At 74.7% G+C, this 56,855-nt stretch carries 46 protein-coding genes (1 of these 46 running past the window's edge); 27 read left to right on the top strand and 19 right to left on the bottom strand.

The window, feature by feature from the left end; all coding sequences use genetic code 11:
- Together ACIRS1_RS33580 and ACIRS1_RS33575 are read right to left on the bottom strand one after the other, a co-directional pair.
- A protein-coding gene (locus tag ACIRS1_RS33580) for a FecCD family ABC transporter permease (RefSeq protein ID WP_402845951.1) crosses the window boundary here: on the bottom strand, window positions 1-782 show its 5' portion. The gene continues 265 nt to the left of window position 1, outside the view; 782 of the gene's 1,047 nt are visible here — the first part of the coding sequence; it begins with the start codon at window positions 780-782; the stop codon falls past the left edge of the window.
- Window positions 779-1,819, bottom strand: a complete 1,041-nt coding sequence (locus ACIRS1_RS33575) for a FecCD family ABC transporter permease (RefSeq protein ID WP_402845950.1) — start codon at window positions 1,817-1,819, stop codon at window positions 779-781. Before ACIRS1_RS33575 ends, ACIRS1_RS33580 begins: the two co-directional genes overlap by 4 nt.
- Window positions 1,820-1,918: 99 nt before the next feature.
- Between ACIRS1_RS33575 and ACIRS1_RS33570 the strand changes: the two genes are divergently transcribed.
- Entirely contained in the window at window positions 1,919-2,551 is a 633-nt protein-coding gene (locus ACIRS1_RS33570) for an HAD family hydrolase (protein WP_402845948.1), read from the top strand.
- On the opposite strand, the gene ACIRS1_RS33565 is transcribed toward ACIRS1_RS33570, so the two are convergent.
- Window positions 2,548-2,784 carry a hypothetical protein gene (locus ACIRS1_RS33565; RefSeq protein WP_402845946.1) on the bottom strand — a complete coding sequence of 79 codons (237 nt, stop codon included), beginning with the start codon at window positions 2,782-2,784 and terminating at the stop codon, window positions 2,548-2,550. The two genes, ACIRS1_RS33570 and ACIRS1_RS33565, sit on opposite strands and share 4 nt — an antisense overlap.
- A 483-nt stretch (window positions 2,785-3,267) precedes the next feature.
- On the opposite strand from ACIRS1_RS33565, the gene ACIRS1_RS33560 reads away from it, so the two are divergent.
- Complete coding sequence (locus ACIRS1_RS33560; RefSeq protein WP_360212598.1) at window positions 3,268-3,651, top strand: cold-shock protein; 384 nt, start codon at window positions 3,268-3,270, stop codon at window positions 3,649-3,651.
- 31 nt (window positions 3,652-3,682) lie between these two features.
- Here ACIRS1_RS33560 and ACIRS1_RS33555 read toward each other — a convergent pair whose 3' ends face one another.
- From ACIRS1_RS33555 to ACIRS1_RS33540, 4 genes are all read right to left on the bottom strand, one after another.
- Entirely contained in the window at window positions 3,683-4,534 is an 852-nt protein-coding gene (locus ACIRS1_RS33555; RefSeq protein WP_360212596.1) for a 1,4-dihydroxy-6-naphthoate synthase, read from the bottom strand.
- Window positions 4,527-5,276 (bottom strand): futalosine hydrolase, encoded by a 750-nt coding sequence (locus tag ACIRS1_RS33550; protein ID WP_402845944.1) that lies wholly within the window; start codon window positions 5,274-5,276, stop codon window positions 4,527-4,529. Before ACIRS1_RS33550 ends, ACIRS1_RS33555 begins: the two co-directional genes overlap by 8 nt.
- Window positions 5,277-5,286: 10 nt before the next feature.
- Window positions 5,287-5,817 (bottom strand): hypothetical protein, encoded by a 531-nt coding sequence (locus tag ACIRS1_RS33545; RefSeq protein ID WP_360212592.1) that lies wholly within the window; start codon window positions 5,815-5,817, stop codon window positions 5,287-5,289.
- 72 nt (window positions 5,818-5,889) lie between these two features.
- A complete protein-coding gene (locus ACIRS1_RS33540) occupies window positions 5,890-7,236 on the bottom strand; it encodes an MFS transporter (RefSeq protein WP_402845992.1) in 1,347 nt (448 codons plus the stop codon).
- A 618-nt stretch (window positions 7,237-7,854) separates the two neighbouring features.
- Between ACIRS1_RS33540 and ACIRS1_RS33535 the strand changes: the two genes are divergently transcribed.
- Together ACIRS1_RS33535 and ACIRS1_RS33530 are read left to right on the top strand one after the other, a co-directional pair.
- Window positions 7,855-8,736 carry a DUF3027 domain-containing protein gene (locus ACIRS1_RS33535; RefSeq protein WP_360212590.1) on the top strand — a complete coding sequence of 294 codons (882 nt, stop codon included), beginning with the start codon at window positions 7,855-7,857 and terminating at the stop codon, window positions 8,734-8,736.
- A 178-nt stretch (window positions 8,737-8,914) separates the two neighbouring features.
- Window positions 8,915-12,211: a sacsin N-terminal ATP-binding-like domain-containing protein gene (locus tag ACIRS1_RS33530; protein ID WP_402845941.1), complete on the top strand. Its 3,297-nt coding sequence runs from the start codon at window positions 8,915-8,917 to the stop codon at window positions 12,209-12,211.
- A gap of 136 nt (window positions 12,212-12,347) precedes the next feature.
- Here the strand turns inward: ACIRS1_RS33530 and ACIRS1_RS33525 are convergent, their stop codons facing one another.
- Both ACIRS1_RS33525 and ACIRS1_RS33520 read right to left on the bottom strand, forming a co-directional pair.
- Window positions 12,348-14,798 (bottom strand): HAD-IC family P-type ATPase, encoded by a 2,451-nt coding sequence (locus ACIRS1_RS33525; RefSeq protein ID WP_402845940.1) that lies wholly within the window; start codon window positions 14,796-14,798, stop codon window positions 12,348-12,350.
- 52 nt (window positions 14,799-14,850) lie between these two features.
- The gene (locus ACIRS1_RS33520; RefSeq protein ID WP_402845938.1) at window positions 14,851-15,153 is read right to left on the bottom strand and encodes a DUF2530 domain-containing protein; all 303 of its coding nucleotides are present in this window, start codon (window positions 15,151-15,153) and stop codon (window positions 14,851-14,853) included.
- A gap of 261 nt (window positions 15,154-15,414) precedes the next feature.
- On the opposite strand from ACIRS1_RS33520, the gene ACIRS1_RS33515 reads away from it, so the two are divergent.
- From ACIRS1_RS33515 to ACIRS1_RS33505, 3 genes are all read left to right on the top strand, one after another.
- The gene (locus ACIRS1_RS33515; RefSeq protein WP_387900815.1) at window positions 15,415-16,875 is read left to right on the top strand and encodes an NCS2 family permease; all 1,461 of its coding nucleotides are present in this window, start codon (window positions 15,415-15,417) and stop codon (window positions 16,873-16,875) included.
- A gap of 114 nt (window positions 16,876-16,989) precedes the next feature.
- On the top strand, window positions 16,990-17,190 hold the full coding sequence (locus ACIRS1_RS33510; protein WP_402845936.1) for a type II toxin-antitoxin system VapB family antitoxin: 201 nt from the start codon (window positions 16,990-16,992) through the stop codon (window positions 17,188-17,190).
- A complete protein-coding gene (locus tag ACIRS1_RS33505; protein ID WP_402845934.1) occupies window positions 17,187-17,606 on the top strand; it encodes a PIN domain nuclease in 420 nt (139 codons plus the stop codon). The genes ACIRS1_RS33510 and ACIRS1_RS33505 overlap by 4 nt, the downstream gene beginning before the upstream one ends.
- 123 nt (window positions 17,607-17,729) lie before the next feature.
- On the opposite strand, the gene ACIRS1_RS33500 is transcribed toward ACIRS1_RS33505, so the two are convergent.
- Window positions 17,730-18,179, bottom strand: a complete 450-nt coding sequence (locus ACIRS1_RS33500) for a VOC family protein (protein WP_360212576.1) — start codon at window positions 18,177-18,179, stop codon at window positions 17,730-17,732.
- Between the two features lie 128 nt (window positions 18,180-18,307).
- Between ACIRS1_RS33500 and ACIRS1_RS33495 the strand changes: the two genes are divergently transcribed.
- Together ACIRS1_RS33495 and ACIRS1_RS33490 are read left to right on the top strand one after the other, a co-directional pair.
- Entirely contained in the window at window positions 18,308-19,231 is a 924-nt protein-coding gene (locus ACIRS1_RS33495) for a DUF4231 domain-containing protein (protein WP_402845932.1), read from the top strand.
- 181 nt (window positions 19,232-19,412) lie between these two features.
- On the top strand, window positions 19,413-21,125 hold the full coding sequence (locus tag ACIRS1_RS33490) for a hydrogenase maturation protein (RefSeq protein WP_387900820.1): 1,713 nt from the start codon (window positions 19,413-19,415) through the stop codon (window positions 21,123-21,125).
- A gap of 68 nt (window positions 21,126-21,193) precedes the next feature.
- Here the strand turns inward: ACIRS1_RS33490 and ACIRS1_RS33485 are convergent, their stop codons facing one another.
- Both ACIRS1_RS33485 and ACIRS1_RS33480 read right to left on the bottom strand, forming a co-directional pair.
- On the bottom strand, window positions 21,194-22,000 hold the full coding sequence (locus ACIRS1_RS33485; RefSeq protein ID WP_360212570.1) for an MHYT domain-containing protein: 807 nt from the start codon (window positions 21,998-22,000) through the stop codon (window positions 21,194-21,196).
- 297 nt (window positions 22,001-22,297) lie between these two features.
- Window positions 22,298-22,693 carry a VOC family protein gene (locus ACIRS1_RS33480; protein WP_387900822.1) on the bottom strand — a complete coding sequence of 132 codons (396 nt, stop codon included), beginning with the start codon at window positions 22,691-22,693 and terminating at the stop codon, window positions 22,298-22,300.
- Window positions 22,694-22,958: 265 nt separating this feature from the next.
- Here ACIRS1_RS33480 and ACIRS1_RS33475 point away from each other — a divergent pair, with 265 nt between their 5' ends.
- Together ACIRS1_RS33475 and ACIRS1_RS33470 are read left to right on the top strand one after the other, a co-directional pair.
- Window positions 22,959-23,393, top strand: a complete 435-nt coding sequence (locus ACIRS1_RS33475) for a MarR family transcriptional regulator (RefSeq protein ID WP_360212566.1) — start codon at window positions 22,959-22,961, stop codon at window positions 23,391-23,393.
- A gap of 357 nt (window positions 23,394-23,750) precedes the next feature.
- Window positions 23,751-25,040, top strand: coding sequence for an MFS transporter (locus ACIRS1_RS33470; RefSeq protein WP_360212662.1), 1,290 nt, complete (start codon window positions 23,751-23,753; stop codon window positions 25,038-25,040).
- A gap of 42 nt (window positions 25,041-25,082) precedes the next feature.
- On the opposite strand, the gene ACIRS1_RS33465 is transcribed toward ACIRS1_RS33470, so the two are convergent.
- On the bottom strand, window positions 25,083-25,619 hold the full coding sequence (locus tag ACIRS1_RS33465; protein WP_402845929.1) for a GNAT family N-acetyltransferase: 537 nt from the start codon (window positions 25,617-25,619) through the stop codon (window positions 25,083-25,085).
- Window positions 25,620-25,688: 69 nt separating this feature from the next.
- Between ACIRS1_RS33465 and thpR the strand changes: the two genes are divergently transcribed.
- Window positions 25,689-26,276: an RNA 2',3'-cyclic phosphodiesterase gene (gene thpR / locus ACIRS1_RS33460; protein ID WP_402845927.1), complete on the top strand. Its 588-nt coding sequence runs from the start codon at window positions 25,689-25,691 to the stop codon at window positions 26,274-26,276.
- A 504-nt stretch (window positions 26,277-26,780) separates the two neighbouring features.
- Here the strand turns inward: thpR and serC are convergent.
- Together serC and ACIRS1_RS33450 are read right to left on the bottom strand one after the other, a co-directional pair.
- Complete coding sequence (gene serC / locus ACIRS1_RS33455; RefSeq protein ID WP_360212560.1) at window positions 26,781-27,899, bottom strand: phosphoserine transaminase; 1,119 nt, start codon at window positions 27,897-27,899, stop codon at window positions 26,781-26,783.
- Window positions 27,900-28,062: 163 nt separating this feature from the next.
- On the bottom strand, window positions 28,063-29,163 hold the full coding sequence (locus tag ACIRS1_RS33450) for a citrate synthase 2 (RefSeq protein WP_360212558.1): 1,101 nt from the start codon (window positions 29,161-29,163) through the stop codon (window positions 28,063-28,065).
- Window positions 29,164-29,581: 418 nt separating this feature from the next.
- Here ACIRS1_RS33450 and pdxH point away from each other — a divergent pair, with 418 nt between their 5' ends.
- The 13 genes from pdxH (at window position 29,582) to ACIRS1_RS33385 (ending at window position 50,033) form a co-directional block, all read left to right on the top strand.
- A complete protein-coding gene (gene pdxH / locus ACIRS1_RS33445) occupies window positions 29,582-30,214 on the top strand; it encodes a pyridoxamine 5'-phosphate oxidase (RefSeq protein ID WP_402845990.1) in 633 nt (210 codons plus the stop codon).
- A 227-nt stretch (window positions 30,215-30,441) separates the two neighbouring features.
- Entirely contained in the window at window positions 30,442-30,633 is a 192-nt protein-coding gene (gene fxsA, locus ACIRS1_RS33440) for an FxSxx-COOH cyclophane-containing RiPP peptide (RefSeq protein WP_402845925.1), read from the top strand.
- A gap of 138 nt (window positions 30,634-30,771) precedes the next feature.
- On the top strand, window positions 30,772-32,184 hold the full coding sequence (locus ACIRS1_RS33435) for a TIR-like protein FxsC (protein ID WP_402845923.1): 1,413 nt from the start codon (window positions 30,772-30,774) through the stop codon (window positions 32,182-32,184).
- Complete coding sequence (gene fxsT / locus ACIRS1_RS33430; RefSeq protein WP_402845921.1) at window positions 32,174-36,187, top strand: FxSxx-COOH system tetratricopeptide repeat protein; 4,014 nt, start codon at window positions 32,174-32,176, stop codon at window positions 36,185-36,187. The genes ACIRS1_RS33435 and fxsT (ACIRS1_RS33430) overlap by 11 nt, the downstream gene beginning before the upstream one ends.
- A 96-nt stretch (window positions 36,188-36,283) precedes the next feature.
- Window positions 36,284-37,549 (top strand): FxsB family cyclophane-forming radical SAM/SPASM peptide maturase, encoded by a 1,266-nt coding sequence (locus ACIRS1_RS33425; protein WP_402845919.1) that lies wholly within the window; start codon window positions 36,284-36,286, stop codon window positions 37,547-37,549.
- Window positions 37,550-37,590: 41 nt separating this feature from the next.
- Window positions 37,591-38,655 carry an aKG-HExxH-type peptide beta-hydroxylase gene (locus ACIRS1_RS33420; protein WP_402845917.1) on the top strand — a complete coding sequence of 355 codons (1,065 nt, stop codon included), beginning with the start codon at window positions 37,591-37,593 and terminating at the stop codon, window positions 38,653-38,655.
- 391 nt (window positions 38,656-39,046) lie between these two features.
- Window positions 39,047-39,232 carry an FxSxx-COOH cyclophane-containing RiPP peptide gene (gene fxsA, locus ACIRS1_RS33415; RefSeq protein ID WP_360212546.1) on the top strand — a complete coding sequence of 62 codons (186 nt, stop codon included), beginning with the start codon at window positions 39,047-39,049 and terminating at the stop codon, window positions 39,230-39,232.
- A 55-nt stretch (window positions 39,233-39,287) separates the two neighbouring features.
- Window positions 39,288-41,672, top strand: a complete 2,385-nt coding sequence (locus tag ACIRS1_RS33410; protein WP_402845914.1) for an FxsB family cyclophane-forming radical SAM/SPASM peptide maturase — start codon at window positions 39,288-39,290, stop codon at window positions 41,670-41,672.
- The gene (locus ACIRS1_RS33405) at window positions 41,597-42,535 is read left to right on the top strand and encodes an aminoglycoside N(3)-acetyltransferase (RefSeq protein ID WP_402845912.1); all 939 of its coding nucleotides are present in this window, start codon (window positions 41,597-41,599) and stop codon (window positions 42,533-42,535) included. Before ACIRS1_RS33410 ends, ACIRS1_RS33405 begins: the two co-directional genes overlap by 76 nt.
- Before the next feature lie 187 nt (window positions 42,536-42,722).
- Window positions 42,723-43,487: a hypothetical protein gene (locus ACIRS1_RS33400; protein WP_402845911.1), complete on the top strand. Its 765-nt coding sequence runs from the start codon at window positions 42,723-42,725 to the stop codon at window positions 43,485-43,487.
- Window positions 43,488-43,649: 162 nt separating this feature from the next.
- Entirely contained in the window at window positions 43,650-45,011 is a 1,362-nt protein-coding gene (locus ACIRS1_RS33395) for a TIR-like protein FxsC (RefSeq protein ID WP_360212538.1), read from the top strand.
- Complete coding sequence (gene fxsT, locus ACIRS1_RS33390) at window positions 45,008-49,030, top strand: FxSxx-COOH system tetratricopeptide repeat protein (protein WP_402845909.1); 4,023 nt, start codon at window positions 45,008-45,010, stop codon at window positions 49,028-49,030. The genes ACIRS1_RS33395 and fxsT (ACIRS1_RS33390) overlap by 4 nt, the downstream gene beginning before the upstream one ends.
- A 37-nt stretch (window positions 49,031-49,067) precedes the next feature.
- Entirely contained in the window at window positions 49,068-50,033 is a 966-nt protein-coding gene (locus ACIRS1_RS33385; RefSeq protein WP_360212536.1) for a D-glycerate dehydrogenase, read from the top strand.
- A 76-nt stretch (window positions 50,034-50,109) separates the two neighbouring features.
- Here the strand turns inward: ACIRS1_RS33385 and ACIRS1_RS33380 are convergent, their stop codons facing one another.
- The 3 genes from ACIRS1_RS33380 to ACIRS1_RS33370 form a co-directional block, all read right to left on the bottom strand.
- Complete coding sequence (locus ACIRS1_RS33380; protein ID WP_402845988.1) at window positions 50,110-50,964, bottom strand: alpha/beta fold hydrolase; 855 nt, start codon at window positions 50,962-50,964, stop codon at window positions 50,110-50,112.
- Between the two features lie 23 nt (window positions 50,965-50,987).
- Window positions 50,988-51,977 (bottom strand): DUF4231 domain-containing protein, encoded by a 990-nt coding sequence (locus ACIRS1_RS33375; RefSeq protein WP_402845907.1) that lies wholly within the window; start codon window positions 51,975-51,977, stop codon window positions 50,988-50,990.
- Between the two features lie 198 nt (window positions 51,978-52,175).
- On the bottom strand, window positions 52,176-52,940 hold the full coding sequence (locus ACIRS1_RS33370) for a sugar isomerase domain-containing protein (RefSeq protein WP_402845905.1): 765 nt from the start codon (window positions 52,938-52,940) through the stop codon (window positions 52,176-52,178).
- 221 nt (window positions 52,941-53,161) lie between these two features.
- Between ACIRS1_RS33370 and ACIRS1_RS33365 the strand changes: the two genes are divergently transcribed.
- Window positions 53,162-53,854 (top strand): metal-dependent transcriptional regulator, encoded by a 693-nt coding sequence (locus ACIRS1_RS33365; protein WP_402845903.1) that lies wholly within the window; start codon window positions 53,162-53,164, stop codon window positions 53,852-53,854.
- A 510-nt stretch (window positions 53,855-54,364) separates the two neighbouring features.
- Here the strand turns inward: ACIRS1_RS33365 and ACIRS1_RS33360 are convergent.
- The gene (locus ACIRS1_RS33360) at window positions 54,365-55,075 is read right to left on the bottom strand and encodes a bifunctional DNA primase/polymerase (protein WP_387900838.1); all 711 of its coding nucleotides are present in this window, start codon (window positions 55,073-55,075) and stop codon (window positions 54,365-54,367) included.
- A gap of 306 nt (window positions 55,076-55,381) precedes the next feature.
- Here ACIRS1_RS33360 and ACIRS1_RS33355 point away from each other — a divergent pair, with 306 nt between their 5' ends.
- Complete coding sequence (locus tag ACIRS1_RS33355; RefSeq protein ID WP_360212528.1) at window positions 55,382-56,758, top strand: transcriptional regulator; 1,377 nt, start codon at window positions 55,382-55,384, stop codon at window positions 56,756-56,758.
- The last annotated feature ends 97 nt before the right edge of the window (window positions 56,759-56,855 follow it).

The following is a 56,855-nucleotide window of genomic DNA, read 5'->3' as shown; positions in this document are numbered from 1 at the left end:
ACGACGCCCAGCAGTGCCGTGCCGAGCCGGATCCGGTCCAGCCGCAGGCCCAGGCCGACGGCCGTCGCGTCGTCGAAGGAGATCGAGCGCTGGGCGCGCGCCGCCCACAGGGCGACCGGGACGGCCGCCAGCAGCACCCGCGCCAGCCAGCCGGCCTGGTCGTAGCCGGCGCCGTTCAGACTGCCCGTCATCCAGACCTTCGCGGCCTGTGCCTGGAAGGCGTCGCCCTTGGTCAGGAAGACCGAGGTGAGCGAGGAGAGCGCCACGCTGATCCCGATGCCGATCAGGACGAGCCGCTGCGCGTGCAGGCCGCGCCGCCAGGCCAGCGCGTAGACCAGGCAGCCGGCCGCCAGGCCGCCGGCCACCGCAGCGTACGGCGCCTGCCCGGTCGAGCCGACCACGCCGTAGGCCGTCAGGCCGACCACGGTGGCGGTCGCGCCCCAGGTCACGCCCACCACGTCGGGGCTGGCCAGCGGGTTCCGGGCGACGGTCTGGATCAGCGCCCCGGCCAGCCCGAACGCCGTACCGACCAGCAGCCCGACCACCACCCGCGGCAGCCGGAACTCGCCCACCACCAGCTCGTGCGGACTCGGCCGGCCCAGCACCACCTTCACCACCTCGACCGGCGACACGGCGGACTCGCCGAGGCAGAGCGAGGCCACCGCGGCCGCCGCCAGGGCGACCAGCAGGCCCAGCGCCACCGCCGCCGAGCGGCGGTGCAGCAGGACCGAGGCCCGCCCGGCCCGCAGCGCGGTGTACCCCGGCAGGGAGACGGAGCTCATGCGGCGACCACCTTCCGCCGCCGGACCAGGGCCACCAGGACGGGTACGCCGACCAGCGCCGTCATCACGCCGGCCGGGACCTCGGACGGCGGGAAGAGCACCCGCCCGAGCGTGTCCGCGAGCAGCAGCAGGGCCGGGCCGAGCACGGCCGAGAAGGCGAGGACCCAGCGGTGGTCCGCCCCGGCGACGGCCCGGGCCGCGTGCGGGACGGCGAGGCCGACGAAGGCGATCGGCCCGGCCGCGGCGACGGCCGAGCCGGTCAGCACCGTCGCCCCGAGCGCGCCGACCGCCCGGACCAGGCCGGTCCTGGCGCCCAGCCCCTTGGCGGTGTCCTCGCCGAGCGCCAGCGCGTCCAGACCGCGTGCGACCGCGACCACCAGCACCGTGCCGACCGCCAGGAACGGCAGCAGCTGCCAGGCGACGTCCGAGGTCCGCCCGGAGAGCGAGCCGACGTGCCAGAAGCGGAACCGGTCCATGGTGGCGGCGTCGGTGGTCAGCACCAGGGTGTTGAGCGAGGCGATGAAGGCGGACGCCGCCGAGCCGGCCAGCGCCAGTTTGACCGGGGTGGCCCCGCCCCGGCCGCGCCCGGCCAGGCCGTACACCAGCACGGTGGCGACGACGGCCCCGGCGAAGCCGAACCACACGTACCCGGTCAGGGTGGAGACGCCGAACCCGGAGATGGCGACGACCACGCCGGCGGCCGCGCCCTGGGAGACCCCGAGGATGCCGGGGTCGGCGATCGGGTTGCGGGTGAGGCCCTGCATGACGGCGCCGGCGAGGCCGAGCGCGGCGCCGACGGCCAGCCCGACGACGGTGCGCGGCAGCCGCAGTTCGCGCACGACGACGGCGTCCGCCGTGCCGCCGCCGTGCAGCAGGGCGTCGACGGTGTCACCGAGCGGGACGGTGCGGCTGCCGACCGCCAGGCTCAGCAGCACCGCGACGGCCAGCACCGCCAGTGCGGCGGCGAGCCACGGTATTCGCCGGTGCGGCGTCCGTCCTGCGCCGGGCGGCGCGGTGGTGTCGGTGGTGTCGGTCATGAGGCCTCTCCGCAGACAACTCAGGCAAACCTAAGTTCCGTCGCGAAGCCGGGGCAAATCCCCTCGTCGGGGGCGCCGGCGGTTGGATAGCCTGGCGGCATGCCCGAGACCTCCGCCGCCCCGCTCACCGTCGGTTTCGACCTCGACATGACGCTGCTGGACACCCGGCCGGGTATCCACGCCACCTATCTGGCGCTCTCGGCCGAGACCGGCACCCCCATCGACGCCGACCTCGTGGTCACCCGGCTCGGCCCGCCGCTGCTGGACGAGATCCGCAACTGGTACCCGGAGGAGGAGGTGGAGCGCGCCGCCGCCCGCTACCGCGAGCTCTACCGCGACCACGCCTTCGCCCCGACCGTCGCCCTGCCCGGCGCGCACGCCGCCGTCGAGGCGGTCCGCAGCCACGGCGGCCGGGTCGCGGTGATCACCGGCAAGTACGAGCCGAACGCCCGGCTGCACCTGGAGCACGCCGGCCTCCACGCGGACGCGCTGGTCGGCGACCTGTGGGCGGAGACCAAGGGTGACGCGCTGCGCGAGCACGGCGCGAGCGTCTACGTCGGCGACCACCTCGGCGACATCCGGGGCGCCCGGCACGCGGACGCCGTCGCGGTCGGCGTGGCCACCGGCCCCTACGGCGCGGACGAGCTGCGCGCGGCGGGCGCGGACGTGGTCCTGGCGGACCTCACCGGGTTCCCGGCCTGGCTCGCCGCCCACCTCGCGGGAACGCGCTAGCCGGCGGACTCCGCCCGCCGGCGCTGGGCCCGCGCGTTGCGCAGCAGCCCGACCAGCGCGGACAGGAACCCGGCCGGCATCAGCATGCTCAGCCAGTACGCGGCCGTCGGCAGCGGCGTCAGGTGCAGGAACAGCGGGACGAAGGTGACCAGGGTGGCGAGCGCGCCCAGGCCGAACACCACGGTGCCGGCCTTGACGTACACGTCGCCGGGGTCGGCGCTCTGGCTGCTCACGTCTGCTCGCTCCTCGGGGCTGGCGGGCGCGGTGCCCGGCGGGGCGTCCAGTCTGGCAGAGCGGCGGCCGGGCCCGCCCACCGGAGCGGTCCGGTCACGTTGCGCAGTTTCTCGGAAGCTGAACGTTTTGATCCCTGCTGAGCGGGGGTATGCAGGGGGTGCCGAGGGGTGCGACAGGTGCGCCCCGTGTCCTCAGACCCGGGGGTGTGAGCCGATGGACCGCGCCGAGTCGCGCCGCGGCCGTGCCAGGGCCGGGTCGCCCGCGACAGCGAGATCGCCGCGTCCGCACCGCCCGCTCCGGGCCCCGGTCGCGGATCTTCCGCGGAACGCGGATGAGGCAGTGACGGACCGTTAGTCTGCTCCTGACAGCGTGCCGACCGTGAGCGCCCGCGGGCGCCGAGCCGAGGTCGTCCGCCTTTCCCACCACCCAGTGATCCCCGGCCAGGGCCGGGATCCCTCACACCCATTCGAGGACTGTTCGAGATGCCCACCGGCCAGGTCAAGTGGTTCAACGAGACGAAGGGCTTCGGCTTCCTGTCGCGCGACGACGGCGGCGACGTCTTCGTCCACACCAAGGCGCTGCCCGCCGGTGTCACCGTGCTCAAGCCCGGCCAGCGGGTCGAGTTCGGTGTGGTCGCCGGCCACCGCGGCGACCAGGCGATGGCCGTGCAGCTGCTGGAGGCGCTGCCGTCGGTGGCCGCCGCCCAGCGCAAGAGCGCCGACGACATGGCGCCGATCGTCCAGGACCTGATCACCACGCTGGACGCGGTGCTGCCGGGCCTGCAGCACGGCCGCTACCCGGCCAAGCCGACGGGCCAGAAGCTGGCCGGCCTGCTGCGCGCGGTGGCCGACCAGTTCGACGTCTGAGGCCCGCGGGCCCCGGCCGTGGCGGCCGGCTTCAGAACGCCAGCGCACCCGGGTCGAGCGGGGGCACCAGCCCCTCCGCGGCGGCCCGGGTGAGCAGCGCGCGCACGGCCGCGTAGCCCTCCTCGCCGAGGTCCGCGGTGAACTCGTTCACGTAGAGGCCGATGTGCTGGTCCGCGACGGCCGGGTCCATCTCCTGGGCGTGCGCCAGCACGTACCCGCGGCTGGCCGCCGGGTCGTCCCAGGCCTGCCGGACGGAGGCGCGGATCGTCCCGGCCAGCTCGCGCAGCCGTTCGGCGCCCAGCGAGCGCCGCGCGACGATCGCGCCGAGCGGGATCGGCAGCCCGGTCTCCCGCTCCCAGGCCTCGCCCATGTCGGCCAGGCTGTGCAGCCCGTACTGCCGGTAGGTGAAGCGGGCCTCGTGGATCACCAGGCCGGCGTCCACCCGGCCGTCCCGGACGGCGGGCATGATCTCGTGGAACGGCAGGACGACGATCTCGCCGAACCCGCCGGGCACCGCCCCGGCCGCCCAGAGTCGGAACAGCAGGTAGGCGGTGGACCGCTCGGACGGCACCGCCACGGTCCTCCCGGTGAGGTCCGCCGGCGCCGCGGTCCCGGGCCGGGTGAGCACCAGCGGGCCGCAGCCGCGCCCCAGCGCGCCGCCGCAGGGCAGCAGGGCGTACTCGTCGAGGACCCAGGGCAGCGCGCCGTAGCTGATCTTCAGCACGTCCAGTTCGCCGCGTTCGGCCAAGCCGTTGGTGACGTCGATGTCCGCGAAGGTCACCTCGGGGGCGTCCGCGCCGGCCACCAGGCCGTGCGCCCACGCGTGGAAGACGAAGGTGTCGTTCGGGCAGGGCGAGTACGCGATGCTCAGCCGTTCAGCCACGGCCGGCCTCCTCGATCAGTTCGGTGACGGGCAGCGCGGCGAAGGCCGCCTCCAGGGCGCCCAGGGCCTGGCCGATCCGCCAGGCGGCCCGGTCGCGCGGGCCCACCGGGTTGGAGACGGTCCGCAGCTCCAGCACCGGTACGCCGTGTCGGGCGGCGGCCTCGGCCACGCCGAAGCCCTCCATCGCCTCGGCGAGGGCGCCCGGGTGGCGCGCGGCCAGCTCGGCGGCCCGCCGCGCGCTGCCGGTGACGGTGGAGACGGTCAGCACCGGTCCGGTGAGGGCGCCCAGCGCCCCGGCGGCGCGGGCGACGGCCGCCGCGGGAGGGGTGTGCCGGACGGTGCCGAAGCCGAGCTCGGTGACGTCGGCGAAGCCGTCCCCGGTCTCGGCTCCGAGGTCGGCGGCGACGATCGCCGCGGCCAGCACGGTGGCGCCGACCGGGGCGTGCGGGGCGAAGCCGCCGGCGATGCCGGCGGAGACGACCAGGGCGTAGTCGTGCGCCCCCAGCGCGGCGGCGGTGGCGGCCGCGGAGGCCGCCGGGCCGACCCCGCCGGCCAGCACGTCGACCGGGGCGTCCTGGGCGCGGTGCAGGCCCCCGCCGGGCAGCGGCAGCGCGGCGGCCGTGCCGCCCAGCCCGCGCAGGACGGCCTCGGCCTCGGCGGGCACCGCGACGACGACGAGCAGCCGGGCCCGCCCGGGGCCCGACTGCTCGTTCCGCCCGTCGGCGGGCGCGTGCGCGGTCACCGCAGGGCCGTCAGTTGTCCTGGGTGTTCAGCTGGAAGTACCAGACGGCGACCGGGTTGTCCGAGTTCTTGTCGCCCTCGACGACGGTGACCAGGGTCTTGCCGGAGGCGTTCAGCAGCTTGGCGGCCTGCTGGGAGCCGGAGTAGGTCGCGCCCTTGGCGTACGAGAACAGGCTGTAGCGCCCGCCCTGGCCCTGCGAGCCGCCGTTGGTGAAGGCCCACCAGCCGCGGTCGGCCACGTTCGGGGAGACGCCGACGCCCACGTTGTCGCTGACCACGACGTCGGAGGTCGGCAGGGTGCCGTCCTTGAGGGCCTGGGTGGCCTTGTCCTGGCACTCCTGCTGCAGGTCCTCGGTGATCGGGCTGCCGCCGTTGAAGCAGAGCGGGTCCGCGGCGATCGAGGAGTTGCCGACCGTGATGGTCGCGCGGTGGGAGCTGTGCTCGGTCTGGTCGCTCGCGATGGCGACGGAGGTGCCGACCGTGGCGACACCGACCACGACGACGGCGCCGAGGGCGGCGATGACACGGGTATTGAGGCTCATGCGTCAGAATCTACCGGGCTTCGCCGATCACGCTACGCGGGGGTCGGCCACCGCGTGTTGCCCTGAGCCCGGTCACGCCACCCGGGGTGCCGCCGGGCGCCGGCGCAGGCCCACCCGGAAGAGCGAGCGGACCGTCCACAGCAGCATCAGGCCGACCACCCCGGCGGCCACCGACAGCCCCAGCGTCCCGTTCAGCGGCAGCACGATGCCGACCGCGCCGCCCGCCACCCAGGACAGCTGCAGGACCGTCTCCGAACGGGCGAAGGCCGAGGTCCGCACCGCCTCCGGGACGTCCCGCTGGATCAGCGCGTCCAGCGCCAGCTTGCCCAGCGAGGCCGCCACCCCGGCGACGCCGGCGACCAGGATCACCGTCACCGCGCCGTACCAGAGCGCGGCCGCCGCGGTGGCGCAGGTCGCCAGCAGCAGCATCGCGGTGACCGTCGCCTCCGGGCCGCGGGTGCGCAGCCAGGAGCCCAGCACCGAGCCCAGCGCGTTGCCCGTCCCCGCGGCGAGCGCCACCAGGCCGAGCGCCAGCGTCGGCTGCAGGCCGCCGATCGGCTCGTCCCGCAGCAGGAACGCCAGGAACATCACCAGGAAGCCGACCAGCCAGCGCAGCGCCGACATCGCCCGCAGCGCCAGGATCACCGACGGGCCGACCGTGCGCAGCGAGGCCTTCGGGGCCTTGGCTCCCGGCCGGGCGTGCTCGCCGTGGACCTCGGCGTGCAGGACGGCCCGCTGCTCGCCCTTCGCCGAGTCCACCTCGTGCGGCAGGTGGAAGGCCATCAGGGTGCCGATCACGAAGACCAGGAAGGCCCCGCGCAGCGGCCAGCCCGGCCCGATCAGGTGCAGCAGGCCGCCCACTCCGGCGGCCACCCCGGTGGCCAGCAGCCCGGCCAGGGTGACCCGGGAGTTCGCCTTCACGAGCGACAGCTGCTTCGGCAGCAGCCGGGGCACCACGACGCTGCGCACCACCCCGTAGGCCTTGGACGCCACCAGCACGCCCAGGGCCTCCGGGTACAGCGCCAGGCCGCCGCCCGCGATCACCCCCGCCATCGTCCAGGCCAGCACCGCCCGGGCCAGCATCGACATCGCCATCGCCGCCCGGCGGCCGTGCGGCAGCCGGTCCAGCAGCGGGCCGATCACCGGGGCGAGGATTGCGAACGGGGCCATCGTGATCAGCAGGTAGAGCGCGACCCGGCCGCGGGCCTCGCCGGTCGGCACGGAGAAGAAGATGGTCGAGGCCAGCGCGATGGTGATCAGCATGTCGCCGAAGGAGTTCAGCGCGTGCAGCTCGATCAGCTTCGCCAGGCCGGACTCGCCGGCGCCCTCGGCGGAGGTCGCCTTGCGGATCCGGCGGCCGGTGCCGTGCACTACCCGGCCGGTGCGCGCGCCGGCCGCGGAGGCGGTGCGGACCAGCAGGTTGCGGTGCGGCTCGGCGGCCTCCTCGGCGAGGTCCTCGTCGAGGGCGGTGAGGTGCCGGGTGTGCACCGCCGTGTCGTCCGCGTCGTCCGCGGGGTGTCCGGCGGGCCCGTCGCCCCGGCCGGGGCCGGGGCCGGGAGCGGTCTTCAGGAGGCTCACGACGGCGGTGGGCGGCGCGGGAGGGCCCCCCGGCTGCGGTTCGCCCGCAGCGAGGACCTGGGGCTGCTGTCGCGGCACGGCGGTCGCCTCGTCGGGGCTGCCGGCCTGCGAGGCGCGCAGTGGGTGCTGCGACGGGTTCTCGTCCGCCACATTGCCCATCCTGCCCCAGAATCGCCGTGGTGACGCGGGATTCGACCCCGTTCGGCGCGGCCCGGCACGCTCTCCGGAACGGCCGGTACCGCCCCGGACTGTGCCGCGGCACCGACCGACGGGTAGCCTGCCCAGGGTCCGGTCATCGGGCGCCAGGGCCCCTGCAGGCCCGGACGGGCGGCGCGGCCGGTACCCGCGGCGGCCTCCGGTCGCGCAGAATGGACGAGGGACTACCGAGCCGCGACGGGACAGGCAACACGCCGTGGGCGACAGAAGAACTGGGAGAGAATCGACGCCGTGAGTGCTGCGATGCGAAGCCGTACCCCCGACCGGCTCTGTGCCGACGCCGTCGAACTCGCCCGTCAGGCAGCCGAGGAGGCCGTCGGACCGGAGACCGTCGGGCCGCACCTCGGTGCCCAGGCGGACGCCGAGCGCGTCGTCACCCACACCTTCGAGTGCCTCGACGCGGCCTACCGCGGCTGGCACTGGGCGGTGACCGTCGCCCGCGCCCCGCGCGCCAAGAACGTCACCCTCGACGAGGTCGTGCTGCTGCCCGGCCCCGACGCCGTCCTCGCCCCCGAGTGGGTGCCGTGGAGCGAGCGGCTGCGCCCCGGCGACATGGGCCCCGGCGACCTGCTGCCGACCGGCGCCGACGACGCCCGTCTGGAGCCCGGCTGGAGCGGCGAGGACGAGCCCGCGCCGAACTCCGCGGTCGTCCTGGCGGCCGAGGAGGACCTGGTCGTCACCGACCCGGGCATCCAGCCCGCGCCGGCCCGCGCGCAGATCAACTCCGTCGCCGAGGAGCTCGGCATGGGCCGCAGCCGGGTGCTCTCCCGGCTGGGGCTGCACCTGGCCGCCGACCGCTGGGAGAAGGCCCACGGCCCGCAGACCCCGATGGCGCAGGCCGCGCCCGCCGCGTGCGGCAGCTGCGGCTTCCTGATCCCGATCGGCGGCTCGCTCGGTCAGGCCTTCGGCGTGTGCGGCAACGAGTTCGGCCCGGCCGACGGCCAGATCGTCTCCTTCGCCTATGGCTGCGGCGGGCACTCCGAGGCGGCCGTCATCCCGGCCCCGCCGGCGCCGTCCGAGCTGATCCTGGACGAGCTGGTGGTCGAGCCGCTGCAGCTGCACCCGGACCGGGCCTCCGGCTCGGTCGAGCCGGACGCCCCGGCGGAGGAGCTCGGGCACTCCTGAGCACGCGGTCCGCGGCCCGCCCCACCGAACCGGTGGGGCGGGCCGCTCCGTTTCCGGAGGTGGGAGGCCCGCGGGCGGGACCGGGCGGCGCGGGCGGGGGCGCGGTCCGGAGCAGGGGGCGCGGCGGGGGAGAATGCCCCCCGTACGAAGTACAGGGCGGCGGAAGGCGGCGGGTCCAGTGGAACCTCGGATCATCGGCAGCAGCACGGACGAGCACCTCGCGGACCCCTTCGGGAGCGCCGCGCTGCGCCGACGGGTGCTGGACGCCTGGGCCGCCTCGCCGTCCCGGTTCCGGGAGGACGCCAACGCCGAGGAGGAGCTCGCCCTCGGCGGCTACCGCGACCGCCTGGTCGTCGAGTTGGCGCAGAACGCCGCCGACGCGGCGGTCCGGGCCGGGCGCGGTCCCGGCCGGCTGCGGCTCACCCTCGCGGACGGCGTGCTGGCCGCCGCGAACACCGGGGCCCCGCTGGACGCGGCCGCCGTAGAGTCGCTGTCCACCCTGCGCGCCTCCTCCAAGCGCGGCGAGGCACCCGCCGTCGGCCGGTTCGGCGTCGGCTTCGCCGCCGTCCTCGCCGTCACCGACGAGCCGGCCGTGCTCGGTGCCGCCGGCGGGGTGCGCTGGTCGCTCGGCGAGGCCCGCTCGCTGGCCGACGCGCAGCCCGCGCTGGCCGACGAACTGCGCCGCCGGGACGGCCACGTCCCGCTGCTGCGGCTGCCGTTCGCGGCCGAGGGCCCGGCCCCGGACGGCTACGACACGGTGGTGGTCCTGCCGCTGCGCGACGCCGCCGCCGAGGACCTGACCCGCCGTCTGCTGGCCGGCGTCGACGACGCCCTGCTGCTGACCCTGCCCGGCCTCGCCGAGGTCGTCGTGGAGACCCCGGAGGGCACCCGGACGCTCACCCGGGCCGCCGCCGAGCCGCGCCCCGACGGCGTCACCGAGGTCACCGTCACCGACGACGCGGGCGGCCGGCTGCGGCAGACCGTCTGGCAGACCGCCGGCGCCACCGGGACCCTGGCTCCCGAACTGCTCGCCGACCGCCCGACGGAGGAGCGCGCCCGCCCGTACTGGACGGTCACCTGGGCCGTGCCGGTCGCCGCGGACGGCACCCCGCAGCCGCCCGGCATCGCCGCGGTGCTGCACGCCCCGACCCCCAGCGACGAGCCGATCGGCCTGCCCGCGCTGCTCATCGCCTCCTACCCGCTGGACTCCACCCGCCGGCACGTGGCCGCCGGCCCGCTCGCCGACTTCCTCACCGAGCGCGCCGCCGACAGCTACGCCGACCTGCTGCGGGCCCGCGGCGCCGACCTCGGCTCGCTGGGACTCGTCCCCGGGCCGCTCGGCCGGGGCGCGCTCGACAGCGCGCTGCGGGCGGCCGTCCTCGCCCGGCTGCCCGGCACCCCGTTCCTGCCCCACCCGGCCCCGGTGGAGGAGGGCACGCCCGCGCTGCGGCCCCGGGACGCCACCCTGCTGGAGGGCGCCGACGGCTCGGTGGTCGAGGCGCTCGCGCCGATCTTCCCCGGGCTGCTGCCGGCCGGCCTGGAGCGCCGCACCGAGCTGCGGGTGCTGAACGTGCGCCGGGTGCCGCTCGCCGACGTGGTCGACCAGCTCGGCGGCCTCGACCGCGAGCCCGCCTGGTGGCGCAACCTGTACGCGGCGCTGGGCGCGGCCGACCCGGAGGCGCTCGGCGCGCTGCCCGTGCCGCTCGCCGACGGCCGCACCGTCACCGGCCCCCGGAGGGTCCTGCTGCCCTCGGAGGACGCGGACTGGGCGGCCTTCCCCGGCTACCCCGAGTCGCTGGCCGGCGCGCTCGCCGCCCTCGACCTGCGGCTGGCCCACCCGGAGGCCGCCCACCCGCTGCTGGCCCGGCTCGGCGCCGGCACCGCCACCCCGGCCGGTGTCCTCGACACCCCTGAGGTGCGCGCCGCCGTCGCCCGCTCGCACGACCTGGCCGAGGACGACCCGGACGCCGCTGCAGACCTCGCCGACGCCGTCCTGGCGCTGGTCAGGGCCGCCGCCCCGGCCCCCGGCGAGCACCCCTGGCTGGCCCGGCTGGCCCTGCTCGACGACGAGGGCGAGCCCGCCCGGGCCGGTGAACTCGTCCTGCCCGGAAGCCCGTTCGCCGCCCTCGCCCGGGAGGAGGACGCCGGCTGGGTGGACGACGAGCTGCTGGACCGGTGGGGCCCGGAGGTGCTGACCGCCGTCGGCGTGCTGGCCGACTTCGTGCTGGTCCGCGCCGAGGACGTGGTGCTCGACCCGGACGACCTGGAGCGCCTCGACCCCACCGCCCCCGCCGACCGCGCGGCCGGCGGCCACCCCACCGGACTGCTCGACGAGGCGCCCGACGGCCTGGCCGAGTGGGCCGAGGAGGTGCTGGAGACCCTGCACGCCGACGACGCGGTGGGCGTGCCGCCGGTGGCCGCCGAACTGCTGGCCGTGCGCGACCTCGACCTGGTCGACGACGACGCGTGGCCCGAGGCGCTCGCCGCCCTCGCCCGCCCGCCGTACCGGGACGCCGTGGTCAACCCCGTCCGCACCCTGCTGCCCGACGGCTCCTACGCCGACCTGCCGCCCTACACCGCCTGGTGGCTGCGCGACCACCCGGTGCTCGACGGCCGCGAGCCCGCCGGGCTGCGCGCCGCGGGGGCCGACCCGCTGCTGCGCGGCCTCTACGACGAGGCCCGCACCACGCTGGACGAGCAGTTCCTGCACGCGCTGGGCGTGCGCACCACGCTGGCGGCGCTGCTGGCCGAGCCGCACGGCCCCGACGAGGTGCTGGACCGGCTCACCGACCCGGCGTCCGAGATCGGGCACCGCCAACTGCACGGCGTGCACAGTGCGCTGGCCCGGGTCGACGCGGAGCGGATCGAACCGCTGGACGTGGTGCGGGCGCTGCCGCCGCTGGACCGGGACACCGGCCGCCGCCCGGCCCACACGGTGATCGTCGACGCCACCGAGGCGGTCGTCGCGGACGCCCCCGACCTGGTCCAGCTGCTGCACGGCTACCCGCTGCTGCCGGTCGCCCCGGCGCTCGCCGCCGACCTGGCCGAGCGGCTGCACGTCTCGCTCGCCAGCGAGGTGGCCGGCGGGCGGGTGCTCTCGGAGGGGACGCTGCACCGGGTGCCCGCGGTGGTGCGGGAGCTGCTCCCCGGCTGCCCGGTCGCCTACGAGGAGCACGAGGAGCTGCTGGTGGTCGGGCCGGACGGCGCCGAGGCCGCGGTGGACTGGCGCTGGGACACCGGGGCGGACGCGCCGGAGGCGCCGTACGACCCGGACACGGCCGAGGCCGCCGACGAGGACGACGAGTTCGAGCTCCCGCCGGTACCCGGACTGCTGCACGCGGCCACCCCGGAGGGCCTGGCGGCCGGGCTGGCCTGGTCGGTCGGGCAGTGGCACCGCCGCTTCGAGGTGCTGGCCGCGCTCAGCGAGCCGGACCGGGCCTACGAGCTGTCGGCGGCGCGGGACTTCGAGGGCTGACCGGGCCGAACGGGCTGACCGGACTGACCGGACTGACCGGACTGACCGGACTGACCGGGCGGGGCCGGCTGAGCGGGCGGGGCGGCCGCCCGGTCCGGTCCCGGTCGTAGGGCGGGCCGGTCCGGCCCCGCGCCGGTCAGTCGTCCGACCGGCGCTGCACGAAGTGCCAGGTGATCTCCAGGAGCACCCCGCAGACCAGGGCGACGCCGACGCCGATCCACGGGTCCCGGGTGCCGACCAGGGAGAGCTGGAAGAAGTCCGACAGCCAGGGCACCAGCAGGACCAGGGCGAAGGCGCCGCCCATGCAGCCGATCAGCAGCAGCCGCCACCAGTTGTACGGGCGGGCGACGATGGCGAGCACCCAGAGGGCGATCAGGAAGAGCGTCAGGGTGGCCACGCTGGTGTCGGCCTTGAGGTCGGTGGCGTGGTCGGCACGGGCCAGCGAGTAGGCGACGAAGGTGCCCGTCCCGGCGATGACGCCGCCGGGGACGGCGAGCCTGAGCACGCGCCGGACGAAGCCGGTGCGGGCCCGTTCGTTGTTGGGGGCGAGGGCGAGGAAGAAGGCCGGCACACCGATGGTGAGCGTGGAGAGCACGGTGGAGTGCCGGGGCAGGAACGGGTACGGCGAGTGGGTGAAGATCACCAGCAGCGCCAGCAGCACCGAGTAGACCGTCTTGACCAGGAACAGGCCGGCGACCCGCTCGATGTTGCCGATCACCCGGCGGCCCTCGGCGACCACCGAGGGCAGGGTGGCGAAGGAGTCGTTCAGCAGCACGATCTGGGCGACGGCCCGGGTGGCGTCGCTGCCGGTGCCCATGGCCACGCCGATGTCGGCGTCCTTGAGCGCGAGCACGTCGTTGACGCCGTCGCCGGTCATCGCCACGGTGTGGCCGCGGGACTGCAGGGCGCCGACCAGCTGGCGCTTCTGCTGCGGGGTGACCCGGCCGAAGACGGTGGTCCGCTCGGCGGTGTCCGCGAGGGCCTCCGGCTCGGTGGGCAGGGTCCGGGCGTCCAGCGGGTGGTCGGCGCCGGGCAGGCCGAGGTGGGCGGCGACCGCGCCGACCGCGACGGCCGCGTCGCCGGAGATGACCTTGGCCTGGACCCGCTGGCCCTCGAAGTAGCGCAGGGTGTCGGCCGCGTCGTGGCGCAGCCGCTGCTGGAGCACCACCAGGGCGAGCGGGACGAGCCCGGCCGCCGGGTCCGGGGAGTCGAGCGGGGCCGGTGAGCGGCCGAGCAGCAGCACCCGCAGGCCCCTGGCCCCGAGCTCGTCGACCTCGGCGAGCGCGGGGTGCCCGGCGGGCAGCAGGACGTCCGGGGCGCCGAGCAGCCAGCTGGCCTCGCCGCCGTGCGGTTCCAGCAGCTGCACGCCGCTCCACTTGCGGGCGGAGGAGAACGGCATCGCCTCGATCACCCGCCAGCCGTCCCCCCGGCCGTCGTCGCCGCGTCCGTAGGCGTCGATGACGGCCTGCATGGAGGGGTTGGGGCGGGCGTCGGCGCCGGCCATCACGCCGAGCGCGTGCTCGACGGCGGCCGGGGCGGGCGTTCCGGGAGCGCCGTCGGAGAGGATCCGCAGGTCGACGACGTCCATGCCGCCCTCGGTGAGGGTGCCGGTCTTGTCGAGGCAGACGGTGTCCACCCGGGCCAGGCCCTCGATCGCGGGGAGCTCCTGGACCAGGCACTGCTTGCGGCCGAGCCGGACCACGCCGATCGCGAAGGCGACCGAGGTCAGCAGGACGAGGCCCTCGGGGACCATCGGGACGATGCCGGCCACCATCCGGCGCACCGCCTCGCGCCAGTCGCGGCCCTCGACGGCCAACTGGCTGATGATCAGACCGATGGCGGTGGGGATCAGCAGGTAGGTGATGAACCGCAGGATGCTGTCGATGCCGCTGCGCAGCTCCGACTTGACCAGGGTGAACCGGCTGGCCTCCTCGGCGAGCTGTGCGGCGTACGCCTCGCGGCCGACCTTGGTGGCGGTGAACGCGCCCGCCCCGGCCACCACGAAGCTGCCGGACATCACCTGGTCGCCGGGCTGCTTGAGGACCGGGTCGGGCTCGCCGGTGAGCAGCGACTCGTCGATCTCCAGGCCGTCCGCCTCGGTGACCTCGCCGTCGACGATGACCTTGTCGCCGATGCCCAGCAGCACGGTGTCGTCGAGCACGATCCCGCCGACGGCGATCTGCTGGACGGCGCCGTCGCGGCGCACCTGGGGGCGGGCCTCGCCGATCAGGGCCAGGCTGTCCAGGGTCTTCTTGGCGCGCAGCTCCTGGACGATGCCGATCGCCGTGTTGGCGACGATGACCAGGCCGAACAGACCGTCCTGGATCGGACCGACGACCAGAATGATCCCGAACATCACGCCGATGATCGCGTTGAAGCGGGTGAAGACGTTCGCCCGGACGATCTCCTTGGTGGAGCGGCTGGACCGGACGGGAACGTCGTTGACCTGGCCCCGCGCGACGCGCTCGGCGACCTCGGCGGCGGTCAGGCCGCCGCGCCGGCCGGGCAGCAGGCCGAGCGGGTGCGCACCGTCGGGGCGGTCGCCGTCCGCGGGCTGCTCTTCCGAGGAGTGGGCAGGCTGCGTCATGGCACCGACTCTACGGGTGCCTTATGTCCGATGCGTGCTACTAAAGGACTATTCAGTCCGACTGGGTGGCCGGGTCCTGGCCGCCGCCCCCGACCGCCCCCGCGGCGGCCGCGGCGGCGCGGTCGCGGGCGATCGCGTCCCGGCGGGCGCGGCAGTACCAGAGGCCGATCAGGCCGAGGAGGCCGCCGGACAGGCAGATCCACGGCCAGGTGCCGTGGCCGTGGTCGGAGAGGGTGCCCTGGAAGGGGAGCAGGGCCAGGAAGGCGACGAACCACAGCACCGTGCCGCCGCCGACGATGGCGACGTCGTTGGCCTCCAGCGGAGGGGGCGAGGGGTGCAGCGGCGTCTTGGGCATGGGGCCTAGCGTACGGTGCGGCGGGTGGCCGGCCGCCCCGGGACGGGGAGCCGCTCGCCGGGAAGTCGCCGGATCCGTGCGGGGCGCTCGTCGGAGCCGTGTCGGGCGGGCCAGATCCTCCGCGGATTCCTGCCCCAAGTGTCGTTCTACGCGCGAAGATAGCGCGTGTGCGATCGGGAAACCATACTTGAAGTCCCGCGCCCGGCCACCGTCGCCACGGGCGTTCTCCCCCTCCTCAGCTCCCCCACAGAGGACGCACGCATGCCTGTGGTCCAGCCGGCCACCGAGTCGCCCGACCCCTCCTCCAGCACGCCGAATCCCCCCACCGGCGTCCTGGACCGCTTCTTCCGGATCAGCGAGCGCGGCTCCACCCTGCCGCGGGAGATCCGCGGCGGCGTGGCCACCTTCTTCACCATGGCCTACATCCTGGTGCTCAACCCGATCATCCTGGCCAGCGCCACGGACATGACCGGGGCCCACCTGGACAGCGCCCAGCTGGTCACCGCCACCGCCCTCACCGCCGCCCTCACCACCCTGCTGATGGGCGTGATCGGCAACGTCCCGATCGGACTGGCCGCCGGCCTCGGCGTCAACACCATCGTCGCGCTCCAGCTCGCCCCCAGGATGACCTGGCCGGACGCCATGGGCATGGTCGTGCTGGCCGGCTTCGCGATCATGCTGCTGGTCGCCACCGGTCTGCGCGAGCGGGTCATGAACGCGGTGCCGCTCGGCCTGCGCAAGGCCATCGCGATCGGCATCGGCCTGTTCATCACCCTCGTCGGGCTGGTCGACTCCGGCTTCGTCAGCCGCATCCCGGACGCCGCGCACACCACCGTCCCGCTGCAGCTCGGCGCCACCGGCCACCTGCTCGGCTGGCCGGTGCTGGTCTTCGTGTTCGGCCTGGTGCTCACCCTGGTGCTGGTCGTCCGCAAGGTGCCCGGCGCGATCCTGATCAGCATCGTCGCGAGCACCGTGCTCGCCGTGGTGATCGACAAGTTCGCGGACGTCCCGGCGCTCAGCTGGGGCCTGACCGTCCCGGCCTGGCCCGGCAACCCGGTCGCCGCCCCGGACTTCGGCCTGGTCGGCCAGGTCAGCCTGTTCGGAGGCTTCGGCAAGGTCGGCGTGCTGACCGGCGTGCTGTTCGTCTTCACCGTGCTGATGTCCTGCTTCTTCGACGCGATGGGCACCATCCTCGGCGTCGCCGACGAGGCGCACCTGCTCGACGAGAAGGGCGACCTGCCGGGCATCAACCGGATCCTGATGGTCGACGGCATCGCCACCGCGGCCGGCGGCGCCACCTCCTCCTCCGCCAACACCTGCTTCGTCGAGTCCACCGCCGGAGTCGGCGAGGGCGCCCGCACCGGCTTCGCCTCGATCGTCACCGGCCTGCTGTTCGCGGTGGCGCTCTTCCTCACCCCGCTCGCCACCATGGTCCCGGCCCAGGCCGCCACCCCGGCCCTGGTCACCGTCGGCTTCCTGATCCTGGCGAACTCCGTCCAGGAGATCGACTGGGCGGACTACACCATCGCGATCCCGGCCTTCCTGACCATCGTGATGATGCCCTTCACCTACTCGATCACCAACGGCATCGGCTTCGGGTTCATCGCCTTCTGCATCCTGCGGCTGGCGGCCGGCCGGGGCCGCAGCGTGCCCGTCCCGATGTACGCGGTCGCGGCGGTGTTCGCCTTCTACTACCTGATGCCGGCGCTCGGCCTGCTCTGACGGCTCCGGTACGCCCGCGGCCCCGTGCTCCCCGTGGAGCGCGGGGCCGTTCGATATCGCGAAGGCGCCACGGCTGATATCGTTTTTCTGTTGTCGCCCCAGGGAGGAACGGCCATGACGCGTACGGTGATCGACCTCGACGACGACCTCCTGGCCGAGGCGCAGCGCCTGTTCGGCACGACCACCAAGGTCGCCACGGTCAATGCGGCGCTGCTGGAGGCCGTGAAGCTGGCCCGCCGGATAGAGCTCGCCGACGCCATCGCCAGTGGGGAGTTCGACCTCCTCGACGAGCCGGGCACGTCGGCTGCGGCGTGACCCGGGAGCGCTACCTGATCGACAAGTCGGCCTTGGCGCGCTGGGGGAAGCCGACGGTGCGGCCGGTTCTCGACGACCTCTCGCAGCGCGCGCTCCTGGCGGTCAGCGCGGCGGTCGAGATGGAGGTGCTGCACAGCGCCCGGAGCGCGGCGGAGGCGGACCGGCTGAGCCACCTGCTCAGGGGTTTCGACTACCTGCCGTGCACCGACGAGGTCTGGGACCGGGCGAAGGACGTCCAGCGTCGTGCGCTGTTCCGGGGCAACCACCGCGCTCTGTCGATGGCCGACATGCTGATCGCCGCCACGGCCGAGCGGCACGGGGTCACGGTGCTGCACTACGACGGCGACTACGACATGATCGCGTCGATCACCGGGCAGCCCGCTCGCTGGGTCGTGCCGGCCGGATCCGCCGACTGACTTCCCGCCTGGGTCGGTGCCCGGTCCCGATGCCCTTCCGTCCCGGCCTGCTCTGACGGCTCCGGTACGCCCGCGGCCCCGTGCTCCCCGTGGAGCGCGGGGCCGCGGGCGTCGGTGGCCGGGTCAGTGCACGCAGAACTCGTTGCCCTCGATGTCGGCCATGACCGTCCAGGCGCCGCCCGGTTCCTCGACGTCGCGCAGGACGGTGGCTCCGAGCGCGCTCAGGCGGGCGACGGTGGACGCGCGCTCGCCCTGGCCCGGGTGGACGTCGAGGTGGAGGCGGTTCTTGCCCTGCTTGGGCTCGGGGACGGCCTGGAAGAGCACGCGGCGGCCGAGACCGGTGCCGGTCGCGGGGTCGTACGGGTCGTCGGGGTGGCGGACGGCGGCGAGGGAGCGCCAGGCGGGGTGGCCGTCGACCTCGGTGACGGCGTCCGGGGCGACGGCCCCGGCGTCGAGCAGCCGGGTGATCAGGGCGGTGTGCTCCTCGAGGGCGTAGTCGAGGGCGGCGGCCCAGAAGGCGGCGAGCCGGTTCGGGTCGGCGCAGTCGATGACGAGCTTCCAGTGCAGCGGCATGTAACCGGTTCTACCGGTGTCGCGGGGCGCGGGCAACGACCGGCTCGCACAATGTCAAAAAGGCGACTGTTGAGGGCAGTTGGCGGTGGGAATACTGCCTGGACGGACACGGGGAGGGGACGCGACCGATGGTGCAACAGGATCCGCCCGGGGGGGACGAGGCGAAGCTGCTGCCGGACCTGTTCTGGACGGCGGACAAGGCTTCGCTGGACGGCCAGCGCGAGACGCTGCGCTGGTACCGCGGACTGATCGCGATGCTGGTGATCGCGGCCGTGATCGGCTCGTTCCCCGGCCCGGACCACAAGGGCGACAGCGACATCACGCCACTGTTCTCGGTGGCCGCCTTCCTGATCGCCGGCTACTTCTGGTCGCGGCTGCGCCGCGGCAACCCGCAGGGCCGGTGGTACGAGGCCAGGGCGGCGGCCGAGTCGGTCAAGACGCTGGCCTGGAAGTACACCGTCCGGGCCCGGCCGTTCGACGGCGGGGCGGACTCCGCGGACGTCGACCGCGGCTACCTGCTCCAGGTCGAGGACGTGCTGCGGGCCTTCGAGGACCCGGAGATCGTGCCGCCCGGCACCGTCCCGGAGATCACCGAGGAGATGCGGCGGGTGCGGGCCGGGAGCCTGACCGCCCGCCGCACGCTCTACCTGCGCACCCGGGTGGAGGGGCAGCGCACCTGGTACCGCGCCCGGGCCGAGGCGTGCGAGACGCAGGCGGTGTCCTGGGGGCTGGGCATCGCCGCGCTGATCATCATCGGCGCGGCGGCGGCCATCGCCCAGGCCACCGGAGCCCTCCAGGTGCACGTCTTCGGGGCCAGTTCGGCCGCGGCGGCCGCCGTCATCGCCTGGACGCAGCTCAAGCAGCTGCGCCCGCTGGCCGCCGCCTACCAGCTGGCCGCGCGCGAGCTGGAGAACGTCGGCAACCAGCTCTCCGACCTCGACCTGCGGGCGCCGGACGCCGAGGCGCGCTGGGCCCGGATGGCCGCCGAGGCGGAGGACGCGGTGTCCCGCGAGCACACCACCTGGCGGGCCCGCCGGGCGTTCCCGAGGTAGCCGGGAGGCGTCAACTCGGGGGAGGGGCTGGGGAGATCCGGCGAAGCAGGGACCATCCCGGGGGCACAGGTGTGCGGGGTGCGTGAGGGTCGGGCGGGGAGCCGCGAAACGTAATCATTACGTGTCCATGCCCTGGTTTCATCGCCTCCGCGCGACCCCCAGTCCTGCCCGGAGGCCCTTCTTGCGCATTCTCCTGATCACCAGCGCGTTCAACAGCCTGACCCAGCGCGTCCACACCGAGCTGCGCGAGCGCGGCCACCGGGTGGCCGTCCGACTCGCCCTCGACGAGGAGCGGATGCGGGCGGCGGTGGCCGACACCGACCCCGAGCTCATCGTCTGCCCGATGCTCACCAAGGCCGTGCCGGAGGACATCTGGTCCACCCGGACCGTCCTGATCGTGCACCCCGGCCCGCAGGGCGACCGCGGCCCCTCCTCGCTCGACTGGGCGATCACCGAGGGGGCGGAGCGCTGGGGCGTGACCGTCCTGCAGGCCGTCGAGGAGATGGACGCCGGTGACGTCTGGGCGTCCGTCGAGTTCCCCGTCACCGCCTGCGGCAAGAGCGAGCTGTACCGCGGCGAGGTCGCCGACGCCGCCGTCGAGGCCGTCCTGCTCGCCGTCCAGCGCTTCCAGGGCGGGCTGTTCACCCCCGAACCGCTCGACTACGGCCGGCCGGACGTCCACGGGAGGCTGCGGCCGCCGCTCCGGCAGGGGGACCGGCGGATCGACTGGGCCGCGGACGACACCGCGACGGTGCTGCGCAAGCTGCGGGCCGCCGACTCCCAGCCCGGTGTGCTCGACGAGCTGTACGGCCGCGAGTACTTCCTGCACGGCGGCCACCCCGAGGACGAGCTGCGCGGCCCGGTGCCCGGCGCCGTGCTCGCCACCCGCGACGGCGCGATCTGCCGGGCCACCACGGACGGCGCGGTGTGGATCCCGCAGCTGCGCCCGCGCCGCACCCCCGGCGGTCCGGCCACCTTCAAGCTGCCGGCCGCGACGGTGCTCGCCGACCGGCTGCACCGGGTCCGCGAGGTGCCGGTGAGCCCGTCGTCGGCGGCCCGCCGGGACACCTGGTCGGAGCTGCGCTACCGCGAGGAGGGCGACGTCGGCTTCCTGGAGTTCGCCCACGCCGGCGGTGCGATGGACACCGGGCAGTGCCGCCGGCTGCTCGCCGCCTACGTGGAGGCGGCCGACCGGCCCACCTCGGTGCTGGTGCTCGGCGCGCCCCGGGACTTCTACTCCAACGGGATCCACCTCAACGTCATCGAGGGCGCGTCCTTCCCGGCGCTGGAGTCCTGGGAGAACATCAACGCGATGGACGACCTCGTCCACGCGGTCCTCACCACCACCGACAAGCTCACCGTCGCCGCACTGGCCGGGAACGCGGCGGCCGGCGGCCTGATGCTGGCGCTCGCCGCGGACGAGGTGTGGTGCCGGGAGTCGGCGGTGCTCAACCCGCACTACCGGCTGATGGGCCTGTACGGCTCCGAGTACTGGACGTACACCCTGCCCGCCCGGGTCGGCGCCGAGCGGGCCGAGCGGCTCACCACGGAGGCGCTGCCGGTCGGCGCCGAACAGGCCCGCCGGATCGGGCTGGTGGACCGCACCCGCGGCGGGGACGCCGCGGCCTTCCGCCGCTGGGTGGCCCGCGAGGCCGCCCGGCTCGGCGGCTCGCCCGAGCTCGCCGGGCGCCTGGTGGAGAAGAAGCGCCGCCGGGCCGCCGACGAGGAGGCGAAGCCGCTGGCCGAGTACCGGGCGGAGGAACTGCGGCGGATGCACGCCAACTTCTACCGGGCCGGCGAGCCGTACCACGCGCTGCGGCGGGACTTCGTGCACAAGGTCTGCCCGGTGGCCACGCCGGCGCACCTGACCGGACTGCTCGGCCGTCCGGAGTAGCCGGGGTCATCGCGCGGCGGCGCCCGGCCGGGGTGGGGGACCCGGCCGGGCGCCGCCGCGCCGGGGGTTCAGCGCTGGGCGCCGACCCGGTTCAGCGGCCGCCGCTGCCGCGGCACCAGCGGGGCCGCCGGTCCGGCCAGCAGGGGCTGCGAGGAGGCGCGGCTGGGGGAGACCGCGAAGGCCAGCGAGCCGAAGAAGACGTAGCAGCCGAGCCCGACGCCCAGCGGGAAGATGAACTGGAGCGCCATCACCCCGCTCTGGACGGACTGCGCCGGGTCCAGCCGCACCGAGAGCGCCGCCATGCCGGTGTAGTGCATCGCGCAGACCGCCACGCCCATCACCGGCGCGGCCGCCAGGACGGCGAGCGTGCCGCGGATGTTCAGGGCGGCCCAGAGCGCCGCCGTCGCGGCGAACACCGCGATCCCGACGGAGAGTCCGACGGTGACGTGGTCGTAGCCGAGGTGGCCGGGCAGGACCATCGCCGCCATGCCCAGGTAGTGCATGGCGGCGACGCCGAGCCCGGTGGTCAGGCCGCCGGCCAGCAGCGACAGGACGGGCCTGCGGCTGTACCCGACGGTGAACAGCCCGACGCCGACGACGGCGACGGCGACCACGAGGCTGAGCACGGTGAGCCCGGGCCGGTAGCGGATCTCGACCCCGCTGACGGAGAAGCCGAGCATCGCGATGAAGTGCATGGACCAGATGCCGGCCCCGAGCGAGCTGGAGGCGAAGAGCAGCCAGACCGCGCGGGTGCGGCCCTGCGAGACGAGGGCCCAACGGGCGCTGCGCAGCGCGACGAAGGCGCCCACGCAGGCGATGAAGTACGAGACCGCCGGTGTCACCCAGCCGTGGTCGGCATGGTGGATCTCACCCAAGAGAGCTCCCTGGAGGGATGAGGGGATGCGGGCGCCAGGGCTCGGGCGGAGGCGGTGGGCCGGAACGGGTCGGCCGGTGGAACGCGCGGGTGGGCGCGGGAGGACGAGGGCTCCGCCGTGGGGAGACCTGGGCGTGTGGTGCCCCTGACAACGGGGACAGTAGCCACTGCCCGGCGGCGGCACAATGTTCGGGGTTTTCGTGAAATCCCAGGTCAGGATGGGCCTTTACGCGGTCTGCATGATCTTGGCACCAAGCCCTGACACGGCCTGCGCACGGCCCCCGGGCCGGTTGGTGCGTTACTCCAGGGGGGCTAGCCCGAACGGGTGGCCGGCCGGGTCGATCAGCACCTTGAGCGTCCGGCCGTGCTGGTACGTCGGCTCGGTCGCGCCGAGCTCCAGCGCCTTCGCGGTGGCCTCGTCGAGGTCGTCCACGTAGAAGTCGAGGTGGAAGTGCTTGCTGCCGTCCGGCTCCGTCCACGGCTCCGGGCGGTAGTCGGTGACCCGGCCGAAGCCGAGCGGGCTGCCGCCCTCGGGGTTGTCCAGGATCGCGAAGTGCTCGTCCGAGTGCCGGGTCTCCCAGCCGAGCAGCTCGCCGTAGAACGCGGCCAGCGCGACCGGGTCGGCGCAGTCGATGGTGACCATGGCGAGCCGGGCGAAGCCGGTGTCGTTCTGCTCGGTGGCGAGGTCGGACATGTGTGGTCGGCCCTTCTGGGAGTGGTGTCGGCCCTTGCGGAAGGGGGAGCGGGCACCCGGCGGCGCGTCGGATCGTGGCCTACGACCAGCATCGCACCGGGGCGATCTTCCGGCGCGGCGGTGCGTGCGGGAGAGGGCGGCGCGGGGCCGCCGGGTGGGGGGTGCCGCGGTGCGTGCGGCGGTGTCGGGAACCGGGGCCGCCGGGGCGGGCGGGGCGGGCGGGAACCAATTTTCCTTAGCGAGAGTAATGAGATAGGCTAAGGACATGCCCGAGATGTCCGAGCAGGACCTCGCAGCGGTCAACCAGCTGCGGTCGTCCACGATGCGCCTCTCCCGTCGACTCAAACACCAGAGGGTGGAGGAGTCGCTGAGCCCCACCGAGATGGGGGTGCTGGGCACCCTCGCCCGGTGCGGAAAGGCCACACCGGGTGAGCTCGCCCGGAAGGAGCACGTGCAGCCCCCGTCGATGACCAGGATCGTCGCGATGCTGGAGGAGAAGGGGCTGGTGCGGCGCGAGCCGCACCCCGAGGACCGCCGTCAGGTGGTCGTCAGCAGCACCGAGCAGGCGGAGGCGATCCTCGCGGAGAGCCGCCGCCGGCGCAACGTCTGGCTCGCCGAGCTCGCCGAAGGGCTCGACGAGGAGGAATGGGCCGTCCTCCGCGAGGCCGCGCCCGTGCTCTACAAGCTCGCACACCTCTAGGCACACCCACTCCGGCGAGCCGGCCGGAAGAAGAAGGAGCACCGCATCACCGCAGGACCGACCACCGAAACCAGGAGCGCGACGGCCTTCGCCTGGGCCGCCGCGCCGCGAGGGGAGACCACCTTGACACCGCCGGCCGCAGCCAGCGCCGCCGCCGTCCGCACCGACGACGTGACCACCGACCCCACCGCGGCCGGTGCCGCGGCCGCCGACCTCCAGGCACCCGCCCCCACGGGGCTGCCCGGCAGCGGCGACGACGACCCCGACGAACGCACCGCGGCGGACGACCCCGCCGCTCCCGGCCGCAGCCACGCGGCCACGTCCCCCACCGGAGCCCGCTTCACCCGGCCCGGGGGGATGTTCTCCTCCCTGCGCGTCCGCAACTACCGCTACTACTTCGCCGGCCAGGTGGTGTCCAACACCGGCACCTGGATGCAGCGGATCGCCCAGGACTGGCTGGTGCTCAGCCTCACCGGCAGCCCGCTCGCCGTCGGCATCACCACCGCCATGCAGTTCCTGCCGATGCTGCTGCTCGGCCTGTTCGGCGGCGTGCTCGCCGACCGGATGCCCAAGCGCCGGCTGCTGGTCTACACCCAGGGCGCGATGGGCCTGCTCGCCGCCGGCCTGGCCGTCCTGACCATCGGCGGCGTCGTGACGCCGTACTACGTGTACGCCTTCGCGCTGCTGCTCGGCCTGGTCACGGTGGTCGACAACCCGACCCGGCAGGCCTTCGTCTCCGAGATGGTCGGCCCCAAGGACCTCTCCAACGCGGTCAGCCTGAACGCCGCCAACTTCCAGACCGCGCGCCTGGTCGGCCCCGCCGTGGCGGGCCTGCTGATCGCCGCGGTCGGCAGCGGCTGGGCGTTCGCCGTCAACGCGCTGTCCTTCGCCGCCGTGATCGGCGGGCTGCTCGCCATGCGCGAGTCCGAACTGCGCCCGACCGCGCCGATCGCGCGTGAGAAGGGGCAGTTGAAGGAGGGGCTGCGGTACGTGAAGGAGCGGCCCGAGCTGCTCTGGCCGATGGTCCTGGCCGGCTTCATCGGCACCTTCGGCTTCAACTTCCCGACGCTGCTCTCCGGTTTCGCCCACGACACCTTCAAGGTGGGCGCCGGGCAGTACGGTCTGCTGAACACCGCGATGGCGGTCGGTTCGCTGGCCGGCGCGCTGCTCGCGGCCCGCCGCGGCGCACCCCGGCTGCGCCGGCTGGTGGGGGCCGCGCTGGCCTTCGGCACGCTGGAGGTGGTCGCCGCGTTCGCGCCCGACTACTGGACCTTCGCGGTGCTGCTCACCCTGATCGGGGTGTTCGGGCTCAGCTTCAACACCTCCGTCAACTCCGCGCTGCAGCTGGGCACCGACCCGGCGATGCGCGGCCGGGTGATGGGGCTGCTGGTGCTGGTCTTCACCGGTGGCACGCCGATCGGCGCCCCGGTCGTCGGCTGGGTGACCGCCTCGTACGGGCCCCGGCTGGGCCTGCTGGCCTGCGGACTGGTGTCCGCGCTGGCCGCCGGCGTGGTCGGGCTGGTGCTCGCCCGCAGCGCCGACCTGCGGCTGCGCCTCGACCTGCACCCGGGCCGCGGCGGGCGGGTGGTGGCCTTCGTGCCGCGCACCGGCACCACCAGCAAGTCCCAGCTGGCCGCCGCCTGCTGACGGGCCGTCGGGCCCCGGGGGAGCGCCCCCGGGGCCCCGCGGTCACAGCCGGATGGCGAGGACCTGGCCGGGCCAGACGCCGTCCCCCTGCGCGACCTCGAAGCCCTCGGTCTCGGTGAAGCCGAGCGCGCGGTAGCGGCCGACCAGCTTGCGGTCCGCGCCCGCGTAGCAGTCCACCCGCAGCAGGCCGAGGCCGCGCCGGCGGGCCTGCGCCACGGCGTCGGCGATCAGCGCGGCGCCGATCCCCGAGCCCTTGCGGCTGCGGTCGGTGACCAGGTTGCGGATGAACAGCTCGGGCTCGTCCGCCGGCGGGACGTGCGGCCCGCGCTCCTCGGAGAGCACGCAGGAGCCGACCGTGCGGCCCAAGCCGTCCACGGCGAGCCGGATCAGGAACGGCTCCGCGCCGTACCGGGCGACGTGCCCGGCCCGGGCCGGGACGGTGCTGAAGGGCTGGTCGCCCCACTGGCCGGTGCGGCCCTGGCCGGCCAGCCAGGCGACGGCGCCGTCGAGCAGGGCGAGCACGTCCGGGATGTCGTCGGGGCCGCCGGTGCGGATCGTCACGCCAAGGGAATCGGTCATGGGACGTTCTAACCCGGACGGCCTCCCGCGGGAAAGCGGGGGCGCGGCGGCGCGGGGGAGGATGGCGGCATGAGGCTGTTCGTGGCGGTGCACCCGCCGGACCGGGCGCTGCGGGGGCTCGCCGCCGCGGTCGAGCCGCTGCGCGGGCTGCCGGGGGCGGACCGGCTGCGCTGGACCGCCGTCGACGGGTGGCACCTGACCCTGGCGTTCCTCGGCGAGGTGGCGCCCGAGCGGGTTCCGGAGCTGGACGCCGGCCTGGCCGGGGTCGCCGAGGTCCACCCGGTGCACCGGCTGCGGCTGTCCGGGGCGGGCCGGTTCGGCGACCGGGTGCTCTGGGCCGGGGTGGAGGGGCAGGCCAGGGCGCTGGGCCGGCTCGCGGAGGCCGTCTCCGGGGCCGTCGCCGAGGTGGCCGGGGCGGCCGGTGCCGAGGCCTTCCACCCGCACCTGACCCTGGCCCGGGCGGGTTCCTCGCGCGGCCACCGGCGGGCCGTCCAGCGGGTCACGGCGGCCGAGCTGGACGCCCTGGCGGCCGTGCTGGCCGACTACCGGGGGCCGGAGTGGGAGGCCGCCGAACTGCACCTGGTGCGCAGCGACCCGGACGGCGGCGGGGCGCGCTACACCACGCTGCGCTCCTGGCCGCTGGCGGACTGGTGCTGAACCGCCCCGCGGGCGGGCCCGGCGGCGCTCCGCGGGCCGGGCTGCGGGGGAGCGGACCGGCCTCGGCGTCCGGACGGGTGTGGGCCGGAGGTACCCTCGTTGACCGTGGATCCCAAGACTCGTATGCGTATCGTGACCGGCACCCTGGTGCTGCTGCTGGTCGTCGTGCTGATCAGCTCGCTGTCCGGCCGCTAGGGCGTGTCTTTCGGATCACGTCGGATCAGCGGGCGTCGTTGGGGTGCGTGCATCGGCGGCGCCGAGGAGGGAGTCCATGCGGTGGGGGCACCTCCCGGCCGCCAGGCTGGGGGCCATCGGCGACTGACGAGAAGCCGGCGTGGGGGTACCCCCGGCCGAAGGCTGGGGGAGTGCGTGCCCCGGCGGCGATCGCCTGGCGTGATCCGAAAGACACGTCCTAGGGCGCCCCTGGACGCCCCCGGGGCCGCCCGGGGACGGCTGAGGGCCACCGCCCGCCGGGCGGTGGCCCTCAGCCGTGCGTGGAGCCCGTCAGAGCTGCTCGACCACGTGGTCGATGCAGGCGGTGAGCGCCTCGACGTCGGCCGGGTCGATGGCCGGGAACATCGCGATGCGCAGCTGGTTGCGGCCGAGCTTGCGGTACGGCTCGGTGTCCACGATGCCGTTGGCACGCAGTGCCTTGGCGACCGCGGCGGCGTCCACCGACTCGTCGAAGTCGATGGTGCCGACCACCTGGGAGCGCTCGGCCGGGTTGGCCACGAACGGGGTGGCGTAGGAGGACTTCTCGGCCCACGAGTACAGCCGGGACGAGGAGTCGGCCGTCCGGGCGACGGCCCAGTCCAGCCCGCCGTTGCCGTTCAGCCACTCCAGCTGGTCGGCCAGCAGGAACAGGGTGGCGATCGCCGGGGTGTTGTACGTCTGGTCCTTCGACGAGTTGTCGATGGCCGTCGGCAGGTCGAAGAACGGCGGGATGTAGCGGCCGGAGCCGGCGATCTCGGCGGCGCGCTCCAGGGCGGCCGGGGAGAACGCGGCCAGCCAGAGGCCGCCCTCGGAGGCGAAGGACTTCTGCGGCGCGAAGTAGTAGACGTCGGTCTCGGTGATGTCCACCGGCAGGCCGCCGGCGCCCGAGGTGGCGTCCACCAGGACGAGCGAGCCCTCGTCGGTGCCCACCGGGCGCTTGATCGGCATCGCGACGCCGGTCGAGGTCTCGTTGTGGGTGAGGCCGTAGACGTCCACGCCGGCCTCGGCGACCGGCAGCGGGTGGGTGCCCGGGGCGGTCTTGATCACGGTCGGCTCGGCGAGCCAGGGCGCGGCCTTCACCGAGGAGGCGAACTTGGAGGAGAACTCGCCGAAGTCCAGGTGCTGGGACTTCTCCCGCACCAGGCCGAAGGCGGCGATGTCCCAGAAGGCGGTGGAGCCGCCGTTGCCGAGGACGACCTGGTAGTCCTCGGGGAGCGAGAAGAGGCTGCTCACGCCCTCGCGCACGCGCTTGACCAGGTTCTTGACCGGGGCCTGGCGGTGGGAGGTGCCGAGCAGCGAGGTCTGGGTGGCGGCGAGGGCACTGAGGGCCTCGGGGCGCACCTTGGACGGTCCGCAGCCGAAACGGCCGTCTGCGGGCTTGATGTCAGCGGGGATCTGGATCTGAGCCACGCGCGCAGCCTACCGGCCGGGAACCGGCCCGGGGTACGGTCGTCCGCCTCCTGAGATTGTGATCTTCGCTGCCCCCCGACGTGCGGACAGCGGGCCCGGCGGAGGCCGGACCCGCTGTTCAGAGGCGGTGCGCAGGCGGTCGACCGGTGTGCGGCCGGTCGACTCAGTGGGCGATGGCGCCCCAGCCCTCGATCTCCTCGGGGCGGCGCGGGCCGGGGCCGATGTAGCGCGCGGCGGGGCGCACGAGCCGGCCCGTGCGCTTCTGCTCCAGGATGTGCGCCGACCAGCCGGCGGTGCGCGCGCAGGTGAACATCGAGGTGAACATGTGCGCCGGGACCTCGGCGAAGTCCAGCATGATGGCGGCCCAGAACTCGACGTTGGTGGCCAGCACGCGGTCCGGGCGGCGGTTGTGCAGCTCCTCCAGCGCGGCCTTCTCCAGCGCCTCGGCGACCTCGAAGCGCGGCGCGCCGAGCTCCTTGGCGGTGCGGCGCAGCACGCGGGCGCGCGGGTCCTCGGCGCGGTAGACGCGGTGGCCGAAGCCCATCAGGCGCTCGCCGCGGTCCAGCGCGTTCTTGACCCAGGCGGTGGCGTCGCCGGTGCGCTCGATCTCCTCGATCATGCCGAGCACGCGGGACGGCGCACCGCCGTGCAGCGGGCCGGACATCGCGCCGACCGCACCGGACAGGGCGGCCGCGACGTCGGCGCCGGTGGAGGCGATGACGCGGGCGGTGAAGGTGGAGGCGTTCATGCCGTGCTCGGCGGCGGACGTCCAGTAGGCGTCGATGGCCTTGACGTGCTTCGGGTCCGGCTCGCCCCGCCAGCGGATCATGAAGCGCTCGACGACCGTCTCGGCCTTGTCGATCTCGCTCTGCGGGACCATCGGCAGGCCCTGGCCGCGGGCCGACTGGGCCACGTACGACAGCGCCATCACGGCGGCCCGGGCGAGGTCGTCGCGGGCCTGCTCGGCGGAGATGTCCAGCAGCGGCTTGAGGCCCCAGACCGGGGCGAGCATGGCGAGCGCGGACTGCACGTCGACCCGGATGTCACCGGAGTGGACGGGGATCGGGAAGGGCTCGGCGGCCGGCAGGCCGGGGTTGAACTTGCCGTCCACCAGCAGGCCCCAGACGTGGCCGAAGGAGACGTGACCCACCAGGTCGTCGATGTCGACACCGCGGTACCGCAGGGCGCCGCCTTCACGGTCGGGTTCGGCGATCTCGCTCTCGAACGCGACGACTCCCTCAAGTCCGGGTACGAAGTCGGACATGCGACGGCTCCTTCAGTTCTGCGATCGGCGCTCCGCCGTGGTGGGGCGGGCACGCCAGTGACCGAATGGTGGTTGGCACTCGGTGCCAGAGTGACAGGCACGGGGTGCATTGCGCCATACACCACCGCGGTGATGTTGCCCATGGGCCCGCTTGACTTTTCCGCCGAGGGTCGGTCGTGCCCGGGAAATCTCCGGAGCCAAACGTCTGGTTCCGGACAATTCACCGTACGACGGGCGGTCAAGCGGTGGCGAGACACCTTATCTCCCACCGCGGTTTGTCCGGAGGTAGCGGTGCCGGTTGCTTGTCGTACGGGATGATGTTGACGTGCAGACCCCGGAACGCGCCCAGTCGACGCCCCAGAGCCCCGCCACCCGGATCCTGGCCGACGAGGCCCGCCCCGGCCCGGACCTCACCGTGATGCGCAAGCACTACACCCACGAGGGCCTGGTCGAGGAGCAGCTCGCGCCAGAGCCGATCGGCCAGTTCACCCGCTGGTTCCACGAGGCCGACGACGCCGGACTGGTCGAGCCCAACGCCATGGTGCTCTCCACCGCCGACGCCGCGGGGCGGCCCAGCTCGCGCACCGTCCTGCTCAAGGGGTACGACCTGCGCGGCTTCGTGTTCTTCACCAACTACGGGTCCCGCAAGGGCGCCGAGCTCGCCGCCAACCCGCACGCCGCACTGCTCTTCCCGTGGGTCGCGCTGGCCCGCCAGGTGATCGTCCAGGGCCGGGTGGAGAAGGTCGGGCGGGACGAGACCGCCGCCTACTTCCGCACCCGGCCGCACGGCTCCCAGCTCGGCGCCTGGGCCAGTGAGCAGTCCAGCCCGGTCGGCAGCCGCGAGGTCCTCGAACAGCGCTACGCCGAACTGGAGCGCCGCTACCCGGAGGGCGAGGGCGTGCCGGTGCCGCCGTTCTGGGGCGGCTACCGGGTGGTGCCGGAGAGCGTCGAGTTCTGGCAGGGCAGGGAGAACCGGCTGCACGACAGACTGCGCTACCTCGCCGAGCCGGCGGCCCCCGCCGGGTGGCGGGTCGAGCGGCTCTGCCCGTAGGGCGACCTCCCGGTCCGTCGGCGCCCCCGGCTCGTCCGGCCCGTCCTGCGCCCGCATCCCGTATCCCGGCGCCCGGCCCGTCCGGCGCTCCCGGCGCGCGGCGTCACCACGGAACTGATGACCCGTCATGCCCGATGTGTAACAATGTGCTGCCCGTCGCGCGGTGCCCGGGTCGAGGCTCTTCCGGCCGGCAGCCCGCTGTGCCGGCACGATCGAGTGAGGGACTGATGGGCGTCACCGGTACGGAAACCGCCGCTGGACTCGGCTCGGACCTGGTCGACGTCGCCGCCCTGCCGCTCGACGAACTCGACGCCCTGCCCGAGACCGTCCTCGGTGACCTGCTGCGCCGGGTCGTCGCGGACGCCTTGGCCCCCGGCGCCGAGCCGCTCGCCGCCTTCCAGTCGGCCCTCGACCGCTGACCCGACCGGCGGCTGACCGCCGGTTAAACCCCAGGTGACCCGCGGAGTTCGACAACTTCCCGCGAGGTTGGTGGAGTTCACGACATGCTGGGTATCAAACCAGCGCCGTCGAGGCACCGTCGGGCCCGGGGGGAAAAGGTGTCGGAGCATCAGCAGGACCAGCGGAAGCCCTACTTCTTCTTCAGCTACGCGCGTCGCGACTACGAGGCCGAGGACGCCTTCGTCGACCAGTTCTTCAACGACCTGAGGGACGAACTCGGCCGGATCGAGTCGGCCGCCCGGGCCGACGAGATCGCCTACCGCGACACCGAACAGCTGCGCCTCGGCGACGAGTGGGCCCAGCAGCTGGCCCGGATGCTCGGCCGCAGCCGGACCATGGTCGCGCTCTACTCCCCCGCCTACTTCGCCAGCCTCTACTGCGGCAAGGAGTGGACCGCCTTCCGCGGCAGGGTCCGGCGCCACCAGGAGGAGCACGGCGAGCTGATCCCGGCCCTCGTCCCGGTGCTCTGGGAGCCCGTCGCGCCCGGGGAGCTGGCCGAGGAGGTCACCAAGATCCAGTGGGCCCAGCCGGACATGGGCGAGGCCTACGCCCGCTACGGGCTGCGCGCCCTGCTGCGCACCGGGCCGCAGGGCGACGCCTACCTCCAGGTCGTCCGGGTGGTCGCCGAACGCGTCCGGGCCGCGGCCGCGCGGCGGCTCACCGAACTCGCCGACTTCGACCTCGGCGCCGTGCGCGGCTACTTCCCCGGGCCCGCCCCCATCGAGCCGGCGCCCAGCCCCGGGATGGTCCGGCTCTTCATCGCCGCCGGCCAGGCCTCCGACGCCGCCGCCGCGGGCGGCTCCTATGCCGGCGGCTGGTACGGGGCCAAGCCCTGGCACTGGGCGCCCTACCACCCGCCCGTCCGGCCCTCCCTGGCCGCGCGCGCCCAGCAGGTGATCACCGCGGCCGGGCACACCACCACCCTGGAGGAGATCGGCGCCGGCCTCGGCGAGAAGCTCGACCAGGCCCGTGAGGACAGCCAGGTCAGCGTCCTGCTGGTGGACCCGTGGGTGGCCGCCGCCGACCGCTACCGCTCCGCGCTGCGCGAGTACGACGACCACAACCACCCGGTCACCGGCGTGATGGTCCCCGACGGCAGCGGCGACCCGGGCGACGGGCCGGAGCACGACGCGCTGTGGGCCGGCGTGCGCGGCGTGTTCCGCCGCAACTGGCTGCGCCGGAGCGACCCGGAGCACTTGTTCCGGGTCAAAGTGAACCGGGAGAGTTTCGACACCGACCTCACCATCATGGTGACGGTCGCCCAGAACAAGCTCATGGACGACAACTTCGATTGGGAGGACGATGGCGGCGGAGCCGCGTTCGGCCTCGGCCCCGACGGCGGGAGCGGCCCGGCGATGCCCGGGCTGTCCGCCCCGCCCGCCCCGCGGGGCCCGCGCCACGACCCGATCGCCCGACCCGACCCGCTCCCGGGCCGGGACGACGTGCCCAGACCGCGCCGCAGCCAGGACGAGGCGGAGCCGCTGAGGGGAGACCAGGACGATGATCACTGAGCCCGGTGCAGAGCGGGAGCGCGGCGGACCGGGATCGGTCGTCACGTTCTACTCCTTCAAGGGCGGCACCGGCCGGACCATGGCCCTGGCCAACGTCGGCTGGATCCTCGCCAGCCGGGGCCTGCGGGTGCTGGTCGTCGACTGGGACCTGGAGGCGCCCGGCCTCCACCGCTACTACCACCCGCTGCTGGTCGACCCCGAACTGCACTCCACCGAGGGCCTGATCGACCTGCTGCGCTCCTACGTCCGGCAGGCCCTGCCCTCCGCCCTCGGACCGACCGGCCTGCCCCCGGCGGCCTGGCTGGACGAACCCGGCCGGCTGGACGGCTACATCTGCGGCCTCGCCCTCGACCTGCCCCCGGGCGGGCGGCTCGACTTCCTGCCCGCAGGCCGGCAGAACGCCGCCTACGCCGCCGCCGTCACCAGCTTCAACTGGCGCAGCTTCTACCACGGCCGGGACATCCGCGGCGGCGAGTTCCTGCGCGAACTGCGCGAACGCTGGGCGCGCGGCTACGACTACGTGCTCATCGACAGCCGCACCGGCGTCAGCGACACCTCCGGCATCTGCACCGTCCTGATGCCCGACACCGTCGTCGACTGCTTCACCTTCAGCGCCCAGAACATCCGCGGCGGCGTCGACGCCGCCCGCGCCATCGCCGAGGCCGAGGAACGGGCCATCCGGGTCCTGCCGGTGCCGATGCGGGTCGAGGACGCCGAGCAGGAGCGCCTGGAGGCCGGCCGCGACTACGCCCGGGAGTCCTTCGCGCCCTACCTCGGCCGCTGGCTGAGCGCCGACCGGCGGGCCGGCTACTGGGCCGACGTCGAGGTGCCGTACAAGCCCTTCTACGCCTACGAGGAGGTGCCCGCCACCGTCGCCGACCGCCCGCAGGAGGCACGCAGCCTGCTCAACGCCTTCGAACGGCTGGCCGGGTGGATCACCGACGGGCGGGTCCGCACCCTGCGACCGCTCACCTCCGAGACCCGCCGCCGGCTCTACGGCGCCTACCTGCGCTCCGCCCGCGCGGTGCCCCGCCAGGTGTTCGTCAGCTACGCGCCCGAGGACCGGATGTGGGCCGAGTGGGCGGCCGGCACCCTCACCCGCTTCGGCTACCAGGCCTCGCTGCACAACGCGGCCGATCCGTACACCGGAAACCGGCCGCCGGAGGTCACCGGGCCGCTCGACGGCCAGGGCAGGCTGCTCGCCCTGCTCTCGCCCGAGTACACCGCGCTCGCCCGCGCCACCGAGGTCTGGCAGCTGCTGAACGGACGCGAACTCGCCTCCGGCTCACCGGCACTGGTCGCCCTGCGGCTGCAGGACTCGGACGAGCCGGTGCCCCGCCCGTTCGTCGGCCAGGCCGCGCCCGACCTGGTCCGCTCCTCGGCCGTGGCCGCCGAGTCCCAGCTCTACGGCGAGCTCGGCCCGCCCCCCGGCGGCACCCGCCAGGGCGACTCCGACAGCGGTGAGTTCGCCGCCCCCGCCCGCTTCCCCGGGACCGCCCCGCAGGTCCAGGAGGCGCCTTCGCGCAACGCCTCCTTCATCGGCCGCGGCAAGCTGCTCGAACTCCTCCGCAACCGCTTCACCGGCGGCCCCGCCGCGGTGCTCAGCCAGGTCCTCTACGGCTTCGGCGGCGCCGGAAAGTCGCAGATCGCCGCGGAGTACGCGCACCGCTTCAAGGCCGCCTACGACGTGGTCTGGTGGGTGCCCGCCGAGGAGCCCGCCAACATCCCGCAGAAGCTCGCCGAACTCGCCCCCCGGCTCGGCGTGCCGAGCAGCGACGACGTCGCCCACACCGCGGCGGCGGTACTCGACGCGCTGCGCCGCGGCCACCCCTACCGGCGCTGGCTGCTCGTCTTCGACAACGCCGGCACCCCGGAGGAGCTCGCGCCCTGGCAGCCGGCCGGTTCCTCCGGCAGGCACGTGCTGATCACCTCCCGCAACCAGGGCTGGGCCCGGCACGCCGGTCTCGTCGAGGTCGACGTCTTCCTCCGCGAGGAGAGCGTCCGGCTGCTGCGCCGCTTCAACGGCGGCCTCTCCCCGGAGGACGCCGACCAGGTCGCGCAGCGGCTCGGCGACCTGCCGCTCGCCGTCGGCCAGGCCGCGGTCTGGCTCCAGGAGACGTCGATGCCGATCGCCACCTACCTGGAACTGCTCGACGAAGAGCTCACCGAGATGCTCGAACGCACCCGGCTGCGCACCGCCGACTACCCGCACTCCGCCGCCGCGACCTGGCGCATCTCGGTCGAGGAACTGCGCCGGATGAACGCCCCGGCCGCCCAGATCCTGGAGATCTGCGCCTTCTTCGGGCCCGACGCCATCCCGATGCGGCTGCTCTACAGCCGGGCCGTCACCCGGGCCCTGCGGCTGCCCCCGCGCGCGCCCCGCGACAAGCTCGCGATCGGCGAGTTCCTGCGCGCCATCAACCGGTTCGGGCTCGCCCGCACCGACCAGGGCAGCGAGACCATCACCGTGCACCGGCTGGTCCAGGCGGTGCTCCGGGACCAGGTCGAGGAGGAGCGCCGGGCCGAACTGCGCGCCGTCGTGCACGCCGCGCTGGCCACCGCCAACCCCGGCGACCCGGACGTCCCCGCCAACTGGTCCGAGTACGCCGAACTCCTGCCCCACCTCTGGCCGTCCGGCGCCGTCGACAGCGCCGACGAGGACGTCCGGCAGTGGATCATCGACTCGGTCCGCTACCAGTGGAAGCGCAGCCTGCACGAGTCCGGCCGGGAGCTCGCCGAACGCACCCTCGAGCACTGGCGCCGGGACGGCTACGGCGGCCCCGGCTTCGACGCCGACAACGACGCCCAGACCCTCATGCTGCGGACCCAGCTGAGCAACATCCGCCGCTCCCAGGGCGCCCTCCAGGAGGCGTACGAGATGGACCGCGACATCCTGGAGCGGTTCACCGCCACCCTCGGCCCCGAGCACTCGCACACCCTCGCCGTCGCCAACAGCCTCGGCGCCGACCTGCGCTTCCTCGGCCGCTACGACGAGGCCCGGGCGCTGGACCGGCGCACCCTGGACGCCGCCCGGCGCACCCTCGGCCCGGACCACCCGCGCACCCTGATGATCACCAACAACCTGGCCGTCTCCGACTACCTGGCCGGCGACCGCCGGGCCGCCCTCGAACGCCACCGCAGCAACTACCTCCAGCAGCGCGACGCCCTCGGCGCGCACAGCCTCTACGCCCTCTCCTCGGCCAGCAACTACGCCCGCGACCTGCGCGAGACCGGTCGGCTCCGGGAGGCGCTGGACCTGCTGGAGGAGACCGTCCGGATCTACCAGCAGACCATCGGCGACGCCCACACCGACACCCTTCGCGCCCGCAAGAACCTCGCGGTGGCACTGCGCCGGGCCGGCCGCTACAACGAGGCCCTGGAGATCGACGAGGACATCTACCAGCGCTACCTGGACATCAACGGCGCCGAACACCCCGACACCCTCGCCGCCGCCACCAACCTGGCCAGCGACCTCAACGCCCTCGGCGACACCGACCGGGCCATCCCGCTCGCCGAACGGGCTCTCGCCCGCTACCGCGACTACCTGGGCGAGAACCACCCGGTGACGCTCGCCGGCGCCAACAACCTCTCGGTCTACCTGCGGCTGGCCGGCCGCGCCACCGAGGCCCGCGAGCTGTCCGGGCGGACCCTGGCACAGTTCCGCACCGTCCTCGGCGACCACCACCTCTACATCCCGATCGCGATGATGAACCACGCCAACGACCTCGCCCTGGCCGGGGAGACCGAGGCGGCCCTCGCCGTGGAGCAGGAGGCGGCGCCGCTGATGACGGCGACCCTCGGCCCCGACCACTACGACTCCATCGGGATCAACTCCAACCTCTCGTTGTCCCTGGCCGCGGTCGGGCTGACCGAACGGGCCGCCGAGCTGCGCGCGGACTGCATCCGCCGGGCCCGGGTGACCCTCGGGGAGGAGCACCCGACGACGGTGGCGGTGAAGGCCGGGCACCGGCTCGACTCCGACGTCGAACCCCCGCACGTGTGACGGCCGGTCCGGTGCCGGGGGCCCGGCGCCGGGCCTCCTCGTGCGGATCCCCGCCGGATCCGGCGAATCCGGGGGAGAGGACCTAGGCTCACCCGCATGGTGCCGTTCCGGCAGTTCCTGCTGAAGATCCACAGCCGGTGCAACCTGGCCTGCGACTACTGCTACATGTACGAGGCCGCGGACCAGGGTTGGCGCGACCGGCCGCGGCGGATGGCGCTGCCGACGGTCCGCCGGACCGCCCGGCGGATCGCCGAGCACGCGGCCGAGCACGGGCTCGACGAGGTCGCCGTGGTGCTGCACGGCGGCGAGCCGCTGCTCGTCGGCGCGGGCCACCTGGACGCCCTGCTGGGCGAGTTGGCCGCGGCCGTGCCGCGGATCCGGTTCAGCCTGCAGACCAACGGGCTGCGGCTGCTGGACGAGCCCGCGCTGCTCGACGTGCTGCACCGGTACCGGGTCGCGGTCGGGGTGTCGCTCGACGGCACCCGGGCCGACCACGACCGGCACCGGCTGCTGCCCTCCGGCCGGGGCAGCTGGGACCGCACGGCCGAGGCGGTGCGGCTGCTCGGCTCGGCCGAGCACCGGGAGCTGTTCGCCGGACTGCTCTGCGTCGTCGACCTGCGGGCCGACCCGGTGGCCACCTACGAGGCGCTGCTGGAGTTCGCGCCGCCCCGGCTCGACCTGCTGCTGCCGCACGCGACCTGGGCCGCCCAGCCGTCCGGGGTGCGGCGGGAGCCGCCCTCCGCGCCGCCCTCCGGCACGGAGCCGGCGCCCTACGGGGAGTGGCTGATCGCGGCCTTCGACCGCTGGTACGGCGCCCCCCGGCGGGAGACCGGCGTGCGGCTGTTCGAGGAACTGGCCGTGCTGCTGCTCGGCGGCCGGGCGGCCAGCGAGGCGGTCGGGCTGGCGCCGGTCGACCTCGTCGTGGTCGAGGCGGACGGCACGATCGAGCAGGCGGACAGCCTCAAGGTGGCCTTCGACGGGGCCGCCGGGACGGGCCTGGACGTCCGGCGGCACGGCTTCACCGAGGCGGCGGCGCACCCGGCGTTCCGGGCCCGTCAGCGGGGGCTCGCCGGGCTCGGCCCGGTCTGCGCCGGCTGCCCGCTGGCCCGGGTCTGCGGCGGGGGGCTCTACGCGCACCGGTACGCGGCCGGGGGCGGCGGCGGTGCGGGCGGTGGCGGCGGCGCGGGCGGTGCGGCAGTGGGCGTCGGAGGGGGTGCGGCAGGGGGCGCCGGCGGGGGCTTCACTCACCCGTCCGTGTACTGCGCGGACCTGGATCGGCTGATCCGCCACATCGCGGGGAGACTGCGGGCGGACCTGGCCGGAGCGGCCGGGGCGAGGGCCCGACGGGCCCAGCGGACCTAGCGGGCCCAGCGGACCCAGCAGACCTAGCGGAAGGACGACCGGTGGCGGGTACGGACGAGGCGGTGGCGGCCGGAGTGCCGGGCGCGCGCGGGGCGGACGGGCTGCCCCGCCACGGGCTGGACCGGGCGACGTTCCGGGCGATCGCGGCCGCCCGCGGCGGAGCGGAGGCCGTCCGACCGCTGCGTGCCGGGCAGTTGAGCAAGCGGGCGCTGCTGCTGCTGGCGCTGCGGCGGGCCGCTCCGGACGACGAGGGCTACCGCGCGGCGTACGGCGAGGTGCGGGAGCTGCAGCGGGCCGACCGGGCGCGGTGGGAGGAGGTGCTGCTGCGGCCCGAGTTGGACGCCTGGGCGGCGGACTGCCTGCGCGGCCTCGCCGCCGGGGAACGCGTTCCGCTGGACGGGCTGGCCGCGTTCCTCCGGGCCGGGCCGGGCGCCGCGCTCGCGCTGGAGTGCGACGGGCTGCGCTGGAGCCCGGTGATCGACCACGCCGGGCCGCGCCGGGTGGACTACGGGCGGCCGCCGGCCGGTCCGCTCGGAGCGGCGGAACTCGGCCTCTGGGAGGATCAGTTGGAACGGGCCTGGCGGATCCTGGTGCGCCGGCACCCCGGGTACGCGCGGGCCGTCGCGGCCTGCGTGGGGGTGATCGTGCCGTTGCGCCCGGCCCCGGGCGGGGTGGCGGTCAGTGCCGCCGCCCGGCGGGCCTACGGCGGGGTGGCGGCCTCGCTGCCGGGCGATCCGGTGCTGCTGGCGCTGGCCCTGGTGCACGAGTTCCTGCACGTCCAACTCGGCGCCCTGCTCGACCTGGTGCCGCTGCACCTGCCCAACGGCGCGGCCGTCTACCACGCCCCCTGGCGGCCCGACCTGCGCCCGGTCGGCGCGCTGCTGCAGGGGACGTACGCCCACTTGGGGGTCGCGGACTTCTGGTGCGCCGAGGCGGGCTCGGGGGAGGGCGACCGGGCCCGGGCACGGCGGGAGTTCGACTGCTGGCGGGAGCACACCGTCGCGGCCGCGGGTACGCTCCTGGGGAGTGGTGAACTGACGCCCGACGGGACGGAGTTCACGGCCGAGCTGGCACGGGCGGCTGGTGCCCTGGGGGTCGCCGGCTGAGCCCGGGCGGGGCGGCGGGCCCAGGCGGGGCGCCGGGTCCGGGCGGGGCGGCAGCGGCGTCGGCGGCGGGCTTCGCGGCCGCGGTGGTGGCCGTGGGTGGTGGCCGCCCGCCCGGGGCGTGCGCCGGTCGCCCCGCGGCGGCGGTGCGGGGTGGCGGGCCGGCCTGGCGGACGCGCTTCGGCGCGCGCCAGGGCGAAGCGCGCGACCGCTGAACGGGTGAATTTTTGGGGTTGTGGAGGCTCCCGCAGGGCGCGGAGCGGCAGGGGAAGCGAAGTTGAGACCTCGATGCGCCGTCTTCGGGTGCGCCGGAGCCTTATCGTGGTGCCACTCAATCTTGGGTGGTTTCTCTTCCCACCCTCGGCCGTGCCTAACCGTGCATAAGGAAACGAATATGACAGCGGTAACCAGCACCCTGCCGGCCGGCAACCTGACTGACCCTCAGGAAGCCCCGGAGCGCCTCTCCCTCGCTGATCTGGCCGCACTGGGCGCGGAGGAGATCGCCGACCAGCTGCGCCGCGCGCTCCCCGGCGCGGACTCCGGTCTCGTACCGGTCGCGGCCTTCAACTCGTCGATCTGACCTGCTCCGTAGACTCGAACGGGATCCCAGACCGAGCTTCGACCGAACCAGATCCATGACGACGCGAATTCCGCTGCCCCTCACGCAATTCGTGATCAAGATGCACAGCCGGTGCGACCTCGCATGCGACCACTGCTACGTCTACGAGCACGCCGACAGCAGCTGGCGCAGCCGACCCAAGGTCGTCGGTGACGAGATCCTGGCCAAGGCCGCCGAACGCATCGGCGAGCACGCGGCCACCCACCGGCTGCCCGTCGTCCGGGTCGTCCTGCACGGGGGAGAGCCCCTGCTCGCCGGCCCGGAACGGCTCCGCCGTGCCGTCACGACGCTCCGCTCGGCGCTCCCGCCCGGCTGCGTCCTCGACGCCCGCATCCACACCAACGGCGTGCTGCTCAGCCGTGCCTTCTGCGACCTGTTCGCCGAGACGGGCGTCAAGGTCGGCATCTCCCTGGACGGCGACAAGGCCGCCAACGACCGCCACCGGCGCTTCGCCGACGGGCGCAGCAGCCACCCGCAGGTCCTGCGGGCCGTCGCGCTGCTGCGCGAACCCGCCTACCGGCACCTCTACGCCGGGCTGCTGTGCACCGTCGACGTGGAGAACGACCCGGTCGCCGTGTACGGCGCGCTGGCCGCACTGGAACCCCCCGCGGTCGACTTCCTGCTCCCGCACGCGACCTGGGACGAGCCGCCGAAACGTCCCGCCGCCCTGGGGGGGACCCCGTACGCCGACTGGCTGCTCGCCGTCCACAGGCTGTGGGAAACCGGCGGCCGGCCCTTCGCCGTGCGCACCTTCGAATCCGTCCACCGCACCCGGCGCGGCCTCTCCAGCCTCACCGAGTCCCTCGGGCTGGAACCCTCCGACCTGGCCGTCCTGGAGACGGACGGGACCTTCGAGCAGGCCGACAGCCTGAAGACCGCCTACGACGGCGCGCCCGCCACCGGCCTCAACGTCTTCGAGCACAGCCTCGACGACCTCGCCCGGCACCCCGGCATCGCCGCCCGCCAGTCCGGCCTCGCCGGGCTCGCCGCACAGTGCCGCGCCTGCCCCGTCGTGCGCTCCTGCGGAGGCGGTCTGTACGCCCACCGCTACCGGAGCGACGATGAGGGGGGCGGCTTCGACCATCCCTCCGTCTACTGCGGGGACCTCATGACCCTGATCAACGGCATCTCGGCCCACGGCGCTCCGGCGGCGGTGCCGGCGCAGAGCGGCGAACCCGTGCTGCCGACCGCGCTCACCCCGCCGCAACTCGACGAACTCGCCCGGGGGTACGGCGGCGCGGACACCGTGCGCGCCCTCACCCGCTCCCAACTCGCCCTCACCCGGGCCATGCTGGCCGCCGCCTGGGACGCCTCCGGGCAGTCCCGGGGCGAGGCGTGGTCCCTGCTCGCCGCCCTCGACACGGCCGCCCCGGCCGCCGTCGACGCCGTCCTCGCCCACCCGTACGCCCGCGCCTGGGCCGCCCGCCGGCTCGCCGGGGACCTCGGCACCGACCTCGGACCGCTCGCCGCCCTCGCCGCGGCCGCCGCCGTGCGGGCCGGCCGCGGGGACTCCGTCGCCGTACCGGTGCGCGACGGGTGGCTGCACCTGCCGACCCTCGGACGGATCGCGCTGCCCGCCGGGGAGGCGGTCGTCACGGGCACGGCCGAGGGCCTCACCGTGCGGGCGGCCGACGGCACGGTGCGCACGGTGCTGGACGAACCGCTGCGGAGCGTCCGGCTCGCCGGGGGGTGGACCGTCCGGCTGGAGGACGTCGACCCGCTGCGGGACAGCCACGACCACCCCGTGTCCGGCCGCCTCACCGACGCCGAACTGCTCGACTGGACGGGCGCGTTGCGCGAGGCCTGGGAGCTGCTCGGCCGGGACCTGCCCGGCTACGCGGACGGCGTCCGGGCCGGCCTCGGCACCGTCACCCCGCTGCGCCCCGGGCCGGCCGGACGGGACGTCAGCTCGGCCGCCCGCCAGGCCTTCGGTGCCGTCGCCATCGCCCGGCCCGCCACCGCACCCACCCTCGCCCTGCTGCTCGCCCACGAGTTCCAGCACGTGAAACTCGGCGCCGTCCTCGACGTGCTGGACCTGTTCGACCGCGGCGACGCTACGCTCTACCTCGCCCCCTGGCGGCCCGACCCCCGGCCGCTCGAAGGGCTCTTCCAAGGCACCTACGCCCACCTGGCCGTCACCGAGTACTGGGGAACCCGCGCACTCGCGTACGACGGTCTGCCGGGCGAGGCCGCGGACCGGGCGCGGCGCGAGTTCGCGCTCTGGCGGCGGTACACCGCCGAAGCCGTCGAGCGGCTGGCCGGCTCCGGATCGCTGACCGCGGCCGGCTCGCGGTTCGCCGACGGCATGCGCGAGACCGTCACCCCGTGGCTCGCCGTGCCGCTGCCCGCCGCCGCCGAACGGGCCGCCGACCGCGCCCGGCGGGAACGCGCCGCCACCTGACCACACCAGCCCGCCTCGGGACACCCTCACCCGGGGCCCAACCCCGGGGAACCGTCATCCTGACCGAATCCCGCGCCGGCAGCGTCGCCGCCGCGCTCTCCCGCCGGAAACTCGTCCACGACCTCGTCCGGCTCGGCGTCCGCCCGGGCACGGTGCTGCACGTCCAGGCCTCCCTGCGGGCCCTCGGCCCGGTGGACGGCGGCGCCGACACCGTGGTGGACGCCCTGCTCGACGTGCTCGGCGACCGGGGCACCCTGGTCGCCTACACCGCCACGCCCGAGAACTCCGCCACCTCGCGGATCCACAAGGCCGCCACCGCCGGGCTCTCCCCGGCCGAGGTGACCGCCTACCAGGCCCGGATGCCGCCCTTCGACCCCGACGCCACGCCCTGCTCGACGACCATGGGGGCCCTCTCCGAGACCGTCCGCACCCGCCCGGGCGCGCTGCGCAGCAGCCACCCGCAGACCTCCTGGGCCGCCCTCGGGCGGCACGCCCGCGAGATCACCCACGACCACCCCCTCACCTCCCACCTGGGCCCCGCGTCCCCCCTCGGGCGCCTCTACGACCTCGACGCGCGGGTGCTGATGCTCGGCGTCCCGATGTCCCGCTTCACCGCCTTCCACCTCGCCGACCAGCGGATGCCCGACGTCCCGCTGCGGGAGTACCACTGCGCTGGCCCGGACGGCTGGATCACCTTCAAGGCCCCCGACCTGGACGACCTCCACTTCGGCTCCCTGGGTGAACGTTTCCTCGCGGAGGCCCGGCAGGTCACCACCGGCCGCATCGGCGGTGCCGACTGCCGCCTCGTCCCGGTCCGCGAGGCCGTCGACCTCGCCGAACACCTCCTCCGCCGGCACCGCTAGGCGGCACGCCCGTCCGGGCCTGCCCCCGTGCGGCCGTGCGCCCGTGCGCAGGAAGTCGGTCCGGCCGACTTCCTGCGCGCCCGCGGTCGTCGGGCATGTCCATGTCGTCGGACCGGGCCCCGCCCGCGGGCCCGGCGGGCCCGGGACGTAGGATCCGCGGGGTTGGTCACTCCACGAAGGGTTCGGCGTGAGCGTCAAGCGGGTTGCTGTTGCGGGTGTCGTCGTGGTCGCGCTGGGTGCGGTCGCCGCGTGCGGGGGAGGCGACACGGCGGGGAGTGCGGCGAGCGCCAGTCCGAGCGCGAGCGCGAGCGCGGAGCGGCTGGAGTCGGCGACCGGCGGGACGATCCTGGAGAAGGCGCACAAGGAGTTCGCTCAGGCGAAGTCGGTGAAGATCACCGGGAGTTCGGTGGAAGGGGGCCAGAAGGTCGCCTTCACGGCGTCGGCCGCGGCCAACGGCGACTGCGCGGGGACCTTCGACTTCGGGGCGGACGGCAAGGCCGAGATCCTGCGGACCGCGGGGCAGACCCTGGTCAAGGAGGACGCCGCACTGCTCGCCAAGCTGACCGGCGCCGCCGGGGCGGAGCTGGGCAAGGGCCGGTGGATCCGGGCCAAGGCGGGCGACGACCTGTCCGTCGTCGGGGCCTTCTGCGACCTGAAGGGCACCCCGGTGTTCGGCGACGGCGACTGGTACAAGCTGGTCAACTCGGACGGCGCCCAGACGGTGAACGGGCAGAAGACGGTGGCGATCTTCTCGGGCTCGCAGGACGGCGGCAGCTACCGGGGGTACGTCGCCGTGGAGGGCCCGGCGCGACCTGTCCGGGTCGAGTCGATGCGCCTGGAGGGGGCCACGGACGGCGTGACGATGGACTTCTCCGACTACGACGCGCCCGTCACCGTCACGATGCCGCCCGCCGACCAGATCATCGACTTGTCGACGATCAAGAAGTCCTAGCGCGACCGCGGTCGACCGCACGTCGGACCGCCATCGTTTCGGTCATGTCAATTCGTGCGAGTCGTTGTGCTATTCCCCTGGGGCGTCAGTCGTTCCTACACTGAAGCCCCGCGCACGGGGGCTGCGGGAACCAGGTTGCCGACGGGCCCGGGGGAGGCGCGTGTGAACGACCGTGGCTGGGACGAGGACGACGCCCGGCCGTACTTCTTCCTCTCCTACGCGCACACCCCGAAGGCCGGCGCCCGCGGGGCCGGCGACCCGAACCACTGGGTGCGCCAGCTGTACCGGGACCTCTGCGAGGCGGTCCTGCAGCTGACCACGGTGCCGGCCGGGGTGCCCGTCGGGTTCATGGACGAGTCCATGCACCAGGGCGAGTTGTGGGCCGAGCGGCTGGCCGACGAGCTGGCGACCTGCCGGGTCTTCGTGCCGCTGTACTCGCCGCGGTACTTCAACAGCGTCCCGTGCGGCCAGGAGTGGCACGCCTTCACCCGCCGCCCGGTGTACCCGGCGACGATGGACTCGGAGCGCACCAGTGGCATCGTGCCGGTGCTCTGGGCGCCGATGAGCCGCTACCGGCTGCCCGGGGTGGCCGGTGAACTGCAGTTCAACCACGCGAGTTTCGGGCCGGACTACGCCACCGAGGGCCTGTACGCGCTGATGAAGCTCAGCTACTTCCGCTCCGCCTACGAACTGGCCGTGCACCGGCTGGCCGCGCGGATCGTGCAGGTGGCCGAGGAGACGGTGATCCCGGTCGGGCGGCGCCTCGACTTCAACGGGCTGCCCAGCGCGTTCAACGTCACCGCGCCGACGAAGCAGTTGCGGATCTCGGTGCTCGCCTACCACCAGGGCGAGCTGCCGGCCGACCGCAACCCCGACTTCTACGGCGCCCGGCGCACCGACTGGCACCCGTACCGGCCGGCCGGGTCGCCGATCGCGCAGCACGCGGTGCGGCTGGCGCGGCAGTTGGGGTTCCAGCCGACCGTGCACGAGTTCGACGAGGAGGTCGAGTCGATCATCGGCGGCGACGCCGCCGCACCCGGCCTCCTGCTGCTGGACCGCTGGGCGCTGTGCGACCCGGACCGCCGCGAGCTCGTCCGCCGCTTCGACCGCTCCGACGCCACCTGGGTGAGCGTCCTGGAGCCGTGGAACACCGAGGACCCCGAGTGCGAGGAACGCGGCGGCGAACTCGGCGACCTGAGCGACCAGACGCTGCGCATCACCCGGCGGGCGAGCCGCCCCAGCTTCCTCGGCGTCACCGGCCCGACCGGGCTCAACACCCTGGAGGACTTCGACGACGCACTGCCCCGGGCCGCCATGAAGGCCAAGTACGCCTTCGAGGGGCGCACCCGCGCCGAACCGGAGGACCCGGCGCCGCCCCGGCCCAGCCTGCGGGACGCGTTCCGGCGCGGTCCGGGCGCGGGGCCCGCCGGCCACCCGGACCGCTACGGCCACGACGACCACCCTGACCGTGACGACGGCGATGACCCCGATGACGGGATGGCGCCCGTGGGAGGATTCAGATGAGCGAGAACCGCACCAGGAACCTCCGCGTCGGCGGCCTCACCGCCGCCGAACTGGCCGCGCAGCGCGAGTCCGCGCAACGCGAGGCCCTGCGCCACGGCGGGGAGCAGGACCGCAACGGCCGGATCATCACCTTCTACTCGTACAAGGGCGGCACCGGCCGCACCATGGCGCTCGCCAACACCGCCTGGATCCTGGCGGCGAACGGCTTCCGGGTGCTCACCGTCGACTGGGACCTGGAGGCGCCGGGCCTGGCCAAGTTCTTCCACCCCTTCCTCGACCCGGCCTCGCTCGCGGGCACCACCGGGATGATGGACCTGATCGCCGAGTACCGGGAGGAGGCGCTGCGCCCGGTCGAGCACGCCGAGGGCTGGCACCTGGACTTCGCCCGGGTGCACCCGCACGCGCTGTCGTTGTCCTGGCCGCTGTTCCCGGCCGGAGGCAGCCTGGACTTCCTCTCCGCGGGCCAGTTCAACCGGGACTACTCCGAGGCCGTCACCCACCTGGACTGGGACATCTTCTACGACCGCTTCGACGGCGGGCAGTTCTTCGACGCGCTCAAGGCCGACATGAGCAAGCGCTACGACTACGTGCTGATCGACTCCCGCACCGGCCTGTCCGACATCGCCGAGATCTGCACCGTGCAGATGCCCGACGACCTGGTGGTCTGCTTCACCCTGAGCGACCAGTCCATCGACGGCGCCTCGCGGATCGCCCAGCACATCCACGACCGCTACCGCGAGCGCGGCATCCGCATCCTGCCCGTCCCGATGCGCATCGACGAGGGCGAGAAGGAGAAGGCCGACGCCGGCCGGGCGCTCGCCAGGGTCCGCTTCGACGGCCTGCCGGTCGGCCTGAACGGCGAGGAACTCGCGCAGTACTGGGGCTCGGTGGAGATCCCGTACCGGCCGTTCTACGCCTACGAGGAGATCCTCGCCACCTTCGGCGACCAGACCGGCACCCCCACCTCGATGCTGGCCGCCTGCGAGCGGCTCACCTCGATGATCACCGAGGGCCGGGTCAACTCGCTGCCCTCGCTCGACGAGGAGCTGCGGCTGCGCTACGTGGACGCGTTCACCCGCCGCCGCCCGTCCGTGCCCGCCGACCTCTACCTCTCCTACGTGCCCGAGGACCGGATGTGGGCGGACTGGATCGAGTCCGTGCTCACCCGGGCCGGCTTCCGGGTGCTGCCGCGCGACCTGAGCGCCGGCACCGACCCGCGGGAGGAGACCGAGCGCGGCATCGACGCCGCCTACCGCACGGTCGCCGTGCTCTCGCCCGCCTACCAGCGCTCCCCGCAGGCCCGGGCGCTCTGGGAGTCCGTGGTCAGCTCCGACCCGTCCGGCACCCGCCGCCAGCTCGTCCCGGTCCGGGTCGGCGACGTCCGGCTGACCGCGCCGTTCAGCAACCGCAACCCGGTCGACCTGGTGGGCCGCGACGAGGCGCAGTCCGTGCAGACCCTGCTGCGCGCGCTCGGCCGCGGCGACGTCGCGCTGACCGAGTCCAATGGCGGCGGTCCGCGCTTCCCCGGCAGCAAGCCCGCGGTGTGGGACGTGCCGCCGCGCAACCCCTCCTTCACCGGCCGCGCCGCCGTCCTGGAACAGCTGCGCAACCAGCTGCGCGGCGGCATGGCGGCCGTGCTGCCCACCCCGCAGACCCTGTACGGGCTGGGCGGCGTCGGCAAGACCCAGGTCGCGCTGGAGTACGCGCACCGCTTCATGTCCGACTACGACCTGGTGTGGTGGATCGACGCCGAGCAGACCGAACTCGTCGCCCCCGCGCTGGCCGACCTGGCCCGCCGGCTGGGCCTGCGGGTCGGCGACTCGGTGACCGAGGCCGCCGAGGCCGCCCGGGAGGCGCTGCGGCGCGGCGTCCCGACCCAGCGCTGGCTGCTGATCTTCGACAACGCCGACGAGCCGTCCGAGATCCGCCGCTTCTTCCCCGGCGGCTCCGGCCACATCCTGGTCACCTCCCGCAACCAGGCCTGGACCGGGCACGCCGAGGCCCTGGAGGTGGACGTCTTCACCCGCGGCGAGAGCGTCGAGCACCTGTGCCGGCGGGCCCGCGGACTGTCCCGCCCGGACGCCGACCGGGTCGCCGAGGCCGTCGGCGACCTGCCGCTCGCCGTCGAGGTCGCGGCCGCCTGGCTGGACACCACCGGCACCCCGGTGGAGACCTACGTCGCCCAGCTGCACGCCGAGGCCGCCCGCGCGCTGGCTGTGGCCCGGCCCGCCGACTACCCGACGCCGGTCGGCGCCACCTGGAACGTGTCGATCGGACGGCTGCGCCAGCAGTCCCCGGCCGCCGTGCGGCTGCTCCAGCTCTGCGCGTTCTTCGCGCCCGAGCCGATCTCGATGAACCTCTTCTACAGCGACCAGATGATCCGGGCGCTGGTGAAGTACGACGCCGACCTCAGCGACAAGTTCATGCTGGGCAAGGTGATCCAGGCGATCGGCCGGTACGCGCTGGCCAAGGTCGACGCTGGCAGCAACAGCTTCCAGGTGCACCGGCTCGTCCAGGCGGTGATCCGCGCCGAGATGACCGACGAGGAGCAGGAGGTCGCCGTCCACGAGGTGCACCGCATCCTCACCGGCGCCCGGCCCGTCCTCGGCGACACCGACGACCCCGCCAACTGGCCAGCCTTCGACGAGATCTGGCCGCACCTGTCGCCGTCCAAGGCGCACAACTGCGACGAGGCCGACACCCGCCAGCTGCTCATCGACCGCGTCCGCTACCTCTGGAAGCGCGGCGAGCTCGACCGTGCCCGCGACCTCGGCCACGCGCTCGACGACGAGTGGACCCGCAAGCTCGGCGAGGACGACCGGCAGACCCTGCTGCTGCGCTTCCAGCTCGCCAACGTGCTGCGTTCCCAGGGCAGTTACGCGGAGGCGCTGGCCCTGGACGAGGCCACCCTGGAACGCCAGCGGGTGCTGCTCGGCGAGCACCACCCCTACACCCTGATGACCGCGGGCTCGCTCGGCGCCGACCGCCGCGCGCTCGGCCGGTTCCAGGCCGCGCTCGACCTCGACCGGGAGATCCTCGACCAGTTCCGCGAGCTGTTCGGCGACGACAACCCGCGCACCCTGTCGATGGCGAACAACCTGGCCATCGACTACCGGCTGGTCGGCGAGAGCGAGGCCGCCCGCGAACTCGACCAGGAGACCCTCGACCGGCGCACCGCCGTCCTGGGCCCCAAGCACCCCTACACGCTGATCACCAAGTCCGCCCTGGCCCGGGACCTGCGCGAACTCGGCGACTACCGCGGCTCCGCGGACCTGCTGCAGGAGGTCACCGCGGACTTCGGCGACGGGCTGGACCCGGGCCTGCCCGAGAGCCTGCGCAACGCCAAGTCGCTGGCCGTCTCGCTGCGCCGGATGGGCCAGCTCGCCGAGGCCCGCCGGATCACCAAGGAGACCTACGAGCGCTACCTGGAGCGCTACGGGGCCGACGCGCCCGACGCGCTCGCCTGCGCGCTCAACCTGGCCGCCGACCACAGCGCCTCCGGCGACAAGGAGGCCGCCCGGGACCTCTGCGCCACCGTGTTCGAGGGCCACCGGCGGCTGTTCGGCGACGAGCACCCGTTCACCCTGGCCTGCGCCAACAACCTGGGCATCTACCTGCGCGGCAGCGGCGACATCCAGGGCGCCATCGAGCGCGGCCTGGCCACCGTCCGGGGCCTGACCGACTCGGTCGGGCCGGAGCACCCGTACACCCTCAACGCGATGATCAACCTGGCGAACGCCTACGGCGACGACGGCCAGATCGGCCTCGCCGAGGAGCTCGGCCGGGCCGCCTACCAGGGCCTCTGCGACCGCTACACGCCCCGGCACCCGGACGCCGTCGCCTGCGAGGCCAACCTGGCGATCACCCTGCGCGCGGCCAACCGGCACACCCAGGCGGCCGAACTGCGGGCCCGCGCGATCGCCGAACTGATCCGGCAGTTCGGCGAGGAACACCCCAACACGGTGTCCGCCCGGGGCTGGAAGCGGATCAACCGCGACCTGGAACCGCAGCCGGTGTGACCGGCCCGGCACCGGGGGCCGGGTACGCTGCCGACCCATGGAGCAGCTCCCGCCCCCGGTCCTGGTCACCCGCCGCCTCGCGCCCGGGGTGATCGAACGGCTCACCGCGCACCACGCCGTCACCTGCCACGACTCCGACGAGGCGATGGACCGGGCCGGGCTGCTGGCCGCCGTCCGCGGCCGGCGGGCCGTGCTCACCACCCTCGACGACCGGGTGGACGGCGAGTTCCTGGACGCCGCCGGGCCGTCCCTCGCCATCGTGGCCAACCACGCGGTGGGGTACCACAACATCGACCTGGCCGCCTGCGCCGAACGCGGCGTCCTGGTCTCCCACACCCCCGGGGTGCTCACCACCGCCACCGCCGACATGGCCTGGGCGCTGCTGCTGGCCGCCACCCGCAGGCTCGGCGAGGGCGAGCGCCTGCTGCGCTCCGGCAGCCCCTGGACCTGGGCGCCGAACTTCCTGCTCGGCATGGAACTGGCCGGCACCCCGCTCGGCGTGCTCGGCATGGGCCGGATCGGGCAGGCGGTGGCCCGCCGGGCCCGCGCCTTCGACATGCCCGTCAGCTACCACAACCGCCGCGAACTCCCGCCCGAGCAGGCCGACGGCGCCGCCTGGCTGCCGCTCGAGGAGCTGCTCGCCGCCTCCACCGTGCTGGTCGTCACCGCCCCGCTCAGCGCCGCCACCCGGCACCTCCTGGACGCCCGCCGGCTCGCCCTGCTGCCGCGCGGCGCCGTGGTGGTCAGCATGACCGCCGGGGTGGTGGACGAGGAGGCGCTCGCCGCCGCGCTGGAGTCCGGGGCGCTGTTCGCCGCGGCCGTGGACAACTTCGAGCACGAGCCGGCCGTCCCGTCCGCGCTGCTCGCCCAGGAGCGCGCGGTGCTCGCACCCCACCTGGGCAGCGCCACGGTCCGCACCCGGCAGGCGATGGGCGGCCTGGCGGTGGACAACGTGCTCGCCGTCCTCGGCGGGGGAGCGCCGGTCACCCCGGTGCCGGCCTGACGGGTGCCCGGCCCGGCGGGCACGGCCCCCTGGCGGGCACGGTCCCCGGCGGGTGCGGCCCCGACCGGGTCGGGGATCAGCCGGCCGCCCAGGCCAGGGCGGTGGTGAGCACCCGGAACGCCCCGAAGTGCGCGGCGCCGGGCTCCAGGAAGAGCTCGGCGCCCGGGATGTGGTCGGCCAGCCAGCGGGAGTGCTCGACCGGCGAGAACTGGTCGTCGGCGCCGTGCCACAGCCAGGCCGGCACCGCGACGTCCTCGACCTTGAACCCCCAGTCGGCGGTGAAGGCCAGCACGTCGTCGATCCAGCCGTCGGCGCCGTGCCGGAACGCCTCCCGGTAGTTGCTCTGCAGCATCCGCCGCAGCCCGCTGTCGGCCACCACCTCCCGGTCGGCGGGCGACAGTTCGGGCCGCAGGCCGTTCAGCAGCCGCACCGGGTCGTCCTTGATCTGGCGGGAGCGGAACTCCATCGCGTCGGCGATCCGGCCGTGCCCGCGCTCGGCCTCCTGGTAGGCGTGCACGTTGGACGGGGTCATCCCCGCGTACCAGTCCAGGCCGGCCGCGTTGTGCGGGGCCAGCCCGACCAGCACCGCCACCCGGCTGACCCGCTCCGGCAGCAGCGCCGCGCAGGCCAGCGCGTGGGGTCCGCCACCGGAGCGGCCGAGCACCGCGAAGCCGTCCAGGCCCAGGTCGTCCGCGATGGTCCGCACGTCGGCCGCCGCGGCGCTCACCCGGCGGCCGAACAGCCGGGTGGAGTCGCCGTAGCCGGGCCGGTCGTAGGAGATCAGCCGGACGCCCAGCCGGTACAGCACGGTGCTGCGCGGGTGCGGCCCGACCCGGCTGCCGGGCATGCCGTGCAGCAGGAAGACCGGACGCCCGCGGGGGTCGCCCAGCGACTCCACGGCGAGCGCGCGGCCGTCCGCCGCCTTGACCATCCGTAACGACACCTGCGGCCTCCTCAGTGGTCCCGGTCGGTGGTGGTGCGGATCTCCCGGCGGGCCTGCCAGGTGGTGTGCTCGCGGGACACCGCGTCCTCGGCGTCCCGGGCCAGCCTGGCCCAGAGCTCCTCGGCGTCGTCCGAGGCCACGTCCAGCGCGGCCAGTTGGCGCCGGATCAGGTCCAGCTCGTCGGCGGCCAGCCCGTAGGCGGCGGCGAGCGGGCGGTACTGGCGCAGCTGGGCCCACGCGGTCACCGAGGCGGCCACCGCCGAGACCGTGCCCAGCGCGTCGTAGCCGAACGCGCCGAGCGCCCGCAGCACCGCGAGCACCAGCCCGAGCGCCGGGAGCACCACGCCCAGCACCCCGGCCACGTCGCCCGCCCGCGCGCAGTACCGGGCCTTGGCGCGGTACCAGTCGTGTTGGACCTGGATCCGTTCCCGCAGGTACACCTCGCGGCGCACCGCCAGCGGCTGCTCGCGCAGCCCGCGCATCGCCGCCGTGATGCCGGCCGGTCCGGCGGGATCGGCGGGGTCGGCGGGATCCGGGGCGTCGGCGGGATCCGGGGGCCGCTCCGCCGTCGCGACGGCCACCGGGCCGCCCCGGAAGGCGCCCAGCACCCGGTCGAGCTGGAAGCGGTAGAGGCCCTCGGCGTCCGGCAGGCTGCGCGGCGGCGGCTGGAAGGCGTCCGCCCGGACGGCGAACTTCCAGGCCAGCGTCTTGACCGACTCGGCGGCGGCCCGGCCCTCGTACCAGAGGCCCTGCGGGTTCTGCCGGCTGATCACCACCGCGAGGACGATCGCCCCCAGGTAGGCGACGGCCGCCGGCCAGGCCCACGGGGCGCCGTCGGCCGACCCGGTCGCGGCGGCGGCGACCAGCAGGAGCAGCTCCCAGGCCGAGAGCAGCACCGAGCGGCGCTGGCCGCGCAGCGAGGCCGCGTCGGCGGTCCAGAAGAACTCCGGCAGCAGCTCCCGCTCGCGCACCCGCCCCGCCCGTTCCGCCCCAGACGCCATGCTCGGCCCCCACCCGTCGCTCCGGTCGCACCGCTGTCCTGCCCCGGGCGGCTTCCCGGTACGCCTGGCCCGGTCCGGGGCGGCCCGCAATGGCCGGGAAGCCCCGGTGGTTGTCCGGGCCGGGTGCGTCCGGTGGCCGGACGGACACTCCGTGTCGCGGGGGGTGCCGGTGGCGGTCGGTAGGTGTACGGCCGGCGGTCAGTAGGTGTAGAGGATCCGGTCGGCGTTGTCGGCCATCTGCTTGGCGTTCCACTCGGTGCCGCCCGGGACGTTCCCGGACCGGAACAGCGGCGGGGCGGCGGCGGTGCCGGCGGCCGCCGCGTCGGCCAGCCGGCCGACCGCGGAGGCGACCACGGCCTGCATCAGCGCGCTGGTCACGATGGTGGAGACCGGGCCGAAGGTGGTCTCCGCGGCCGGGTGGGTCAGCTCGCCGTCGCCGACCGCGATCTTGTTGTCCAGCACCACGTCGCAGTGGTCCTTGAGGTAGCTGCCGGACGGGTGCGCCGAGGGCACCTCGCCCGGGTAGGCGAGCGAGGTCACCCCGACCACCTTGAGGCCGCGCTCCCGGGCGTACCGGGCCAGCTCGACCGGCATCACCTGGCGGCCGGACAACGAGATCACGAACAGCAGGTCGCCGCCGCTGGCCGGGGTCAGGTCCAGCGTGGTGGTGGCCAGCCCGGAGACCCGCTCCAGCGCGCTGGACAGCGGCGCGGGCATCACCGTCACCCCGGCCATCCCCGGGACGTTCAGCAGGTTCACCGGGACCAGCCCGCCGGCCCGGTACACCACGTCCTGGGCGGCCAGCGCGGAGTGCCCGGCACCGAAGGTGAACACCCGGCGGCCCTCGGCGATCGCCTCGGCGAGCAGCTCCGCGGCGGCCTCGATGCCCTCGGCCTCCTCCTCGCGGACCCGCTGGAGGTGGGCGATCGCGGCGTCGAAGTACCGGCCGACCAGGTCGTTCATCTGTTGCCTCCGCTCTCTGCCGGTGGGTGAGCCGGCCGGGTGGGGCGGCCGGAGTGGTCCGCACCGCCAGTGGAGAAAGCTACGGCGAGCACCGTGGCGCCCCGGCGGCACCGCTGTCAACAGGAACGAAAACCGCTCACCGGAACCCCCGTGCGGGCCCGGTTGTCGGTCCGGTAGGTCAGAATTGGCGGTGAGGACACCGAAGAACGGAGCCAGCGGCGATGTCTGGGCTGATCGACACCACTGAGATGTACCTTCGCACCATCCTGGAACTGGAGGAAGAGGGCATCGTCCCGATGCGTGCCCGGATCGCCGAGCGACTGGAGCAGAGCGGCCCGACGGTCAGCCAGACGGTCGGCCGGATGGAGCGGGACGGGCTGCTCCAGGTCGCCGGGGACCGCCACCTCGAACTCACCGAGGACGGCCGCCGGCTCGCCGTGCGCGTGATGCGCAAGCACCGGATCGCCGAGTGCCTGCTCGTCGACGTGATCGGCCTGGAGTGGGAGCAGGTGCACGAGGAGGCCTGCCGCTGGGAGCACGTGATGAGCGAGACGGTCGAGCGCAAGGTGCTCGCGATGCTCGGCCACCCGACCCAGTCCCCGTACGGCAACCCGATCCCGGGCCTCGACGAGCTGGGCGACGCCAAGGCCGAGGGCGAGGGCTTCGACGCGGCGCTCGTCCCGCTGGACACCGTCCGCCCGGGCGACGAGGGCGCCAGCGTCGTGGTCCGCCGGATCGGCGAGCCGATCCAGACGGACGGCGAGCTGATGCGCACGCTGCGCCGGGCCGGGGTCCGGCCGGGCTCCACCGTGCAGGTCAGCGCCGGCGTCGGCGGGGTGCTCGTCGGCACCGGCGAGAACGCGGCCGAGATCGGCAAGGACATCGCCCAGCACGTGTTCGTCGCCCAGGCCTGAGGCGCCCCCCCGGGACGCCCGCCGGTCACCCGGCCGGAGGCGTCGGCCGGAGCGCACCGAACGGCGCCGGGCACAACGAGAGGGCCCGCTGCTCCCCGTGCAGCGGGCCCTCTCGCCCTCCCCGTCCCTCCCGTCCCCTCCGCTCCCTCCCGTCCCCTCCACCGCCCCGCCCGGCTTCCCCGTCCGAGCGCTCCCTCCGGCGTCCCCTCGCACCGCAAATCCTCCCCTCGGCCGATCATGGCAATCCTTGAGCGTTGTCACTCGTCCGAGGGGCTTTCGCCGTTGACCAGCGGGTAGACCGAGGCCTTATCCGCCCCTGCGTGTGACGGGCCCCGTCTCCGGTGGGAGACGGGGCCCGTCAGTCGCGCGCGGGGTGTCGCGCGTCGCGCGCCCTCACCCGATAGGCGTAGGGCCGCCGTTCCGCGGGCGGTGGACCGCCGCGTCCGTCCGGCGTACCGCCGCCACGCCAGACCGGCGCGGCGGCCCGGTGCACCGGGGCTCCGAACCGGCTCAGCGCACCGCGGCCGGCTGGGCGGGCTGGGGCCGGGCGGCGGCCGGCGCCTCGCGCCCGCAGGCGTAGGCGAGCGGGCTGATCAGCTCGGCGGCGTCCGGCAGCCAGCGGTTGAGCGCCGAGGGCGAGCGGGCCCACTGCGCGTAGCCGGTGCCCCCGATCCGGGACGGCGGGGCGACCGTCCAGTCCCCCTCGCCGCGGGCGACCAGGTCCAGCCGCCCGGGCGGCCAGCCGAGCTTGCGGAGCATCTCCGGCAGCTTGGCCGCGACCCCGGGCAGCACCAGGAAGTGCAGCCGCCGACCGATCCGGCCGGGCGCGGCGGGCAGCACCGCCACCGGGCCCAGCTGCAGGTCCATCCGCTCCATCCGCGCCAGTGCCAGGCACCCGGCCGTCTCCGGGACGTCCAGGACGTCGAAGGACCGGCCGGTGGGCAGCAGGATCGAGGCCTGCGGCCGCTCGGTCCACCAGCGCCGCACCGCGCCGGGCCCCGCGCTCGCCTTGCGGGCCCAGTCCGCGTCCAGCGGGTGGGCCCCCGGCAGCGGGCAGCGCGGGTCGCCGCAGGAGCAGCGGGCGGGCCCGTCGCCGTCGATCAGCCAGGCACCCGGGGCCACCTCCCAGTGGCGGGTCTCGGCGTAGCCGACGGCTTCGATGAGCAGCGGGGGCAGTCCGGCGTTCTTGCCCTGGTCGGGGGAGTCGGGGATGTCTTCCACGCGCTGCTCAACTACCGTGTGTGAGGCTGGTTACGGCCCGGTGCCAGCCGGTTGGGCGCATCCCGGCAATGTCACCCGATCCGGTTACCCGACCGAGTTGGGGCGGGCGGGGGTGGGCGCAGTGGGGGCGCACGGGAGCATTTCCCAGGGCGCGTGGGGGGTGCGGTTCGTCACCGTGGGTATCCCGCTGGCGTTGCTGATCGCTAACCTTGTGTCAGATTCCTTGGACGGTCGGACAGTCGGCAACAGATCAGCAGAAGCGTCGCCCGCCGGCCGGGACCGGAGGGTGTGGGGAGGCGAAGCCCAATGGCCGCGAGACCACTCGTCGCACGACAGCCCAACGAGCGTCTGCAGCAACTGATCCAGGAGGCCAGCTGCTCCAACGCGGGCCTCGCCCGCAGGGTCAACCTCTGCGGCGCCGAACACGGCCTGGACCTGCGCTACGACAAGACCTCCGTCGCCCGCTGGCTGCGCGGGCAGCAGCCGCGCGGGCAGGCGCCGGCCGTGATCGCCGAGGCGCTCGGCCGCAAGCTCGGCCGCAGCGTGTCGGTCGAGGAGATCGGCATGGCGGACGGCAAGAACCTCAGCTCCGGCATCGGGCTGCAGTTCGCGCCGACCCTGAACGCCGCGCTGGAACAGGTCTGCGAGCTGTGGCGCAGCGACGTCGGCCGGCGGGACTTCCTGACCGGGGCGACGGTCGCGGCCTCCGCCCTGGTGGAGCCCAGCCGCGACTGGCTGATCACCCCGCCCGACCCGGTGGTGGCCCGTACCGGCGGCCCCCGGGTGGGCCCGACCGACGTGGCCGCGATCAAGGCCACCACCACCATGCTGGTCGACCTGGACCACCGCTTCGGCAGCGGTCACGTCCGCCCGGTCGTGGTGCACTACCTCAACTCGGTGGTCTCCAGCCTGCTCGGCGGCGCCTACCGGGAGGAGACCGGGCGCCAACTCTTCGCCGCCGTGGCCAGGTTGACGGAACTGGCCGGCTACATGGCGGTGGACACCGGGCAGCCCGGGCTGGCCCAGCGGTACTACATCCAGGCGCTGCGCCTCGCCCAGGCGGCCGACGACCGCGGCTACGGCGGCTACGTGCTGGCGGCCTCCATGAGCCACCTGGCGGCCACCCTCGGCAACCCGCGGGAGATCGCCCAGCTCGCCCGCGCCGCCCAGGAGGGCGCCCGCACGGTGGCCACCCCGACGGCGATGGCCATGTTCTACGCCGCCGAGGCCCGCGGCCACGCCCTGCTCGGGGACGCCCGCTCCTGCGAGGCGGTCGCGGCCAAGGCGCTGGAGATGATGGAGAAGCGCCGCCCGGAGGACGACCCGGACTGGATCGTCCACTTCGACGACGCCTACCTGGCGGACGAACTGGCCCACTGCCACCGCGACCTGGAACAGGCGGGGCAGGCCGAGCACTACGCCCGCCGGGCGCTCGACCTGCACCCGCCGACCCGGGTCCGCCGCCGCGCGGTCGACCTCGTGCTGCTCGCCACCGCGCAGCTGCAGCAGCGGGACCTCGAGCGGGCCTGCGAGACGGGGGCACAGGCGGTCCGGCTGCTGAGCGGGCTGCGGTCCAACCGCGGCGTGGAGTACCTGGACGAGTTCCGGCGCCGCCTGGAGCCGTACCGGGAGCAGCGGGTGGTCCGTGAGTTCCACGCCCGGGCGGACGCGGAGGCCGCCTAGGGGCAATGCCGGTGACTTAATTCGTGTCTCGCTGGCTGATCGTGACTGTTGCTGGTTGTGGTGGTGGCCAGTTGCGGTGTTGGGCGCGTTTGAGGGG

Origin of the sequence: Kitasatospora sp. NPDC101176 (assembly GCF_044768035.1) — a bacterium.
Classification (GTDB): domain Bacteria; phylum Actinomycetota; class Actinomycetes; order Streptomycetales; family Streptomycetaceae; genus Kitasatospora.
Note: the sequence above shows the minus strand (reverse complement) of the source record. Positions and strands in the feature narration are given on the sequence as shown.

What these genes read in the sequence shown, in the direction of transcription:
- ACIRS1_RS33575 (WP_402845950.1), bottom strand. Translation starts at nt 1,819, where the DNA reads ATGACCGACACCACCGACACCACCGCGCCGCCCGGCGCAGGACGGACG.
- ACIRS1_RS33570 (WP_402845948.1), top strand. Translation starts at nt 1,919, where the DNA reads ATGCCCGAGACCTCCGCCGCCCCGCTCACCGTCGGTTTCGACCTCGAC.
- ACIRS1_RS33560 (WP_360212598.1), top strand. Translation starts at nt 3,268, where the DNA reads ATGCCCACCGGCCAGGTCAAGTGGTTCAACGAGACGAAGGGCTTCGGC.
- ACIRS1_RS33545 (WP_360212592.1), bottom strand. Translation starts at nt 5,817, where the DNA reads ATGAGCCTCAATACCCGTGTCATCGCCGCCCTCGGCGCCGTCGTCGTG.
- ACIRS1_RS33535 (WP_360212590.1), top strand. Translation starts at nt 7,855, where the DNA reads ATGCGAAGCCGTACCCCCGACCGGCTCTGTGCCGACGCCGTCGAACTC.
- ACIRS1_RS33525 (WP_402845940.1), bottom strand. Translation starts at nt 14,798, where the DNA reads ATGACGCAGCCTGCCCACTCCTCGGAAGAGCAGCCCGCGGACGGCGAC.
- ACIRS1_RS33520 (WP_402845938.1), bottom strand. Translation starts at nt 15,153, where the DNA reads ATGCCCAAGACGCCGCTGCACCCCTCGCCCCCTCCGCTGGAGGCCAAC.
- ACIRS1_RS33515 (WP_387900815.1), top strand. Translation starts at nt 15,415, where the DNA reads ATGCCTGTGGTCCAGCCGGCCACCGAGTCGCCCGACCCCTCCTCCAGC.
- ACIRS1_RS33510 (WP_402845936.1), top strand. Translation starts at nt 16,990, where the DNA reads ATGACGCGTACGGTGATCGACCTCGACGACGACCTCCTGGCCGAGGCG.
- ACIRS1_RS33500 (WP_360212576.1), bottom strand. Translation starts at nt 18,179, where the DNA reads ATGCCGCTGCACTGGAAGCTCGTCATCGACTGCGCCGACCCGAACCGG.
- ACIRS1_RS33495 (WP_402845932.1), top strand. Translation starts at nt 18,308, where the DNA reads ATGGTGCAACAGGATCCGCCCGGGGGGGACGAGGCGAAGCTGCTGCCG.
- ACIRS1_RS33480 (WP_387900822.1), bottom strand. Translation starts at nt 22,693, where the DNA reads ATGTCCGACCTCGCCACCGAGCAGAACGACACCGGCTTCGCCCGGCTC.
- ACIRS1_RS33475 (WP_360212566.1), top strand. Translation starts at nt 22,959, where the DNA reads ATGCCCGAGATGTCCGAGCAGGACCTCGCAGCGGTCAACCAGCTGCGG.
- ACIRS1_RS33470 (WP_360212662.1), top strand. Translation starts at nt 23,751, where the DNA reads ATGTTCTCCTCCCTGCGCGTCCGCAACTACCGCTACTACTTCGCCGGC.
- ACIRS1_RS33465 (WP_402845929.1), bottom strand. Translation starts at nt 25,619, where the DNA reads ATGACCGATTCCCTTGGCGTGACGATCCGCACCGGCGGCCCCGACGAC.
- thpR (WP_402845927.1), top strand. Translation starts at nt 25,689, where the DNA reads ATGAGGCTGTTCGTGGCGGTGCACCCGCCGGACCGGGCGCTGCGGGGG.
- ACIRS1_RS33450 (WP_360212558.1), bottom strand. Translation starts at nt 29,163, where the DNA reads ATGTCCGACTTCGTACCCGGACTTGAGGGAGTCGTCGCGTTCGAGAGC.
- pdxH (WP_402845990.1), top strand. Translation starts at nt 29,582, where the DNA reads ATGCGCAAGCACTACACCCACGAGGGCCTGGTCGAGGAGCAGCTCGCG.
- fxsA (WP_402845925.1), top strand. Translation starts at nt 30,442, where the DNA reads ATGGGCGTCACCGGTACGGAAACCGCCGCTGGACTCGGCTCGGACCTG.
- fxsT (WP_402845921.1), top strand. Translation starts at nt 32,174, where the DNA reads ATGATCACTGAGCCCGGTGCAGAGCGGGAGCGCGGCGGACCGGGATCG.
- ACIRS1_RS33425 (WP_402845919.1), top strand. Translation starts at nt 36,284, where the DNA reads ATGGTGCCGTTCCGGCAGTTCCTGCTGAAGATCCACAGCCGGTGCAAC.
- fxsA (WP_360212546.1), top strand. Translation starts at nt 39,047, where the DNA reads ATGACAGCGGTAACCAGCACCCTGCCGGCCGGCAACCTGACTGACCCT.
- ACIRS1_RS33410 (WP_402845914.1), top strand. Translation starts at nt 39,288, where the DNA reads ATGACGACGCGAATTCCGCTGCCCCTCACGCAATTCGTGATCAAGATG.
- fxsT (WP_402845909.1), top strand. Translation starts at nt 45,008, where the DNA reads ATGAGCGAGAACCGCACCAGGAACCTCCGCGTCGGCGGCCTCACCGCC.
- ACIRS1_RS33385 (WP_360212536.1), top strand. Translation starts at nt 49,068, where the DNA reads ATGGAGCAGCTCCCGCCCCCGGTCCTGGTCACCCGCCGCCTCGCGCCC.
- ACIRS1_RS33380 (WP_402845988.1), bottom strand. Translation starts at nt 50,964, where the DNA reads ATGGTCAAGGCGGCGGACGGCCGCGCGCTCGCCGTGGAGTCGCTGGGC.
- ACIRS1_RS33375 (WP_402845907.1), bottom strand. Translation starts at nt 51,977, where the DNA reads ATGGCGTCTGGGGCGGAACGGGCGGGGCGGGTGCGCGAGCGGGAGCTG.
- ACIRS1_RS33370 (WP_402845905.1), bottom strand. Translation starts at nt 52,940, where the DNA reads ATGAACGACCTGGTCGGCCGGTACTTCGACGCCGCGATCGCCCACCTC.
- ACIRS1_RS33365 (WP_402845903.1), top strand. Translation starts at nt 53,162, where the DNA reads ATGTCTGGGCTGATCGACACCACTGAGATGTACCTTCGCACCATCCTG.
- ACIRS1_RS33355 (WP_360212528.1), top strand. Translation starts at nt 55,382, where the DNA reads ATGGCCGCGAGACCACTCGTCGCACGACAGCCCAACGAGCGTCTGCAG.